At 62.4% G+C, this 57236-nt stretch carries 50 protein-coding genes and 1 pseudogene (1 of these 51 running past the window's edge); 37 read left to right on the top strand and 14 right to left on the bottom strand.

The features are described 5' to 3' along the window. Positions 1-44: the final stretch of a cold-shock protein gene (locus tag ACF8GB_RS12165; protein ID WP_023534051.1), read on the top strand. The gene continues 166 nt to the left of window position 1, outside the view; the window shows 44 of its 210 coding nt (coding positions 167-210); the start codon falls outside the window, past its left edge; the stop codon is at positions 42-44. 60 nt (positions 45-104) lie between these two features. On the opposite strand, the gene ACF8GB_RS12160 is transcribed toward ACF8GB_RS12165, so the two are convergent. The 4 genes from ACF8GB_RS12160 to ACF8GB_RS12145 all read right to left on the bottom strand — a co-directional run bounded on the left by ACF8GB_RS12160 (position 105) and on the right by ACF8GB_RS12145 (position 5252). Then, positions 105-485, bottom strand: coding sequence for a hypothetical protein (locus ACF8GB_RS12160; protein WP_023534045.1), 381 nt, complete (start codon positions 483-485; stop codon positions 105-107). Between the two features lie 17 nt (positions 486-502). Then, the gene (locus ACF8GB_RS12155) at positions 503-1315 is read right to left on the bottom strand and encodes a putative RNA methyltransferase (protein ID WP_145256205.1); all 813 of its coding nucleotides are present in this window, start codon (positions 1313-1315) and stop codon (positions 503-505) included. Then, the gene (dapE, locus tag ACF8GB_RS12150) at positions 1315-2466 is read right to left on the bottom strand and encodes a succinyl-diaminopimelate desuccinylase (RefSeq protein ID WP_392527091.1); all 1152 of its coding nucleotides are present in this window, start codon (positions 2464-2466) and stop codon (positions 1315-1317) included. Before dapE ends, ACF8GB_RS12155 begins: the two co-directional genes overlap by 1 nt. 188 nt (positions 2467-2654) lie before the next feature. Further along, positions 2655-5252 (bottom strand): glycosyltransferase, encoded by a 2598-nt coding sequence (locus ACF8GB_RS12145; RefSeq protein WP_058639530.1) that lies wholly within the window; start codon positions 5250-5252, stop codon positions 2655-2657. Positions 5253-5370: 118 nt separating this feature from the next. On the opposite strand from ACF8GB_RS12145, the gene tcdA reads away from it, so the two are divergent. After that, positions 5371-6180 (top strand): tRNA cyclic N6-threonylcarbamoyladenosine(37) synthase TcdA, encoded by an 810-nt coding sequence (gene tcdA / locus ACF8GB_RS12140; RefSeq protein WP_196142432.1) that lies wholly within the window; start codon positions 5371-5373, stop codon positions 6178-6180. 13 nt (positions 6181-6193) lie between these two features. On the opposite strand, the gene ACF8GB_RS12135 is transcribed toward tcdA, so the two are convergent. From ACF8GB_RS12135 to ACF8GB_RS12120, 4 genes are all read right to left on the bottom strand, one after another. After that, entirely contained in the window at positions 6194-6604 is a 411-nt protein-coding gene (locus ACF8GB_RS12135; protein WP_058639528.1) for a SufE family protein, read from the bottom strand. Further along, complete coding sequence (locus ACF8GB_RS12130; RefSeq protein ID WP_058639527.1) at positions 6601-7806, bottom strand: aminotransferase class V-fold PLP-dependent enzyme; 1206 nt, start codon at positions 7804-7806, stop codon at positions 6601-6603. Before ACF8GB_RS12130 ends, ACF8GB_RS12135 begins: the two co-directional genes overlap by 4 nt. An 81-nt stretch (positions 7807-7887) precedes the next feature. Beyond that, a complete protein-coding gene (dapD, locus tag ACF8GB_RS12125; protein ID WP_392515053.1) occupies positions 7888-8922 on the bottom strand; it encodes a 2,3,4,5-tetrahydropyridine-2,6-dicarboxylate N-succinyltransferase in 1035 nt (344 codons plus the stop codon). Positions 8923-8953: 31 nt separating this feature from the next. Then, positions 8954-9301, bottom strand: a complete 348-nt coding sequence (locus tag ACF8GB_RS12120; protein ID WP_167339266.1) for an ArsC family reductase — start codon at positions 9299-9301, stop codon at positions 8954-8956. A 362-nt stretch (positions 9302-9663) separates the two neighbouring features. On the opposite strand from ACF8GB_RS12120, the gene ACF8GB_RS12115 reads away from it, so the two are divergent. Beyond that, complete coding sequence (locus ACF8GB_RS12115; protein WP_078478989.1) at positions 9664-11310, top strand: Na+/H+ antiporter; 1647 nt, start codon at positions 9664-9666, stop codon at positions 11308-11310. 25 nt (positions 11311-11335) lie between these two features. Here ACF8GB_RS12115 and dapC read toward each other — a convergent pair whose 3' ends face one another. The 3 genes from dapC to map are packed head-to-tail and all read right to left on the bottom strand — an operon-like array spanning position 11336 to position 16080. After that, entirely contained in the window at positions 11336-12532 is a 1197-nt protein-coding gene (gene dapC, locus ACF8GB_RS12110) for a succinyldiaminopimelate transaminase (RefSeq protein ID WP_100852103.1), read from the bottom strand. 27 nt (positions 12533-12559) lie between these two features. After that, entirely contained in the window at positions 12560-15259 is a 2700-nt protein-coding gene (locus ACF8GB_RS12105) for a [protein-PII] uridylyltransferase (RefSeq protein WP_078478987.1), read from the bottom strand. Positions 15260-15297: 38 nt separating this feature from the next. After that, positions 15298-16080 (bottom strand): type I methionyl aminopeptidase, encoded by a 783-nt coding sequence (gene map, locus ACF8GB_RS12100; protein WP_028686887.1) that lies wholly within the window; start codon positions 16078-16080, stop codon positions 15298-15300. A 348-nt stretch (positions 16081-16428) separates the two neighbouring features. On the opposite strand from map, the gene rpsB reads away from it, so the two are divergent. From rpsB to ispD, 23 genes are all read left to right on the top strand, one after another. Continuing rightward, positions 16429-17166: a 30S ribosomal protein S2 gene (gene rpsB, locus ACF8GB_RS12095; protein ID WP_003252287.1), complete on the top strand. Its 738-nt coding sequence runs from the start codon at positions 16429-16431 to the stop codon at positions 17164-17166. 182 nt (positions 17167-17348) lie between these two features. After that, positions 17349-18212, top strand: coding sequence for a translation elongation factor Ts (gene tsf, locus ACF8GB_RS12090; protein ID WP_058603722.1), 864 nt, complete (start codon positions 17349-17351; stop codon positions 18210-18212). A 180-nt stretch (positions 18213-18392) separates the two neighbouring features. After that, positions 18393-19136 (top strand): UMP kinase, encoded by a 744-nt coding sequence (gene pyrH, locus ACF8GB_RS12085; RefSeq protein WP_023534028.1) that lies wholly within the window; start codon positions 18393-18395, stop codon positions 19134-19136. Continuing rightward, positions 19133-19690 (top strand): ribosome recycling factor, encoded by a 558-nt coding sequence (frr, locus tag ACF8GB_RS12080; RefSeq protein WP_058639521.1) that lies wholly within the window; start codon positions 19133-19135, stop codon positions 19688-19690. The genes pyrH and frr overlap by 4 nt, the downstream gene beginning before the upstream one ends. 16 nt (positions 19691-19706) lie before the next feature. After that, positions 19707-20462, top strand: coding sequence for a polyprenyl diphosphate synthase (uppS, locus tag ACF8GB_RS12075; protein ID WP_027913873.1), 756 nt, complete (start codon positions 19707-19709; stop codon positions 20460-20462). After that, a complete protein-coding gene (locus tag ACF8GB_RS12070; protein WP_058603721.1) occupies positions 20462-21277 on the top strand; it encodes a phosphatidate cytidylyltransferase in 816 nt (271 codons plus the stop codon). The genes uppS and ACF8GB_RS12070 overlap by 1 nt, the downstream gene beginning before the upstream one ends. Then, a complete protein-coding gene (gene ispC / locus ACF8GB_RS12065) occupies positions 21274-22464 on the top strand; it encodes a 1-deoxy-D-xylulose-5-phosphate reductoisomerase (RefSeq protein ID WP_392527087.1) in 1191 nt (396 codons plus the stop codon). Before ACF8GB_RS12070 ends, ispC begins: the two co-directional genes overlap by 4 nt. A gap of 67 nt (positions 22465-22531) precedes the next feature. After that, positions 22532-23884 carry an RIP metalloprotease RseP gene (gene rseP, locus ACF8GB_RS12060; RefSeq protein WP_392527085.1) on the top strand — a complete coding sequence of 451 codons (1353 nt, stop codon included), beginning with the start codon at positions 22532-22534 and terminating at the stop codon, positions 23882-23884. Positions 23885-23958: 74 nt separating this feature from the next. Next, on the top strand, positions 23959-26322 hold the full coding sequence (bamA, locus tag ACF8GB_RS12055) for an outer membrane protein assembly factor BamA (RefSeq protein ID WP_058639518.1): 2364 nt from the start codon (positions 23959-23961) through the stop codon (positions 26320-26322). Positions 26323-26366: 44 nt separating this feature from the next. After that, complete coding sequence (locus ACF8GB_RS12050; protein ID WP_023534153.1) at positions 26367-26870, top strand: OmpH family outer membrane protein; 504 nt, start codon at positions 26367-26369, stop codon at positions 26868-26870. Position 26871: 1 nt separating this feature from the next. Next, positions 26872-27927 (top strand): UDP-3-O-(3-hydroxymyristoyl)glucosamine N-acyltransferase, encoded by a 1056-nt coding sequence (gene lpxD / locus ACF8GB_RS12045; protein WP_058639517.1) that lies wholly within the window; start codon positions 26872-26874, stop codon positions 27925-27927. A 112-nt stretch (positions 27928-28039) separates the two neighbouring features. After that, entirely contained in the window at positions 28040-28480 is a 441-nt protein-coding gene (fabZ, locus tag ACF8GB_RS12040; RefSeq protein WP_023534097.1) for a 3-hydroxyacyl-ACP dehydratase FabZ, read from the top strand. After that, positions 28477-29253: an acyl-ACP--UDP-N-acetylglucosamine O-acyltransferase gene (gene lpxA / locus ACF8GB_RS12035; RefSeq protein ID WP_027913879.1), complete on the top strand. Its 777-nt coding sequence runs from the start codon at positions 28477-28479 to the stop codon at positions 29251-29253. The genes fabZ and lpxA overlap by 4 nt, the downstream gene beginning before the upstream one ends. 1 nt (position 29254) lies before the next feature. Continuing rightward, on the top strand, positions 29255-30382 hold the full coding sequence (gene lpxB, locus ACF8GB_RS12030; protein ID WP_196185623.1) for a lipid-A-disaccharide synthase: 1128 nt from the start codon (positions 29255-29257) through the stop codon (positions 30380-30382). 1 nt (position 30383) lies between these two features. Next, entirely contained in the window at positions 30384-31007 is a 624-nt protein-coding gene (gene rnhB / locus ACF8GB_RS12025; RefSeq protein ID WP_058639515.1) for a ribonuclease HII, read from the top strand. A gap of 174 nt (positions 31008-31181) precedes the next feature. Further along, positions 31182-34706: a DNA polymerase III subunit alpha gene (gene dnaE, locus ACF8GB_RS12020; protein WP_058639514.1), complete on the top strand. Its 3525-nt coding sequence runs from the start codon at positions 31182-31184 to the stop codon at positions 34704-34706. Between the two features lie 106 nt (positions 34707-34812). Continuing rightward, entirely contained in the window at positions 34813-35760 is a 948-nt protein-coding gene (locus tag ACF8GB_RS12015; protein WP_058605311.1) for an acetyl-CoA carboxylase carboxyltransferase subunit alpha, read from the top strand. 87 nt (positions 35761-35847) lie between these two features. Continuing rightward, positions 35848-37131, top strand: a complete 1284-nt coding sequence (gene tilS / locus ACF8GB_RS12010) for a tRNA lysidine(34) synthetase TilS (protein WP_078478982.1) — start codon at positions 35848-35850, stop codon at positions 37129-37131. Between the two features lie 270 nt (positions 37132-37401). After that, on the top strand, positions 37402-39030 hold the full coding sequence (locus ACF8GB_RS12005) for a CTP synthase (protein WP_058605313.1): 1629 nt from the start codon (positions 37402-37404) through the stop codon (positions 39028-39030). A 3-nt stretch (positions 39031-39033) separates the two neighbouring features. Continuing rightward, positions 39034-39879, top strand: a complete 846-nt coding sequence (kdsA, locus tag ACF8GB_RS12000; protein ID WP_058605314.1) for a 3-deoxy-8-phosphooctulonate synthase — start codon at positions 39034-39036, stop codon at positions 39877-39879. Between the two features lie 152 nt (positions 39880-40031). Continuing rightward, positions 40032-41321, top strand: a complete 1290-nt coding sequence (gene eno, locus ACF8GB_RS11995; RefSeq protein WP_058605315.1) for a phosphopyruvate hydratase — start codon at positions 40032-40034, stop codon at positions 41319-41321. Between the two features lie 158 nt (positions 41322-41479). Next, a complete protein-coding gene (gene ftsB, locus ACF8GB_RS11990; RefSeq protein WP_023534037.1) occupies positions 41480-41761 on the top strand; it encodes a cell division protein FtsB in 282 nt (93 codons plus the stop codon). After that, positions 41758-42465, top strand: coding sequence for a 2-C-methyl-D-erythritol 4-phosphate cytidylyltransferase (gene ispD / locus ACF8GB_RS11985; protein ID WP_196125257.1), 708 nt, complete (start codon positions 41758-41760; stop codon positions 42463-42465). Before ftsB ends, ispD begins: the two co-directional genes overlap by 4 nt. A gap of 68 nt (positions 42466-42533) precedes the next feature. On the opposite strand, the gene ACF8GB_RS11980 is transcribed toward ispD, so the two are convergent. Next, positions 42534-43427, bottom strand: a complete 894-nt coding sequence (locus ACF8GB_RS11980; protein ID WP_078478980.1) for a LysR substrate-binding domain-containing protein — start codon at positions 43425-43427, stop codon at positions 42534-42536. 107 nt (positions 43428-43534) lie between these two features. Here ACF8GB_RS11980 and ACF8GB_RS11975 point away from each other — a divergent pair, with 107 nt between their 5' ends. The 8 genes from ACF8GB_RS11975 to rpoS all read left to right on the top strand — a co-directional run bounded on the left by ACF8GB_RS11975 (position 43535) and on the right by rpoS (position 50712). After that, positions 43535-44647 (top strand): S-(hydroxymethyl)glutathione dehydrogenase/class III alcohol dehydrogenase, encoded by a 1113-nt coding sequence (locus ACF8GB_RS11975; RefSeq protein WP_023534027.1) that lies wholly within the window; start codon positions 43535-43537, stop codon positions 44645-44647. A gap of 8 nt (positions 44648-44655) precedes the next feature. Next, positions 44656-45510 carry an S-formylglutathione hydrolase gene (fghA, locus tag ACF8GB_RS11970; RefSeq protein ID WP_167339241.1) on the top strand — a complete coding sequence of 285 codons (855 nt, stop codon included), beginning with the start codon at positions 44656-44658 and terminating at the stop codon, positions 45508-45510. 96 nt (positions 45511-45606) lie between these two features. Further along, a complete protein-coding gene (gene ispF, locus ACF8GB_RS11965; RefSeq protein ID WP_058605320.1) occupies positions 45607-46080 on the top strand; it encodes a 2-C-methyl-D-erythritol 2,4-cyclodiphosphate synthase in 474 nt (157 codons plus the stop codon). Next, entirely contained in the window at positions 46077-47135 is a 1059-nt protein-coding gene (gene truD / locus ACF8GB_RS11960) for a tRNA pseudouridine(13) synthase TruD (RefSeq protein ID WP_058639508.1), read from the top strand. Before ispF ends, truD begins: the two co-directional genes overlap by 4 nt. After that, positions 47123-47872, top strand: a complete 750-nt coding sequence (gene surE / locus ACF8GB_RS11955; protein WP_058605322.1) for a 5'/3'-nucleotidase SurE — start codon at positions 47123-47125, stop codon at positions 47870-47872. Before truD ends, surE begins: the two co-directional genes overlap by 13 nt. 35 nt (positions 47873-47907) lie before the next feature. Continuing rightward, positions 47908-48546 carry a protein-L-isoaspartate(D-aspartate) O-methyltransferase gene (locus ACF8GB_RS11950; RefSeq protein WP_167339267.1) on the top strand — a complete coding sequence of 213 codons (639 nt, stop codon included), beginning with the start codon at positions 47908-47910 and terminating at the stop codon, positions 48544-48546. Positions 48547-48738: 192 nt separating this feature from the next. Beyond that, on the top strand, positions 48739-49596 hold the full coding sequence (locus ACF8GB_RS11945; RefSeq protein WP_027913895.1) for a peptidoglycan DD-metalloendopeptidase family protein: 858 nt from the start codon (positions 48739-48741) through the stop codon (positions 49594-49596). Positions 49597-49704: 108 nt separating this feature from the next. Next, complete coding sequence (gene rpoS / locus ACF8GB_RS11940; protein ID WP_023534146.1) at positions 49705-50712, top strand: RNA polymerase sigma factor RpoS; 1008 nt, start codon at positions 49705-49707, stop codon at positions 50710-50712. Between the two features lie 655 nt (positions 50713-51367). Here rpoS and fdxA read toward each other — a convergent pair. Both fdxA and mutS read right to left on the bottom strand, forming a co-directional pair. Further along, the gene (gene fdxA / locus ACF8GB_RS11935; RefSeq protein WP_023534129.1) at positions 51368-51691 is read right to left on the bottom strand and encodes a ferredoxin FdxA; all 324 of its coding nucleotides are present in this window, start codon (positions 51689-51691) and stop codon (positions 51368-51370) included. 139 nt (positions 51692-51830) lie between these two features. Further along, the gene (gene mutS / locus ACF8GB_RS11930; protein ID WP_182138990.1) at positions 51831-54404 is read right to left on the bottom strand and encodes a DNA mismatch repair protein MutS; all 2574 of its coding nucleotides are present in this window, start codon (positions 54402-54404) and stop codon (positions 51831-51833) included. Positions 54405-54602: 198 nt separating this feature from the next. Here mutS and ACF8GB_RS11925 point away from each other — a divergent pair, with 198 nt between their 5' ends. The 3 genes and pseudogenes from ACF8GB_RS11925 to recA all read left to right on the top strand — a co-directional run bounded on the left by ACF8GB_RS11925 (position 54603) and on the right by recA (position 56856). Then, positions 54603-55085, top strand: coding sequence for a CinA family protein (locus tag ACF8GB_RS11925; protein WP_058639505.1), 483 nt, complete (start codon positions 54603-54605; stop codon positions 55083-55085). A gap of 102 nt (positions 55086-55187) precedes the next feature. After that, positions 55188-55685, top strand: a pseudogene (locus ACF8GB_RS11920) (ATPase domain-containing protein); the annotation flags it as partial. Between the two features lie 124 nt (positions 55686-55809). Continuing rightward, the gene (gene recA / locus ACF8GB_RS11915; RefSeq protein ID WP_034048552.1) at positions 55810-56856 is read left to right on the top strand and encodes a recombinase RecA; all 1047 of its coding nucleotides are present in this window, start codon (positions 55810-55812) and stop codon (positions 56854-56856) included. The last annotated feature ends 380 nt before the right edge of the window (positions 56857-57236 follow it).

The following is a 57236-nucleotide window of genomic DNA, read 5'->3' as shown; positions in this document are numbered from 1 at the left end:
AGGGCCAGAAAGGCCTGCAGGCCGAGGATGTCGTGGGTCTCTGAGCGGCCAGGCTCAAGCCTGAAGCTGCAAGCCGGCTGTGCTTGCAGCTTCAGGGACGCCCGTCAGGGCGATGTACGCCAGGTGATTTCCTCTTCGCCGTCGGCACTGATACGCACCCAGCGGTCAGCATCCTCCTCGCCGTCTTCCTCTACCCAGCCGCCGGGTGCACAGCGTACTTCCACACCCAGGGCCGCGTGGGCATCACGCCCACAGGCGATATCATCGGCCCAGGGCGTCTGGTCGCTTTCCAGGTACAGGCTGTTCCATTTCCCTACAGCCTTGGGTAACCAAGTGACCGGAATGTTACCGGCCTGGCACTTGTAGGTCTGGCCTTTCTGCTTCCATTCGGTGCACGGGCCGATGGCCTGGGTCAGCCAGGCTGCAATCTGCTTGTGGTCGACTTCGGCGTCCTTGAGGTAAATCTCGATATCAGGTTGGCGCATAACACCTCCGGGTGTGCTCATGCTTGGCGCACGAAATAGTCAAAACGCATGGAGACGGTGACCTCGAACGGTTCCGGCTGCTCGACCACTTGCGCCCGACGCTCTGCACTGGCACGCCAGCCGTGCGGGGTCATGGCGAGCAACGCAGCACGGGCTTGAGGTTCGGCCAGGCTCAGGCGAAATTCCAGGACCTCGCCATGGGCGTGGTACATGCCTTGGGGCACCAGGGCCAGATGCTTGTCGTCAGCATAGGGGCGTACCTGGTCGTAGAGTACTTCGCGCAGCTCCATCAGGTGGCCGCTGGTAGGGCCTACGCGCATCAGGCCGCCGCCTGGGCTCAACACCCGGCTGGCTTCGGCCCAATCCAGCGGGCTGAAGACGCTGGCGACGAACTGGCAGCTGGCATCGGCCAACGGCACGCGCGCCATGCTGGCTACCATCCAGGTGACGTCCGGTGCGCGGCGGCAGGCACGCTTGACCGCCTCACGGGAGATGTCCAGGGCGTAGCCATTGGCATCAGGCAGTGCCTGGGCCACTTGCGCGGTGTAGTAGCCTTCGCCGCAACCGATGTCCAGCCACGCGCCGGGCTGGCGCTCGGCCGCCAACTGCGCCAGCCGTCCGGCCACAGGTGCGTAATGGCCGGCGTCCAGAAAATGACGGCGTGCTTCGACCATGGCCTGGTTGTCACCTGGGTCGCGACTGTTCTTGTGCTGCACCGGCAGCAGGTTCAGGTAGCCCTGGCGCGCGCGATCAAAGCGGTGGCCGGCTGGGCACACCACGCCGTTGTCGAGCGGGCTCAGGGCAGCCTGGCAGAGTGGGCAGGTCAGCATCAGGCGAGCAACCGTACCAGGGTCTGGTAATAGATTTCGGTCAGCAGGTCCAGGTCGCTGGCCAGGATGCGCTCGTCGACCTGGTGGATGGTGGCATTGACCGGGCCAAGTTCGACCACTTGGGTGCCCATGGTGGCAATGAAGCGGCCATCGGAGGTGCCGCCGCTGGTGGAGGGTTGGGTCTCGCGGCCGGTGACGCCCTTGATGCTGGCCGAAACCGCATTGAGCAGCTCGCCTGGCTCGGTCAGGAACGGCAGGCCGGACAACGCCCACTCCACCGACCAATCCAGTTCATGCTTGTCCAGGATGGCCGAGACCCGAGCCTTCAGGCCCTCTACGGTGGACTCGGTGGAGAAGCGGAAGTTGAACAGCGCTGTCAGTTCGCCGGGCACCACGTTGGTTGCGCCGGTCCCGGCATTGAGATTGGAAATCTGGAAGCTGGTCGGGGGAAAAAAGGCGTTCCCCTGGTCCCAATGTTCGGCAGCCAGTTCCGCCAGCGCTGGCGCGGCCAGGTGGATCGGGTTGCGCGCCAGGTGCGGGTAGGCAACGTGGCCCTGCTTGCCGCGCACAATCAGCGTGGCGCCGAGCGAGCCACGACGGCCATTCTTGACCACATCGCCCAGCACGGTGGTGCTGGAGGGCTCGCCGACGATGCACCAGTCAAGGCGCTGGTTGCGCGCCTTGAGGCGTTCGACCACGGCCTTGGTGCCGTGATGGGCCGGGCCTTCCTCGTCACTGGTGATCAGGAAGGCGACCTGGCCCCGGTGCTCGGGGTAGTCACGCACGAAGCGCTCGCTGGCCACCACCATGCACGCCAGGCTGCCCTTCATGTCGGCCGCGCCACGGCCACAGAGCATGCCGTCGGCATCGATCAACGCCTGGAACGGCTCGTGTTGCCACTGCTGGACGGGGCCGGTGGGCACTACATCGGTGTGACCGGCAAAGCACAGCACCGGGCCTGGCTGGGTGCCGTGAGTGGCCCAGAAATTGTCGACGTCCTCGATGCGCATCGGTTCCAGCTCGAAGCCCACGGCGCCCAGGCGCTGCATCATCTGCGCCTGGCAATCGGCGTCGACGGGGGTGACCGAGGGACGACGGATCAGGTCGCAGGCCAGTTGAAGGGTAGGCGAGAGCTCGGCAGGGGCCGTCATGGGGAACTCCGGGGCAAGGCAAGGCGGGAAAACTGAGGGCGTTATCTTATATCAAATGATGCTGGGCTTCACGGCCCAATCGCCGGCAAGCCGGCCCTCACCGGTCCTGCACGCATCCGAACAAAACACGTTGTGTGCAAGCCGGCTTGCCGGTGATGGCCGGCAGGTCGGCCTGCACGCCCTGAAGCCTAGTGTGTCTCGGCAGCCTTATCTGCGGCCTTCTCTTCAGGCTTGGGCAGTGATGATAGAAGCGCCATCACCAACGCGGCCAGGTAGGGCAGCGACTGCACCAACAGCATGGCGACCCAGAAGCGCATGTCCGAGCTCGGCAAGCCCTGCACCAGATAGATCCCGGCTGCAGCGCCCCACAACAGCAGCATGATGAACAGTTCCTCCCGCGCTTCGGAAATCGCCACCAGCAAGCCATGGCTGTCGGCATGCTTCGGTGTGCGGATGAACGGCATGCTGCTGGTGAAGAACCCGTACAGCACGGCCTTGGCGATGGTGTGCGACAACGCCAGCCCGGCCAGCGCAGCGGCCAGGGCGTCCTTGAGGTTGACCCCCACGGCGCGGCGATACAGGAACACGATCTTGCCGACCTTGAAGAAGAACAGCGCCAGCGGCGGGATGGCGAAGATCATCAGCGGCGGGTCCACCCGGTGCGGCACGATGATCATGGCGGCAGACCACAACAAGGCCCCCACCGTGAAGAAGATGTTCATGCCGTCGGCAATCCACGGCAGCCAGCCGGCCAGGAAGTGGTAACGCTGGCCCCGGGTCAATTCGCTGCCTTTGCCGCGCAGCAGGGCCGCGGCGTGGTGCTTGATGATCTGGATGGCGCCATAGGCCCAGCGGAAGCGCTGTTTCTTGAAGTCGATGAAGGTGTCAGGCATCAGGCCCTTGCCATAGCTGTTGTGGGCGTAGGCCGCCGACAGGCCCTTCTCGAACACCCGCAGGCCCAGTTCGGCATCCTCGCAAATGCACCACTCGGCCCAGCCCAGTTCGTCCAGCACGCTGCGCCGGGTCATGGTCATGGTGCCGTGCTGGATGATCGCATCGCGGTCATTGCGGGTGACCATGCCGATGTGGAAGAAGCCCTTGTACTCGCTGTAGCACAGCTTCTTGAAGGCGCTCTCGTGCTGGTCGCGGTAGTCCTGCGGCGACTGCACCACGGCGATCTTCGGATCGGCGAAATGCGGCACCATGTGCTTGAGCCAGTTGCGGTCTACACAGTAGTCCGAGTCGATCACCGCGATCACTTCAGCATCCTTGGCCGTGAGCGGGAGCAGGTAGTTGAGCGCGCCGCCCTTGAAACCAGCCAGGGGGGCGACGTGGAAGAAACGGAAGCGCTCGCCGAGCTGTTCACAATGGGCCTTGAGAGGCTCCCACACCGCCGGGTCCTTGGTGTTGTTGTCGATGACCAGCACTTCGTAATCTGGATAATCCAGCGCAGCCAGGGCATCGAGGGTCTGTTTGACCATTTCCGGCGGTTCGTTGTAGCACGGCACATGCACTGACACTTTCGGTCGGTAGGCACTGTCGCCTTGCACCGGCAGGAATTCGCGCCGCCGCTTGTGAGTCCATACCGCTTCGGCCAGCTCGTGGGCTTCGGTCAGCAGCACGATGAACACGCCCAGTGCGCCGAGGGCCAGAAGCACGCCGACCGTAAGGCTGAACCAGGTGCTGTACTGCTGGCTGTAGTCGTAGGCGATCCACACCAGCACCGACCCGCACAGGAAGGTGATGAAGGTCAGGAAGGTGCGTCCACGCTGACGCAGGGCCGAGCCATCGATGAACAGCACCATCAATGCGATCATCGCCAGCACCACCGAGGCCACTGCCAGGGCTCGCCATTGGGGAATGGCGACCACGGGGCCTTCGAAGTTGAATTTCTGCTGGCGTTCGGCGTTGAACACACCCCAGTAGGCCCCGACCGAGCCTTCATCACTGGCTTTCCAGGGTTGGTCGTAAGCTTCGATCACAAAATAGTTGAAGCCACGTCGATTGAGCGTATTGACCAAGGTGCGCAGGTAAATCGCCTGGTCGGCCTGGGTGGCATCGGCACCGCCGCGCATCCGGCCATTGCTTGGCCAGCCCACTTCCGAGAGCAGCAGCGGCTTGCGGGGGAACTGGTGTTTCAACTCGCGGGCACGGTCGAGGACGAACTCGACCGAGTCTTTCATGGGCACGAATTCCCAATAGGGCAGGATGTGGGCGGCGATCAGGTCCACGTGCTTGGCCAGCTGCGGGTTCTGTTTCCAGATGTGCCACTGCTCGCTGGTGGTCACCGGCACTTTCACGGCTGCACGTACACGGTCCAGGTACCGGATGAGGTTTTCCGTCGTCACTTCCTCGCGGAACAACGCCTCGTTGCCGACCACCACCCGTACCACGCTGCGCGAGGTGTTAGCCAGTTCGATGGCTGTGGCGATCTCGCGCTCGTTGCGCTCCAGGTCCGGGCTGATCCAGATGCCCACCGTGACCCGCAAGCCGAATTCCTCGGCCAGCTTGGGTATGTGCGCCTGAGTGCCTTCGACGGTGTAGATACGGATGCTGTCGGTGAGCTTGCTCATCTGCTCCAGGTCCTGACGCATCTCGTTGTCGTCCGGGTACTGACCCTTCTGCGGGCTTTCACCCAGGCGAAACGGCGAATAGGAAAAGCCGGAGATCTGTTCGGGCCAGGCCGGTGCCGATACCGGGCGATTGATCAGCGCCCAGAAACCGGTGAACAGCGCCGCGATGGCCAGGACCACTACCAGGTTCAGGCCGAATTTACGTGAAGACATTGTCGTCCATAAGTGTCGAAGTGTTACGACATTAAAGCAGGGTTAAGGTGTCTTTCCTAACCGTGCAGGCCATGGCCTGGCTGGCCTATAATGCGCGCCGGTTTTTTGAGGTACTGACATGAGCACAGAAGATCCACGGTTTGCAGGGGTGGCCCGCCTGTATGGCGACCAGGGCTTGCAGCGCCTGCAACAGGCCCATGTTGGCATCGTCGGGATTGGCGGGGTGGGCTCATGGGTGGCCGAAGCCCTGGCCCGCTCGGGGGTGGGTGAGGTCACCTTGTTCGACCTGGACGATGTGTGCGTGAGCAATACCAACCGTCAGGCACACGCGCTGGAAGGGCAGGTGGGCCGGCCCAAGGTCGAGGTAATGGCCGAGCGCCTGCGGGCAATCAACCCGGCGTGCAAGGTGCATGCAGTGGCCGATTTCGTCACCCGCGAAACCATGGCCGAGTACATCACTGAACAGTTCGACTACGTGGTGGACTGCATCGACAGCGTGATGGCCAAGGCAGCCCTGATCGCCTGGTGCCGGCGGCGCAAGATCGGCATCGTCGCCACCGGTGGCGCAGGTGGCCAGATCGATCCGACCCAGATCCAGATCGCGGACTTGAACAAGACCTTCAACGACCCGCTGGCCTCACGGGTGCGCTCGACCCTGCGCCGCGACTACAACTTTTCGCGCAATGTCAGCCGTAACTATGGCGTGCCCTGTGTGTTTTCCAGTGAGCAGCTGCGTTATCCCAAGGGGGATGGCAGCGTGTGCCTGCAGAAGAGTTTTGTGGGTGAGGGCGTGCGGCTGGACTGCTCCGGCGGCTTTGGCGCGGTGATGATGGTGACGGCCACCTTCGGCATGGTGGCCGCCAGTAAAGCTGTGGAGAAGCTGGTAGCAGGTGCCAGGCGGCCTTCGGAGCGTGTCCGGCCAGCGTGAGTGCGTGCTGGCATCACCGCCCCGATGCCAGCACCGCCATGCGCTGCACCACGGCATGCAAGCCGTTGCTGCGTGAGGGCGACAACTGGCGCTCAAGGCCCAGTTGCCCGAACCAGTCCTGTACGTCCAGCGCCAGCAGCGCCTCACTGTTCAAGCCCTGCACCCTCACCAGCAGCAGCGCCAGCAGACCGCGCAGCAGGCGTGCATCGCTGCTGGCCTTGAATTGCCAGTGGCCGTCTACGGCATCGGCCACCAGCCAGACCAGGCTTTCGCACCCGTGCACGCGATTGGCCTCGGTTTTCTCGGCTTCGGCCAGCGGTTCCAGCCGTTCCCCCCACTGCATCAACAGCCGCGCACGCTGCTCCCAGCCCTTGCTCTGCGCAAAGGCCTCCAGTGCCTGATGGGCTTGGGCCGGCAAGGTCATCGCAGCAGCTCCAGCGCCTGATCCAGCGCCTCGAAGAAACGTTGCAGGTCGGCCTGATCATTGTAGAGGCCCAGCGACACGCGGATCGCCCCGTCCAGGCCCAACCCCTGGAGCAGTGGCATCGCACAGTGATGGCCTGCCCGCACGGCGATGCCCTGCTCGGTGAGCAGGTGCGCGATGTCGGCGTTGTGCACGCCTTTCACGACAAAGCTGGCCAACGCGCACTGCGGCAGGCCTAGCAGGCGAATGCCTTCGCGTTGCGTGAGGCCCTCGATCAGCCGGGCATGCAAGCCGGCCTCGTGAGCCAGCACCGCCGCCGTGTCCAGGCCCGCGAGGTAATCGAGCGTAGCGCCAAGGCCGATCACCCCGGCGATGGGCGGGGTGCCAGCTTCCAGGCCCAGTGGCGCCGGCCTGAAGCTCGCGCGCTGGTACTCGGCCAGTTGCACCATCTCCCCGCCAAACTGCCAATGGCGCAGCAGGCCCAGCGCCTGATTGCGCCCGTACAGCACGCCCACCCCGTCCGGCCCGTACAGCTTGTGGCTGGAGAACACGTAGAAGTCGCACCCCATTTGCTGCATGTCCTGGCGCCCATGCACCACACCCTGGGCGCCGTCCACCACCGTCAGAGCACCCTGTGCGCGGGCATGGGCGAGCAGGGCCGGCAGCGGCTGCCAGGTGCCCAGCACGTTGGACAGCTGGCTGACGGCGAGCACACGAGTGCGTGGCCCGATCATCTGCAGCGCTCGCTCCAGGTCGATGAAGCCGCGCGTATCGACCGGCAATATCACCAGGCGCAGGTTGCGCCGGTGTGCCAGCTGCTGCCAGGGCAGCAAGTTGGCATGGTGTTCAAGGGCGCTGATGGCGATCTCGTCGCCGGCCTCGAAGCGAGACTCCAGGCCATAGGCCAGCAGGTTCAGCGCAGCCGTGGCGCCGTGGGTGAACACGATCTGCCCGGTCTGGCCGACATTCAACCAGCGGGCAACCTTGTCGCGGCTGGCTTCGAAGGCCTCGGTCGCCCTTGCGCCAGGCAGGTGCTGGGCACGGTGGACATTGGCCGCGCCGTTGCCATAGTAATGGCCCAGGGCCTCGAGCAGCGCCTGGGGTTTCTGGGCGGTCGCGGCGCTGTCCAGATAGGTCTGGTGCTGGCTTTGCAGGGCGTCGATGGCAGGAAAATCGGCACGCCAGGGGGAGGGCTGGAACATATTCGCGGGGCCTGGAATGAAAATCGGGTCTGGCGTGGAGGCGCCAGACCCGATCTTAACACTTCATACCCGGCGGGGGTTTCAGTTGTGTGCGTGCAAGGCTTCGTTCAGCTCGATGGCTGACTTGTGGGTCTTGCACTCGACGGCGCCATTGAGCGAATTGCGGCGGAACAACAGGTCGGCCTGGCCAGCCAGGTCGCGTGCCTTGACGACCTTGACCAGTTCGTTGTGCTCATCCAGCAGGTTCACCTTGGTCCCGGCGGTGATGTACAGACCCGCTTCAACAGTATTGCGATCACCCAGCGGGATGCCGATACCGGCGTTGGCACCGATCAGGCAGCCTTCGCCCACCTTGATAACGATGTTGCCGCCACCGGACAGGGTTCCCATGGTCGAGCAGCCGCCACCGAGGTCCGAGCCCTTGCCGACGAAGACGCCGGCCGAAACACGCCCTTCGATCATGCCTGGGCCTTCGGTGCCGGCGTTAAAGTTGACGAAGCCTTCGTGCATGATGGTGGTGCCTTCGCCGATGTGGGCGCCCAGGCGTACCCGTGCAGTGTCGGCGATGCGCACGCCGGCCGGGACCACGTAGTCGGTCATCTTCGGGAACTTGTCCACCGAGAACACTTCCAGCAGCTCACCACGCAGGCGCGCTTCGAGTTGCAGCTCGGCGAGCTCTGCCAGGTCCACGGCACCGATGTTGGTCCAGGCCACGTTTGGCAGCAGGGGGAAGATACCGGCCAGGCTCACGCCGTGCGGCTTGACCAGGCGATGGGACAGCAGGTGCAGTTTGAGGTACGCCTCGGGCGTGGAGGCCAGGGTGGCGTCTTCGGCCAGCAGGGTGGCTACCAACGGTTTTTGGCTTTCTGCCAGGCGCGTGAGCAGGGCGGCTTGAGCGGCATCGACGCTTCTGACGGCGTCGGCCAGTTGCGCGGCCTGGGCGTTGCTGAAGGTGATGGCCTGGTTGCCACCTTCATAGCCAAGGATCGGTGCGATGGCAGCGACCAACTCGGGGCTCGGGTCGATCAGGGGCTGTGCGTAGAACACTTCCAGCCAGGCGCCCTGGCGGTTCTGGGAGCCGACACCGAAGGCCAGGCTGAACAGGGAATTGAACATGTAGTTACCTCGTACTAAATGGGGTAGGGACTCAGGCCAGGGCTGCGGCGTACAGGTCGGGCTTGAAACCCACCAGCGTGCGCGTACCCAGGTCGAGTACCGGGCGCTTGATCATCGAAGGCTGGGCCAGCATGAGCTCGACGGCCTTGGCCTGGTCGAGATCGGCTTTGCTGGCGTCGTCCAGCTTGCGGAACGTGGTGCCGGCGCGGTTGAGGATGGTTTCCCAGCCGTGCTCGTCGCACCAGCGGTTCAGGCTGTCACGGTCGATGCCTTGAGTCTTGTAGTCATGGAATTCGTAGGCGATGGCCTGGTCGTCGAGCCAGGTACGAGCCTTTTTCATGGTGTCGCAGGCTTTGATGCCGTAGAGCGTGTAGGTCATTGTGTGCATCGGGGATACGTGTCGCCCCAATCTCTCCATTTCCGAATGTCAGTCGCGCGATTATGCGATAACCCTTCGCACGGCGCCACGGGCGGTTGACCCGAACGGGCGGGGTTGCTGCTGCATAATCCTGCTGCCGCTCTGCCTGGGCAGGAACGTGCGCCCATTTGCACCCAACCACCGGTCATTGCCCAATCCCGGCTGAACCCTTGGGTGTCAGGTGTATCTTCATGTTACACATTAGTGCGCCACCTGCGACCTTGGTGCAGCGGCCAGGCAGGCTTGTCACCCGTTACCATGCTGATCCAGGTTTACGTTTTGTCCTCGTGCACGGGGCCGTTTGAAGAAGGAAGACCCACTGGATGCAGTCCGCCTATACCGTCCTTATCCTGCTGATGCTGGTCAGCGTGTCGAAATTGGTCGGCCGCCTCATTCCCCTGCCTCTGCCGCTGGTACAGATCGCCGCTGGCGCTTTGCTGGCCTGGCCGACCCTCGGGCTGCATGTCGCCCTGAACCCCGAGCTGTTTTTGTTCCTGTTTTTGCCGCCGCTGTTGTTCGCCGATGGCTGGCGCATTCCCAAGCGCGAGTTGTGGCGCATTCGGGGCCCGGTGGTGGCCCTGGCGGTGGGGTTGGTGCTGTTTACCGTGGTCGGTGCGGGCTATTTCATCCACTGGCTGCTGCCGAGCATCCCGTTGCCGGTAGCATTCGCGCTGGCAGCCGTATTGTCGCCGACCGACGCGGTGGCCGTTTCGGCCATTACCCAGGACCGCCTGCCTACGCCATTGATGCACATGCTCCAGGGTGAGGCGTTGATGAACGATGCTTCGGGCCTGGTCACATTCAAGTTCGCCCTGGCTGCCGCCATTACCGGTGTGTTTTCACTGACCGACGCCAGCTTCAGCTTCGCACTGGTAGCGCTTGGCGGCCTGGCTGTGGGGGTGGCGCTGAGTTGGCTGGTCGGCCGCCTGCGTGCCTGGATGATCGGCCGCGGCTGGGACGACCCGGCTACCCATGTGGTGTTCATGCTGCTGCTGCCGTTCGCGGCCTATGTGGTGGCCGAGCGCCTCGGGGTATCGGGCATCCTCTCGGCAGTGGCGGCTGGCATGATGCAGAGCTGGCTCGACCTGCTGCCACGCCAGACCAGTACCCGCCTGCTCAATCGCAGCGTGTGGTCGCTGCTGGAGTTCGCGTTCAACGGCTTGATTTTCCTGCTGCTGGGCTTGCAACTGCCCGACATCGTCAAGGCGGTGGTCAGCCATGAAACCACGCTGTGGCCGACCCTGGCCTGGCGCTGCCTGGACGTGGTCGCCATCTTCGCGACGCTGATCTTGCTGCGGTTCATCTGGGTGCAGAGCATCTGGCGCCTGGTGGGGGTTCTACGCCGCTGGCGGGGCAGGCCTGCGCTGGTGATGTTGCCCACCGCGCGCTCGTGCTGGCTGCTCACGCTGGGCGGTGTGAGAGGGGCTGTCACCCTGGCAGGTGTGATGTCGATCCCGTTGCTGATTGGGGCGGGCAAGGCGTTTCCAGAACGCGACCTGCTGATCTTCATTGCCGCCGGTGTCATCCTGCTGTCGTTGATCAGCGCCTGTGTCGCGTTGCCGCTTTTGCTGCGCGGGGTGAGCAAAAGCCCTGACGAGCGCATGCAGCAAGAGGTACATGAGGCCTGGCGACGCACCGCTGAGGCTGCGATTCACGCCTTGGAGGCCGAGGAGGTGGTCGATGCCAACGCCCCGCAGGATGCCGCCCAGGCCACACTGGCCACGGAGTTGAAAGCTCGGCTGATGGCCGAGTATCGCGATCAGCTGGACCGGCACAACGACAGCGAAGAGGCCAGGGCCCTGGCCGAGCAGATGGACCTGCTCGAGCGCCGCCTGCGCTTGCGTGCGCTGCGGGCCCAGCGCCTGGAACTGTACAACCTGCACCGCCAGCACCTGCTCGGTGACGAGGTGGTGCGGCATGTGCTGGGCGAGTTGGACATGAGCGAGGCTAACCTGGGCCAGGTCAAGTGAGCTGGCCCCGTCTCGCGTAAAGGCTTCAGCGCGCGTGCATGAACGCGCGAATTCGCTCGGCTGCCTCGATGCATTCGGACAGTGGGGCGACCAGTGCCATGCGCACGCGTCCGGCGCCGGGATTTACCTCATCCACTTCACGGGACAGGTACGAGCCTGGTACCACGGTCACGTGCTCGGCCTCGAACAGATCGCGCGTGAAGTCGACATCGCTACCCGGTACCTTGGCCCACAGGTAGAAACTGCCGTCCGGGCGTTGCACGTCCAGTACCGGTTCAAGGATGGCCAGCACGGCGTCGTACTTGGCGCGGTACTGGTCGCGGTTGGCGCGCACATGCGCCTCGTCCTCCCAGGCGGCGATGCTGGCCAGCTGTGTCTGCACCGGCATGGCGCAGCCATGGTAGGTGCGGTACAGCAGGAACGGCTTGATGATGTCGGCATCACCGGCGACGAAGCCCGAGCGCAGACCCGGCAGGTTTGAACGCTTGGACAGGCTGTGGAACACCACGCAGCGCTTGAAATCGCGACGTCCCAGCTCCGCACAGGCTGTCAGCAGCCCCGGGGGCGGTGCATCCTCATCGAAATACAACTCGCTGTAGCATTCGTCGGCAGCGATCACGAAGTCGTGCGCATCGGCCAGCGCGATCAGCTTTTTCAAGGTGTCCATCGGCACCAGGGCGCCGGTGGGGTTGCCGGGTGAGCACAGGAACAGGATCTGGCAACGGGCCCAGACGTGGTCGGGCACCGCGTCGAAGTCGGGGTTGAAACCGTTGCTTTCCAGGCAGGGCAGGTAATGCGGGGTGGCGCCGGCCAGCAGCGCAGCCCCTTCATAGATCTGGTAGAACGGGTTGGGGCTCAACACCAGGCCATCGGCATCACGGTCGACCACCGCCTGGGTAAAGGCGAACAGCGCTTCGCGGGTGCCGTTCACGGGCAGGATATGACGTTCGGCATCCAGCCAACCAGCCGGCACGCCAAAGCGTCGCTCGCACCACTGCCCGATGGCCTGGCGCAAGGCAGGCAGGCCCAGGGTGCTGGGGTATACCGCCAGCTTGTCGAGATTGTCGGCCATCGCTTGGGCCACGAAGGGTGGCGAGGCGTGCTTGGGCTCGCCGATCGACAGGGCAATGGCGCGCTTGTCAGCAGCGGGTGTAACGCTACCCAGCAGGGCACGCAGCTTTTCGAAAGGGTAGGGCTGAAGCTGGCTCAAGGCAGGATTCATTGGCGCAAGGTCTCGTCAATCATGTCGTCAAAAGGTCACGCGGGCAGGGCTGGCGCTGGCCTGCCCTGCTTGCAGTTGTTGCACGATGGCTTCCTGCAGGCGGCTGCACAGTTGCGGGTCGGACAGTGGCTGGTTGTCGGCATCGGTGATGAAGAACACGTCCTCCACCCGCTCGCCCAAGGTGGCAATCTTGGCGTTCTGCAACGACAGGTCGAACTCCAGGAAGATGCGCCCCAGCCGCGCCAGCAGGCCCGGCCGGTCGGGCGCGGTGATTTCGAGAATGGTCACCGGGCGCTGGGCGTCGTTGAGGATGGTCACCTGCGGCGGGAAGTCGAAGTGCTTGAGTTGGCGCGGCACCCGACGCTGGATGATCGTGGGGTAGTCCTCGGGGTTGCGCAGGGCCTCGGTCAGGCCGTCGCGAATCTGCCTGACCCGCTGCGGGTTGTCGCCGATCGCACCGCCGTCGTTATCCAGCACGATGTAGGTGTCCAGGGTGAACTGGCTACTGGAGGTGATGATGCGGGCGTCGTGGATGTTCAGGTTCAACTGCGACATGGCCGCCACCGTCACGGCGAAGAAATCGTGCTGGTCAGGGGCATAGATGAAGATCTGGGTCCCGCCTTCGAATTCGCGCTGGGTGGTTTCCTTGATCAACACCAGCGGGCCGCCGTCAGCGGGCTGTTGCAGGATGGCGTCGGTGTGCCAGGCCACGTCGGAGGCGGTGTGCTTGAGGAAGTAATCATCCCCCAGCTGAGACCACAACTGCTCCACGTCATCCGGGTCGGTGCCGTCGCGCACCAGCGTGTCCAGTGCCGAGGACTGGGTCTGGCGGATCTGCTCCTCACGATCCAGCGGGTTTTCAAGCCCACGGCGCAGGGCACGCTTGGTTTCGGTGTACAGCTGGCGCAACAGGCTGGCTCGCCACGAATTCCACAAGGTGGGGTTGGTGGCGTTGATATCCGCCACTGTCAGCACATAGAGGTAGTCCAGCCGCGTTTCGTCCCCTACGTGCAAGGCGAAGTCATTGATCACCTGCGGGTCGGACAAATCCTTGCGCTGGGCGGTGGTGGACATGACCAGGTGGTTCTGTACCAGCCAGGCGATCAACCGGCTGTCCCAGGCAGGGAGTTGGTGGCGCTCGCAGAACTTGAGGGCATCGACCGCGCCGAGTTCGGAGTGATCGCCCTGACGGCCCTTGCCAATGTCGTGGTAGAGCCCGGCCAGGTAGATCAGCTCAGGCTTGGGCAAGCGGCCCATGAGCTTGCTGGCCAGCGGGAATTTCTCCGACACCGGCGTGTACTGCAGCTTGCGCAGGTGCTTGATCAGGTTGAGGGTGTGGGCATCGACGGTATAGATGTGGAACAGGTCATGCTGCATCTGCCCGACGATCAGCCCGAACTCCGGCAGGTAGCGCCCGAGGATGCCGTACCGGTTCATGCGCCGCAGGTTGCGATGAATACCGATTTCACACTTGAACAGCTCGATGAACAAACTGGTGTTGCGGATATCGTTGCGGAAGGTGTCGTCGATCAGGTGCCGATGCTCGCGCAGCAGGCGTACCGTATCGGCACGCACGCCCTTGATTTCCGGGTGCTGGGCCATCAGCACGAACATTTCCAGCATGGCGAACGGCGTGCGCTTGAACACGTTCGGGCGCACGGCCTCGATGTAGCCGTCATGCAGGCGGAAGCGTGCATTGAGCGGTTGGGTGGTGCCGCTGTCGTCGTCGGCGAGAATGACTTCCTCAAAATGCTGGATGATCAGGTCGCACAATTGACTGATGCTCATCACCACCCGGTAGTACTGCTGCATGAACTGCTCAATGGCACGCTTGGGGTTTTCGTCGCTGTAGCCCAGCAGGGCGGCGATGCTGCGCTGGTGGTCGAACAGCAGGCGGTCCTCGGCACGGCCGGCGAGCATGTGCAGGGCGTAACGCACCCGCCACAGGAAGTCCTGGGAGGAGGCCAGGAGCGCGTTCTCGCTTTCCAGCAGGAAGCCTTCGCCGGCCAGGGCATGCAGGTTCAGGGTGCCGTACTGGCGGCGCGCCACCCACAGCACGGTCTGGATGTCCCGCAGCCCGCCAGGCGAACCCTTGACGTTGGGCTCGAGGTTGTACTCGGTGTCGTTGTACTTGTGGTGACGCGCCTGCAGCTCGGCGCGCTTGGCCAGGAAGAACTCGCGGCTCGGCCACATGTGCGCCGTGCTGGTGACCTCGAGCATGCGCTGGCGCAGGGCTTCCGGGCCGGCGATGGTGCGGCTCTCCATCATGTTGGTGATGATGGTGAGGTCGGCGCGGGCCTGTTCGGCACACTCGTCGACGGTGCGCACGCTCTGGCCGACCTCCAGGCCGATGTCCCACAGCAGGGTCAGAAAGCGCTCGATGGCGTCGCGATACCGCTCATGCTCGGCATCACCCAGCAGGATGAGCAGGTCGATGTCCGAGTGCGGGTGAAGCTCACCACGCCCGTAGCCGCCGACCGCCACCAGGGAAATGCCGTCCTGCGCGCCCCAGTCGAACTGGTTCCAGGCCTGCTGCAGGACGTTGTCCACCAGCCAGGCCCGGGCCTGGATCAGTGGGCGGATGGCGTGGCCTGCGCGAAAGCGTCTGTCCAGCACCTCGCCCGCCTGGCGAATGGCCTTCTTGAAGGCGGGTATGGGGCTGGCCTTGAGGGCCAGTTCCGCCTGGAACTGACCACGGTCGAACAGTTCGGGGTCGAGCTGGGGCATGGGGTCAGGTTCCTGTCATCGAAGGCTGCTAGGGTGGCTCAGGCCGAAGTGCGGGCGATGGTGTCGTCCTTGCGCAGGGTGAAGATCTCGTACCCGGTCGCCGTGACCACCAGGGTATGCTCCCACTGCGCCGAGAGCTTGCGGTCCTTGGTGATCGCGGTCCAGCCATCGCCCAGCACCTTGGTGTCGGCCTTGCCCTGGTTGATCATCGGCTCGATGGTGAAGGTCATGCCTTCCTTGAGTTCCATGCCAGTGCCGGCGCGGCCGTAATGGAGGATCTGCGGCTCTTCGTGGAACACCTTGCCGATGCCATGACCGCAGAACTCGCGCACCACCGAGAAGCCGTTCTTCTCGGCGTGCTTCTGGATGACTTCGCCGATGTCGCCCAGGCGGCAGCCCGGCTTGACCAGCTCGATGGCCTTGTATAGGCATTCCTGGGTGACCTGGGACAGGCGCTCGGCCCATACCGGCACGGTGCCGACGTGGAACATGCGGCTGGTGTCGCCGTGGTAGCCGTCCTTGATCACCGTGATGTCGATGTTCAGGGTATCGCCATTTTTCAGGGGCTTGTCATTGGGGATACCGTGACAGACCACGTGGTTGATGGACGTGCAGATGGACTTGGGGTAGCCCTTGTAGTTGAGCGGCGCCGGGATGGCCTGCTGGACATTGACGATGTAGTCGTGGCACAGGCGATCGAGCTCTTCGGTGGTGACACCGGGCTTGACATGCTCCTCGATCATTTCCAGCACGTCGGCTGCCAGGCGGCCGGCGATGCGCATCTTCTCGATGTCTTCTGCAGTCTTGATGGTGACGGTCATTACAGGCTCTCTACTCGGCGCCGCAGACGGCGCGTTCAAATCGGGAAAGGCGTCATTCTATCAGAGGTGCGGGCTCGTAGCGGCACGCTGCCCTTGCAAAGGCATCCCTCCAACCGCCCTGGCCGTGCGCTGGCGCCCATGCCCTGCCGTCCGGCGATTGGGGGGTGAGTTTCGTGTTTTGTTTACGCGCAGCCTGTGGTATAACATGCGCCGCTTTCGGAGCCAGCTCCGTCTGCATCCAAACCCACACACGTGTCGACACGATGGCCTGGGTGCCCCGAGCTTCAGGGTTCGCGGGTTGGTCATTGGGATACGTGGAGGCCCAACCCGACTTATCAAGGAACTATCATGTCCCAAGTCAACATGCGCGATATGCTGAAGGCCGGTGTGCACTTCGGCCACCAGACCCGTTACTGGAACCCGAAAATGGGCAAGTACATTTTCGGTGCGCGCAACAAGATCCACATCGTCAACCTGGAAAAAACCCTGCCGATGTTCAACGACGCTCTGTCGTTCGTAGAGCGCCTGGCCCAGGGCAAGAACAAGATCCTGTTCGTCGGCACCAAGCGTTCCGCCGGCAAGATCGTCGCCGAGCAAGCTGCTCGCTGCGGTTCGCCGTACGTTGACCACCGTTGGTTGGGCGGCATGCTGACCAACTACAAGACCATCCGTGCTTCGATCAAGCGTCTGCGCGACCTGGAAACTCAGGCCGAAGATGGCACCTTTGCCAAGCTGACCAAGAAAGAAGCCCTGATGCGCTCCCGCGATCTGGAAAAACTGGACCGCAGCCTGGGCGGCATCAAGGACATGGGCGGTCTGCCTGACGCTCTGTTCGTCATCGACGTTGATCACGAGCGCATCGCGATCACCGAAGCCAACAAACTGGGTATCCCGGTCATTGGTGTTGTCGATACCAACAGCAGCCCGGAAGGTGTTGACTACATCATCCCAGGTAACGATGACGCCATTCGCGCTATCGAGCTGTACATGACTTCCATGGCTGACGCTGTCATCCGTGGCCGCAACAATGTTGCTGGCGGCACCGAAGTCTACGCTGAAGAAGCGGCTGCACCTGCTGCCGAGTAATAGACGCTAGCGTCGACTTGGCACGCGAAAAGGGGGCTATGCCCCCTTTTTGCCACCTTGAAATCCTGCTGTCGACAGCCGTCCCTTCCATGGGCATGCAGGCACAGACAGCGGATTAGCAGAATTGAACGCCCGTCACAAACGGGTGGAATGGTTGAAAAACTTTCCAAGAGGATTTTGAAATGGCAGCAATTACTGCAGCGCTGGTCAAAGAACTGCGCGAGCGTACCGGCGAAGGCATGATGGATTGCAAGAAAGCCCTGGAAAAGGCTGGCGGCGACATCGAAAAAGCCATTGACGACATGCGTGCCTCGGGCGCCATCAAGGCCGCCAAGAAGGCTGGCAACGTGGCTGCCGAAGGCGCGATCGCCGTCAAGACCGACGGCAAGGCCGCCGTACTGCTGGAAGTGAACTCGCAGACCGACTTCCTGGCCCTGCAAGACGACTTCAAGAACTTCGTCGCCGAAAGCCTGGAAGAAGCCTTCGCCCAGAAGCTGACCGACGCCGCTCCGCTGATCGCCTCGCGTGAAGCTGCCCGTGAAGCCCTGGTCGCCAAGTGCGGCGAAAACGTCAACATCCGTCGCCTGGTGCGCGTGGAAGGCGACGTAGTCGGCGCCTACCTGCACGGCAACAAGATCGGTGCTGTCGTTGTCCTGAAAGGCGGTGACGTCGAGCTGGCCAAGAACATCGCCATGCACGTTGCAGCGTCCAACCCCGAGTTCCTGGACTCGTCGGAAATCTCCGCCGAAGCCATCGAGCGCGAGAAGGGTGTCTTCCTGCAGCTGAACGCCGACAAGATCGCCGGCAAGCCGGAAAACATCGTTGAAAACATGATCAACGGCCGCATCACCAAGTTCAAGGCTGAAGCCTCGCTCAAAGAGCAGGCGTTCGTCATGAACCCGGAAGTCAAGGTCGGCGAACTGGCTAAGAAAGCCGGTGCTGAAATCGTTTCCTTCACCTACTTCAAGGTTGGCGAAGGCATCGAGAAGCCCGTCGACGACTTCGCTGCTGAAGTTGCCGCACAGGTTGCTGCTGCCAAGCAGTAAGACAGCCCCGTCTGTCGCCCCAAAGAGGCTGCCCGCTCACGCGCGCAGCCTCTTTGTCAAAGCGGCGAGGCGTTTACACAACGCTGCCGCCGCTGGCGCCGAAACGGTGCCACGCTACAGTTAGCAGGCTGCAAACAGCCCGCACGAATTTTCTACAGTACGCCGCAGGAGAGACTCGCAATGGCTCAGCAGGTGAGTGGTCGCCAACCTCGCTATAAACGCATTTTGCTCAAACTTAGCGGCGAGGCCCTGATGGGCTCCGAAGACTTCGGGATCGACCCGAAGGTGCTCGATCGCATGGCCCTGGAAGTCGGGCAGCTGGTCGGTATCGGTGTGCAGGTCGGCCTGGTCATCGGTGGTGGCAACCTGTTCCGAGGGGCCGCACTGAGCGCCGCCGGCATGGATCGCGTCACCGGCGACCACATGGGGATGCTGGCCACCGTGATGAACGCCCTGGCCATGCGCGATGCGCTGGAGCGCTCGAACATCCCGGCACTGGTCATGTCGGCCATCTCCATGGTAGGCGTCACCGATCACTATGACCGTCGCAAAGCGATTCGCCACCTCAACTCCGGGGATGTGGTAATTTTCTCCGCCGGTACCGGCAACCCGTTCTTTACCACCGACTCGGCAGCCTGCCTGCGGGCCATCGAAATCGATGCCGACGTGGTGCTCAAGGCGACCAAGGTCGATGGTGTGTACACTGCCGATCCATTCAAGGACCCGCATGCCGAGAAGTTCGATCGCCTGACCTATGACGAGGTCCTGGATCGTAAGCTCGGCGTGATGGACTTGACCGCAATCTGCCTGTGCCGTGACCACGGCATGCCATTGCGGGTATTCAACATGAACAAGCCAGGCGCTCTGCTGAACATCGTGGTGGGCGGCGCTGAAGGCACTCTGATCGAGGAAGGCCAAGCATGATCAACGACATCAAGAAAGACGCGCAGGAGCGCATGACCAAGTCCATCGAGGCCCTGGGCCGCAACCTGGCGGCCATCCGCACCGGTCGCGCGCACCCAAGCATTCTGGACAGCGTCAAGGTCACTGCCTGGGGTAGCGAGATGCCGCTGAACCAGGTCGCTGCGATCAGCGTCGAGGACGCGCGCACCCTGAAGATCGTCGCTCACGACAAGAACCTGAGCGCTGCTATCGAGAAGGCCATCCTGACCTCCGACCTCGGCCTCAACCCATCGAGCGCCGGCACCACCATCCGTGTGCCGATGCCTGCCCTGACCGAAGAAACCCGCAAGGGCTACACCAAGCAGGCCAGCGGCGTTGCCGAAGACGCCAAGGTCGCCGTGCGCAACGTGCGTCGTGACGCCCTGGCGGACTTGAAGAAGCTGACCAAGGACAAGGCCATCAGCGAAGACGAAGAGCGCCGCGCCGCCGATGACATCCAGAAGCTGACGGACAAGTTCGTCGCCGAGGTGGATGCAGCCTTCAAAGCCAAGGAAAAGGACCTGATGGCCGTCTAAGGCCAGGTTTTTTTTAATGGAAAAGACCAAGCCAGCGGTGCCTCCCTCGGTGCCGCGTCACGTCGCGATCATCATGGACGGCAACAACCGCTGGGCGAAACGACGCTTGTTGCCTGGCGTTGCCGGGCACAAGGCGGGTGTCGATGCCGTGCGTGCAGTCATCGAAGTCTGCGCCGAGGCCGGCGTCGAAGTGCTGACCCTCTTTGCCTTCTCCAGTGAGAACTGGCAGCGCCCTGCCGATGAGGTCGGTGCGTTGATGGAGTTGTTCTTCTCGGCGCTGCGCCGCGAGGCGCGTCGCTTGAACGACAACAACATCAGCCTGCGCATCATCGGTGACCGCTCCCGCTTTCACCCGGAACTGCAGGCTGCCATGCGCGAAGCCGAGGCGCTGACCGCAGGCAATAGCCGTTTCATCCTGCAGATCGCCGCCAACTACGGTGGGCAGTGGGACATCGCCCAGGCCGCGCAGCGGCTGGCGCGTGAAGTCCAGGCTGGCCATCTGCGCCCCGATGACATCACCCCAGGGTTGTTGCAGACGTGCCTTGCGACCGGCGAGCAGCCCTTGCCGGACTTGTGCATCCGTACCGGTGGCGAGCATCGCATCAGCAATTTCCTGTTGTGGCAACTGGCCTACGCCGAGTTGTATTTCTCCGACCTTTACTGGCCGGACTTCAAACACGAAGCCATGCGCAGTGCATTGGCTGATTTCGCTTCGCGCCAGCGCCGCTTTGGTAAGACCAGCGAGCAGGTCGAGGCTGGAGCGCGTGCTTAATGCTTAAACAACGCATCATTACCGCGCTGATCCTGTTGCCGATAGCGCTGGGCGGGTTCTTCCTGCTCGAGGGGGGCAACTTCGCCCTGTTCATCGGCCTGGTGGTAACGCTCGGCGCCTGGGAGTGGGCGCGTTTGGCGGGGTTGATGGCTCAGCCGCTGCGTGTCGCCTATGCCCTGGTCGTCGCTGGGGCATTGATGCTGCTGTACATCCTCCCGGAACTGGCCCCCTGGGTGCTTGGGGCGGCCGTCATCTGGTGGGGGCTGGCCACCTGGCTGGTACTGACCTACCCGCGCACCAGCGAACTGTGGGCCAGTGCCGCCTGCCGGCTGTTGATCGGCCTGCTGGTGTTGCTGCCGGCCTGGCAAGGCCTGGTGCTGCTCAAGCACTGGCCGCTGGGTAACTGGCTGATCCTGTCGGTCATGGCTTTGGTCTGGGCGGCCGACATCGGTGCGTACTTTTCCGGCAGGGCCTTCGGCAAGCGCAAGCTGGCGCCGCAGGTCAGCCCTGGCAAGAGCTGGGAAGGCGTCTACGGCGGGTTGGCGGTCAGCCTGGTGATCACCCTGGTGGTGGGTATCAGTCGTGACTGGAGCTTCGGTCAGCTACTGCTCGGCCTGGCAGGCGCTGCACTGGTGGTGATGGCCTCGGTGATCGGAGACCTGACCGAAAGCATGTTCAAGCGCCGCTCGGGCATCAAGGACAGCAGCAACCTACTACCCGGCCACGGTGGCGTGCTCGACCGCATCGACAGCCTGACGGCGGCCATTCCATTGTTCGCCGTGCTGTTGTGGGCGGCCGAATGGGGTGTGATGTGAGTCAGGTGCAACGCATTACCGTACTTGGGGCGACCGGCTCCATCGGCCTGAGCACCCTGGACGTGATCGCCCGCCATCCTGAGCGCTATCAGGCCTTCGCCTTGACCGGCTACACGCGCATCGAGGAGCTGTTGGCCCTGTGCGTGCGGCATCGCCCGGCCTATGCCGTGGTGCCGAGCGCTGAGGCGGCGGGGCGCCTGCGTGCGGGCCTGACGGCGGCAGGGTGCGCTACCGAAGTGCTGGAAGGCGAGGCCGGGTTGTGCCAGGTAGCCTGTGCCAGTGAAGTGGATGCGGTCATGGCCGCCATCGTCGGCGCGGCAGGCCTGCGGCCGACCTTGGCGGCCGTACAGGCCGGCAAGAAAGTGCTGCTGGCCAACAAGGAAGCGCTGGTCATGTCCGGCGCCCTGTTCATGGACGCCGTGCGCCAGTCGGGTGCGGTGTTGCTGCCCATCGACAGCGAGCACAACGCCATCTTCCAGTGCATGCCCAGCGACTACGGGCGCGGGTTGAGCGCTGTGGGGGTGCGCCGCATTCTGCTGACGGCCTCGGGTGGGCCGTTCCGTCAGACATCGACCGAGGCCTTGCTGGACGTCACACCTGAACAGGCGTGCGCCCACCCGAACTGGTCGATGGGGCGCAAGATTTCCGTCGACTCGGCGAGCATGATGAACAAGGGCCTGGAGTTGATCGAGGCCTGCTGGCTGTTCGATGCGCCGCCAAGCCTGGTCGAGGTGGTGGTGCACCCGCAAAGCGTGATCCACTCGCTGGTCGATTACGTCGACGGTTCGGTGCTGGCGCAGTTGGGTAATCCGGACATGCGTACCCCCATCGCCAATGCGCTGGCCTGGCCGGAGCGAATCGATTCCGGGGTGGCCCCGCTAGACCTGTTCAGCATTGCTCGCCTGGATTTCGAGGCGCCCGATGAGCAGCGTTTCCCCTGTCTGCGCCTTGCGCGACAGGCGGCGCAGGTGGGCAACAGCGCCCCTGCCGTGCTCAATGCGGCCAACGAAGTGGCGGTGCAGACGTTCCTCCAGGGTCGTATCCGCTTCCCGGAGATCGCGAGTATGATCGAACAGGTACTGGACCAGGAGCCCGTGGTGCCACTGACTTCGCTGGAGGCAGTGTTTGCCGCCGACCAGCGAGCGCGCGAGCTGGCCTGGGCCTGGCTGCACCGCAACGGCCGCTGAGGCGGGCTGGCCCGGTTATCGACAACAGCATCCCCACTGACCCATTGCTCATCATTCGGAGATGGACATGACAGCGCTCTACACGATCATTGGTACGCTCGTCGCCTTGGGTGTGCTGGTCACCTTCCACGAGTTCGGCCACTTCTGGGTGGCGCGTCGCTGTGGCGTGAAAGTGCTGCGTTTCTCGGTGGGCTTCGGTACGCCGCTGGTGCGCTGGCATGATCGTCAGGGCACCGAGTTCGTCATCGCTGCCATTCCGCTGGGCGGCTACGTGAAGATGCTCGACGAGCGCGAAGGCGATGTGCCCCCTGCGCTGGTGGGCCAATCGTTCAATCGCAAGCCGGTCGGCCAGCGCATTGCGATCGTGGCCGCCGGGCCGGTCGCCAACTTCCTGCTGGCCATCTTCTTCTTCTGGGTGTTGGCGATGCTCGGCAGCCAGCAGATCCGGCCGGTCATCGGCACTGTCGAGACCGGTAGCCTGGCAGCGGCTGCAGGGCTGACGGCCGGCCAGGAAATCGTCTCGGTGGATGGTAAACCGACCAATGGCTGGTCGGCGGTCAACCTGCAACTGGTGCGCCGCCTGGGTGAGAGCGGCACGCTGAACATCGGTGTGCGCGATGAGGGCAGCAGTGCCGATCAACAGCGCCAGGTGAAACTCGACCAGTGGTTGAAAGGCGCCGATGAGCCCGATCCGATTCGCTCGCTGGGCCTTGAGCCCTGGCGCCCGGCCATCGTGCCGGTGCTAGCCGAGATCGACCCCAAGGGGCCAGCCGCGGCTGCAGGCTTGAAGACTGGTGACCGGTTGCTGGGCATCGGCGGCCAGTCGGTGAGCGAATGGCAGCAGGTGGTCGATACCGTGCGCGCGCGGCCCGGCGCCCAAGTGGTGGTGCGTCTGGAGCGGGACGGTGCGCCCTTGGATATATCAGTGACGCTGGGCGCGAAGGGCGAGGGTGAGGCCGCTGCAGGCTACCTGGGAGCGGGCGTCAAGGGCGGTCAATGGCCGGCCTCGATGCTGCGCGAAGTCAGCTATGGGCCGGTGGAGGCGGTGGGTGAAGGCCTGTCGCGCACCTGGAACATGAGCGTGCTCACGCTCCAGTCACTGAAGAAAATGCTGTTCGGTGAGCTCTCGGTAAAAAACTTGAGTGGACCGATAACCATTGCTAAAGTGGCGGGCGCTTCAGCCCAGTCCGGCGTGGGGGATTTCCTGAATTTCCTGGCCTACCTGAGCATAAGCCTGGGGGTTCTTAACCTGCTGCCCATCCCGGTACTGGATGGGGGGCACTTGCTGTTCTACCTGGTTGAATGGGCGCGCGGTCGTCCGTTGTCTGATCGGGTACAAGGTTGGGGGGTCCAGATCGGTATCAGTTTGGTCTTGGGGGTGATGCTGCTCGCCCTGATCAACGATCTGGGTCGACTATAAAAGCTTCGCTCAATTGCGAAACCTGTCGTTCATGACGGCAGGTTGTTTATTGCCAGTTGGAATAAAAGGACTTCATGAAACGTCTGTTGCTAACTGCGGTGCTCTCCGCACTGATGATCGCTGAAGTTCACGCCGAGTCCTTCACCATCTCCGATATCCGCGTCAACGGCCTGCAGCGGGTTTCCGCGGGCAGTGTCTTCGGTGCTTTGCCCCTCAATGTGGGCGACCAGGCCGATGACCGGCGCCTGGTGGAGTCGACCCGCTCGCTGTTCAAGACCGGGTTTTTCCAGGACATCGAGCTGAACCGTGATGGCAACGTGCTGATCATCAATGTGGTCGAGCGCCCGTCGGTGTCGAGCATCGAGATCGAAGGCAACAAGGCGATCAGTACCGAGGACCTGATGAAGGGCCTGAAGCAATCGGGCTTGGCCGAAGGCGAGATCTTCCAGCGTGCCACCCTCGAAGGCGTGCGTAACGAGCTGCAGCGCCAGTACGTGGCCCAGGGCCGTTACTCGGCCGAGGTCGACGCCGAGGTGGTGCCGCAGCCGCGCAACCGTGTGGCCCTGAAGATCAAGATCAACGAAGGCACCGTCGCTGCCATCCAGCACATCAACATCGTTGGCAACAACGTGTTCGATGACGACACCCTGGGGCAGCTGTTCGAGCTCAAGACGACTAACTGGTTGTCCTTCTTCAAGAACGACGACAAGTATGCCCGTGAAAAACTGTCCGGTGACCTGGAGCGTCTGCGTTCCTACTACCTGGACCGCGGCTACATCAACATGGACATCGCGTCCACCCAGGTGTCCATCACGCCTGACAAGAAGCACGTCTACATCACCGTCAACATCAACGAAGGCGAGAAATACACCGTCCGTGACGTGAAGCTCTCCGGTGACCTCAAGGTGCCGGAAGACCAGGTCAAGTCGCTGCTGCTGGTGCAGCCGGGCCAGGTGTTCTCGCGCAAGGTGATGACCAGCACGTCCGAGCTGATCACCCGTCGCCTGGGTAACGAAGGCTATACCTTCGCCAACGTCAACGGCGTGCCTCAGCCAAACGACCAGGATCACACCGTGGACATCATGTTCGTGGTCGATCCGGGCAAGCGTGCCTACGTCAACCGCATCAACTACCGCGGCAACACCAAGACCGAAGACGAAGTGCTGCGCCGCGAAATGCGTCAGATGGAAGGCGGCTGGGCATCGACCTACCTGATCGACCAATCCAAGACCCGCCTTGAGCGCCTGGGCTTTTTCAAGGACGTGAACGTCGAGACCCCACCGGTACCGGGTACCGACGACCAGGTCGACGTGAACTATAGCGTCGAGGAGCAGGCCTCCGGTTCGATCACCGCCAGCGTCGGCTTTGCCCAGAGCGCGGGCCTGATCCTGGGTGGCTCGATCAGCCAGAGCAACTTCCTGGGTACCGGTAACAAGGTGTCCGTTGGCCTGACCCGGTCCGAGTACCAGTCGCGATACAACTTCGGTTTCGTTGATCCCTACTTCACTGCCGATGGCGTGAGCCTGGGTTACAACGCCTTCTACCGCAGCACCGACTATGACGACCTCGACGTCGACGTGGCGAGCTATGCGGTGGACAGCCTGGGTGCCGGTGTGAGCCTGGGTTACCCGATCAGCGAGACGTCGCGCCTGACCTATGGGTTGAGCGTGCAGCAGGACAAGCTGAAGACGGGTAAGTACACCGTCGGTGAGATCTTTGATTTCATTGACAAGGAAGGCAGTAACTTCACCAACTTCAAAGCATCGATTGGTTGGTCCGAGTCGACCTTGAACAAGGGTGTACTGGCGACGCGGGGCCATTCTCAAAGCTTGAGCCTTGAGACCACGATCCCTGGTAGTGACTTGTCGTTCTACAAGCTCGATTACCGCGGCCAGTTGTTCAAGCCACTCAGCCAGAACTACACCTTGCGTCTGCACACAGAACTCGGCTATGGCGATGGCTTTGGGGGTACCTCTGGCTTGCCGTTCTATGAAAACTATTACGCGGGTGGTTTCAACTCTGTTCGCGGTTTCAAGGACAGTAGCCTCGGTCCCCGCAGTACCCCAAGTAAAGGGGTTGGCGAAGTTGGTCACAGACCAGGCACCATCCGCGACCCCGACCAAGACCCGCTTCCATTCGGTGGCAACGTCCTGGTTCAAGGCGGCGTCGAGTTGCTGTTCCCGCTGCCGTTCGTCAAGGACCAGCGGTCCCTGCGTACCTCGGTCTTCTGGGACGTGGGTAACGTATTCGACACCAACTGCGGTAAAAAACCGGACTGCGCTAAGGTCGGTTTCTCCGACATGGCCAGTTCGGTCGGTCTTGGCGTGACGTGGATCACGGCCTTGGGCCCGTTGAGCTTCAGCCTGGCGATGCCGATCAAGAAGCCGGACGAGGCAGACACCCAGGTGTTCCAATTCTCTCTGGGCCAGACCTTCTAAGGTCGGCCCTTGCTTAACGACAACGGTTTATCCAGGAGTTCATCGTGCGCAAGTTGACCCAAATGGCCGTAGTGGCCGCGGCGCTGGTCGCCACCCCGGCTTTCGCCGAAATGAAGGTTGCCGTTCTGAACTATCAGATGGCACTGCTCGAGTCCGATGCCGCCAAGAAATACGCCGTGGATGCCGAAAAGAAGTTCGGCCCACAGCTGACCAAGCTCAAGGGCCTGGAGAGCAGCGCCAAGGGCATCCAGGATCGCCTGATCAAAGGCGGCGACAAGATGCAGCAGCAGGAGCGTGAGCGCCTGGAGCTCGAGTTCAAGCAAAAGGCCCGCGACTTCCAGTTCCAGTCCAAGGAACTGAACGAAGCCAAGGCCGTTGCCGACCGCGACATGCTCAAGCAGCTCAAGCCCAAGCTGGACGGCGCTGTCGAGGAAGTGATCAAGAAGGGCGGTTACGACCTGGTGCTCGAGCGCGGTGCGGTCATTGATGTCAAGCCTCAGTACGACATCACCCGCCAGGTTATCGAGCGTATGAACCAAGCCCGTTGATATGACCGTGACCATGACGCTTGGCCAACTGGCCGAGACCCTCGGGGCCACCCTCAAGGGTCCCGAGACGCTGCAGATCACAGGCCTTGCCACCTTGCAGGAGGCCGGGCCGGGTCAGTTGAGCTTTCTTGCCAACCCGCAGTACCGCAAGTACCTGGACCAGAGCCAGGCGGCTGCCGTGCTGCTCAAGGCGGCCGATGCCGAGGCGTTCGCCGGTCATGCCCTGATCGTTGCCGATCCCTACCTGGCGTATGCCCGCATTTCCCACCTGTTCGACCCCAAACCCAAGGCTGTGGCGGGGATTCACCCCAGCGCCGTGGTGGCCGGGGATGCCCAGGTGGATGCGACGGCCAGTGTCGGGCCTTTCGCGGTCGTTGAAAGCGGTGCGCGTATCGGCGCCCATGTCACCATCGGCGCCCATTGCTTCATCGGTGCCCGCTGCGTGATCGGCGAAGGGGGCTGGCTGGCGCCGCGGGTCACGCTGTATCACGATGTCACCATCGGCAAACGGGTGGTTATCCAGTCCGGCGCAGTGATCGGTGGTGAAGGCTTTGGCTTTGCCAACGAAAAAGGCGTGTGGCGCAAGATTGCCCAGATCGGCGGTGTGAGCATCGGTGACGATGTGGAGATCGGTGTGAACACGGCCGTGGACCGTGGCGCGCTGTCCGACACCTGTATCGCCGACGGCGTCAAGCTCGACAACCAGATCCAGATTGCCCACAACGTGCAGATCGGGGAGCATACGGCCATGGCTGCGTGCGTGGGTATCTCCGGCAGCACACGTATCGGCAAGCATTGCACCATCGCCGGTGGTGTGGGCATGGTCGGTCACATCGATGTTTGCGACAACGTTTTCGTGTCCGGGATGACCATGGTGACCCGCTCGATCACCGAGCCGGGTGGCTATTCTTCCGGTACTGCCATGCAGCCTCTGGCTGACTGGCGCAAGAGCGCCGCGCGCATCCGCCACCTGGACGACATGGCCAAGCGTCTCCAGCAGCTGGAAAAACGCGTCGATACCGTGACCTCAGGTGGGCAGCCGACATCAGAAGGCTGATACCATTTCCTGAGCAAGAGTGAACAGTCGCTAGCTGGCTCCTCTTTGGATTGCAAAAGGAGCGTGTGGTCAGCACCTGCGCTCCCTATTCTTATACAGGCTTCCCCCCGAAATGATGGACATCAACGAGATTCGCGAATACCTGCCTCACCGTTACCCGTTCCTGCTGGTGGACCGCGTGACGGATCTGGATTACGAGGCCCAGAGCATTCGTGCCTACAAGAATGTCAGCATCAACGAGCCATTCTTCAACGGCCACTTCCCGGCGCACCCCATCATGCCCGGCGTCCTGATCATCGAAGCCATGGCCCAGGCGGCCGGCATTCTCGGTTTCAAGATGCTCGATGCCAAACCTGCCGACGGCACCTTGTACTACTTCGTCGGCTCCGACAAGCTGCGTTTCCGTCAGCCGGTGCTGCCGGGTGACCAGCTGGTGCTGGAAGCGAAGTTCCTGAGCCGCAAGAGCATGATCTGGAAGTTCGAATGCCGTGCCCTGGTCGACGGCAAGGCAGTATGCTCGGCCGAAATCACCTGTGCGGAACGCTCCCTATGAATTCGATTGATCCTCGGGCCATCATCGACCCTTCGGCCAAGCTGGCCGAAGGCGTCGAGGTGGGCCCTTGGTCGATCGTTGGCCCCGATGTCGAAATCGGGGAGGGCACCGTCATCGGCCCACACGTTGTGCTCAAGGGGCCGACCCGGATCGGCAAGCACAACCGTATCTTCCAGTTTTCCTCGATTGGCGAAGACACCCCGGACCTCAAGTACAAGGGTGAGCCGACTCGCCTTGTGATCGGCGATCACAACGTCATCCGTGAAGGCGTCACGATCCATCGTGGTACCGTGCAGGATCGCGCCGAAACCACCGTTGGCGACCATAACCTGATCATGGCCTATGCCCACATTGGCCATGACAGTGTGATCGGCAGCCACTGCATCCTGGTCAACAACACCGCGCTGGCGGGCCATGTGCATGTGGGCGACTGGGCGATCCTATCCGGGTTCACCCTGGTTCACCAGTATTGCCACATCGGTGCCCATGCGTTTTCCGGCATGGGCACGGCCATCGGCAAGGACGTACCCGCGTTCGTCACCGTTTTCGGCAGCCCCGCCGAAGCGCGCAGCATGAACTTTGAAGGCATGCGCCGCCGTGGTTTCAGCGACGAAGTAATCCATGTGCTGCGTCGCTGCTACAAAATCGTCTACCGCCAGGGCCTGACGGTGGAGGATGCATTGCGCGAACTCGAAGCGCCGGCGGCGCAGCATCCGGAGGTCGAGCTGTTCCGCCAGTCGATCGTGAGTTCGGCCCGCGGCATCACTCGCTGACATGGTCCAGCTTTGCGTAGCCCTGGTCGCGGGTGAAGCCAGCGGCGACATTCTCGGTTCCGGCTTGATGCGCGCCTTGAGGGCGCGCCATCCCGATGTGCGCTTCATCGGGGTCGGTGGCCCGCTCATGGAAGCCGAAGGCCTGCAATCCTACTTCCCCATGGAGCGTTTGGCCGTCATGGGGCTGGTCGAGGTGCTTGGTCGCCTGCGTGAATTGCTCAAGCGTCGCAAGCTGCTGGTCCAGACCCTGATCGAGCAGAAGCCGGACGTGTTCATCGGTATCGATGCGCCCGACTTTACCCTGGAGATCGAACTCAAGCTGCGCCAGGCGGGGATCAAGACCGTTCATTACGTCAGCCCATCAGTGTGGGCATGGCGGCAGAAGCGTGTGTTGAAAATCCGTCAGGGCTGTGACCTGATGCTGACACTGTTGCCGTTCGAGGCCCGCTTCTATGAAGAACAGGGCGTGCCGGTGCGATTCGTCGGCCACCCCCTGGCCGATACCATTGCCCTGCAGGCGGATCGACCCGCAGCGCGCGCCGCCCTGGGGCTGGGCGAGGGTCCGGTGGTCGCCCTGATGCCCGGCAGCCGCGGGGGTGAAGTCGGGCGCCTGGGTGCGTTGTTCCTGGATGCAGCGCAACGTTTGCAGCAGCGGGTGCCGGGGGTGCGCTTCGTGCTGCCCTGTGCCAACGACGCCCGCCGCGCGCAACTGGAGCAGATGCTCGAGGGGCGCGACTTGCCGTTGACCCTGCTCGATGGCCGCTCGCACGAGGCACTGGCCGCCTGTGACGCCGTCCTGATCGCATCGGGTACAGCCACCCTGGAAGCGCTGCTGTTCAAGCGGCCCATGGTGGTTGCCTACCGCCTGGCGCCGCTGACCTACTGGATACTCAAGCGGCTGGTCAAAAGCCCCTACGTGTCCTTGCCCAACCTGCTGGCGCGCCGTGCGCTGGTGCCTGAGTTGCTGCAAGACGCCGCGACCAGCGAAGCGCTGGTCGATGCGCTGCTGCCCTTGCTGCGCGACGGCACTGGACAAACCGACTCGTTCGACGAGATTCACCGCACCTTGCGCCGGGATGCCTCCAACCAGGCCGCCGACGCTGTGCTGGGCCTGCTGGAGAAACGCTGACATGCAGTTCGGTCTGGATTTCAATCTGGTCGAAGACCTGGTCGCCGGCGTCGACGAAGTGGGCCGCGGCCCCCTGTGTGGTGACGTGGTGACGGCTGCCGTGATCCTCGACCCGGCACGCCCAATCCTTGGGCTCAACGACTCGAAGAAGCTAACCCAGGCGCGCCGCGAAGCCTTGTTCGACGAAATTTGCGACAAGGCCCTGAGCTTTTTCATTGCCCGCGCCGCGGTCGAGGAAATCGATCGCCTCAACATTCTGCATGCCACCATGTTGGCCATGCAGCGCGCGGTGGAAGGTTTGCACATCACCCCGAACATGGCCTTGATCGACGGCAATCGCTGCCCGCAGCTGTCGGTGCCATCGGCGTCGGTGGTGCAGGGGGACGCCAAAGTGCCTGCGATCGCGGCGGCTTCGATCCTGGCCAAGGTGACGCGTGATCGCGAGATGGGCGCCTTCGAGCTGATCTACCCCGGCTACGGCATAGGTGCGCACAAAGGCTACCCGACGCCGGTGCACCTGGAGGCGCTGGCACGGCTCGGGCCCACACCCATTCATCGTCGATCGTTTGCGCCCGTGCGTGCCGCCTGGGGTGTGCGTGAGGCTGTGACCGCCTCGCTGATCTGATACCCGCCATTGCGCACCTAAGGGGCTTAGGCCCTGCGGGGCCGGGCTGGGCGGCTTACCCTGGCACGTGCTCAGGTAGCCCTACCGTCGCACGGCGGCAACCGACGCCCAAAACCCCTGCCCAATTGAGCTACAATCGCGCCCTTGTCGTTTAGCACTGCTACAGGATCATTCATGTCGGTTTCCTTCGTTCACCTGCGCGTCCACTCCGAATTCTCGCTGGTCGACGGTCTGGTCCGGATCAAACCGCTGGCCAAGGCGCTGGCCGGGATGAACATGCCTGCGGTGGCGATCACTGACCAGAGCAACATGTGCTCACTGGTCAAGTTCTACAAGGCGGCCATGGGGGCGGGCATCAAGCCGATCTGTGGTGCCGACCTGTGGCTGGCCGGCGAAGATGCACAGGCGCCGCTGTCGCGCATCTGCTTCCTGGCCATGAACCCCCAGGGCTATCGTAACCTGACCGAGCTGCTCTCCCGGGGCTGGACCGAGGGCCAGCGCAATGGCCTGGTCATCATCCAGCGCGACTGGATTGCAGCGGCCAGTGAAGGTCTGATCGCGCTGTCGGCGGGCAAGGAAGGCGACATCGGCATGGCGTTGCTGGGGGGGCGCAGCGAGGAGGCGCAAGCGCTGCTGGAGGACTGGATGACCATGTTCCCCGAGCGCTTTTATGTCGAAGTCCAGCGCACCAGTCGCCCCAGGGATGAAGAGTATGTGCATGCCGCCGTGGCCCTGGCCGATCGGCTGGGTGCGCCGCTGGTGGCCACCAACGATGTGCGTTTCATCAAGCAGACCGATTTCGACGCCCACGAGACCCGGGTGTGCATCGGTGAAGGCTGGACACTGGACGATCCGCGTCGCCCGCGCCTGTACAGCGACCAGCAATACCTGAAGTCGGCCGAAGAAATGGCCGAGCTGTTCAGCGACCTGCCGGACGCCCTGGCCAACACCGTCGAAATCGCCAAGCGCTGCAATATCCAGGTGCAACTGGGCAAGTACTTCCTGCCCGACTTCCCGACGCCCAATGGCATGGGGATCGATGATTACCTGCGGCACGTGTCCCACGAAGGGCTGGAAGAACGCCTGGCGGTGCTGTGGCCGAAAGAGACCACGCCCGACTACGAGCAAAAGCGCCAGGTGTACCTGGACCGCCTCAAGTTCGAGCTGGATATCATCATCCAGATGGGTTTCCCCGGCTACTTCCTGATCGTGATGGACTTCATCAAGTGGGCCAAGAACAATGGCGTACCGGTGGGGCCTGGCCGGGGGTCGGGTGCAGGTTCGCTGGTGGCCTATGTGCTCAAGATCACCGACCTCGACCCACTGGCCTACGACCTGCTGTTCGAGCGCTTCCTGAACCCTGAACGGGTGTCCATGCCCGACTTCGACGTCGACTTCTGCATGGACGGTCGGGACCGGGTGATCGACTACGTGGCAGAGGCCTATGGGCGTAATGCCGTGAGCCAGATCATCACCTTCGGCACCATGGCGGCCAAGGCCGTGGTGCGCGACGTGGCGCGCGTGCAAGGCAAGTCCTACGGCCTGGCCGATCGTCTGTCGAAGATGATTCCGTTCGAAGTGGGCATGACCCTGGAGAAGGCCTACGAGCAGGAAGAAGTTCTGCGCGATTTTCTCAAGGGTGACGAAGACGCTCGTGAAATCTGGGACATGGCCCTGAAGCTCGAAGGCGTCACGCGCGGTACCGGCAAACACGCCGGTGGCGTGGTCATCGCGCCGACCAAGCTCACCGATTTCTCGCCCATCGCCTGCGACGAAGAGGGCGGCGGCCTGATCACCCAGTTCGACAAGGACGACGTGGAGGCGGCGGGCCTTGTGAAGTTCGACTTCCTCGGCCTGCGCACCCTGACCATCATCAAGTGGGCGATGGAGATCATCAACCGTGAGCAGGCCAAGAAAGACCTGCCCGACCTGAACATCGACTTCATCCCGCTCGATGATCGCAAGACCTACGAGCTGTTGCAGAAGGCCGAAACCACGGCGGTGTTCCAGCTCGAGTCGCGCGGCATGAAAGAGCTGATCAAGAAGCTCAAGCCCGACTGCCTCGAAGACCTCATCGCCTTGGTGGCATTGTTCCGTCCCGGCCCGCTGCAGTCGGGCATGGTGGACGACTTCATCAACCGCAAGCACGGCCGTGCCGAGCTAGCCTACCCGCATCCGGACTATCAGTACGAAGGCTTGCAGCCGGTGCTGGCGCCGACCTACGGCATCATCCTGTATCAGGAACAGGTGATGCAGATTGCCCAGGTCATGGCCGGGTACACCCTGGGCGGCGCCGACATGCTGCGCCGGGCGATGGGCAAGAAAAAGCCCGAGGAAATGGCCAAGCAGCGCGGCGGCTTCATCGAAGGCTGTGCCAACAATGGAATCGATGAAGATCTTGCAGGTAACATCTTCGACCTGGTAGAGAAGTTCGCAGGCTACGGCTTTAACAAATCTCACTCGGCGGCCTATGGCCTGGTGTCCTATCAGACGGCCTGGCTCAAGACCCACCACCCGGCACCGTTCATGGCGGCGGTGCTGTCGGCGGACATGCACAACACCGACAAGGTGGTGGTGCTGGTCGAGGAAGTGCGCACCATGAAGTTGCGTCTGGATGCGCCAGATGTGAACTTCTCGGACTTCAAGTTCACCGTCAACGACGATGGCCGCATCGTCTATGGCCTTGGCGCGATCAAGGGCGTGGGTGAGGGGCCTGTGGAGGCGATCGTCGAGGCCCGTGCCGAAGGCGGCCCGTTCAAGGACCTGTATGACTTCTGCGAGCGCATCGACCTCAAGCGCGTCAACAAGCGCACCCTCGATGCACTGGTGCGCAGTGGCGCGCTGGACCGGCTCGGCCCGCACTTTCACGACGAGATCAAGGCCTACCACGCCCACATCGACATCAACCGGGCCATCCTGCTGGCCGCACTGGGCGATGCCATCAAGGCGGCCGAACAGACGGCCCGCACGGCCGACAGCGGTCACATCGACCTGTTCGGCGGCATGTTCGACGAACCGGACGCTGACGTGTATGCCAGTTACCGCAAGGCGCGGCCACTGACACTCAAGGAACGGCTCAAGGGCGAGAAGGACACGCTGGGCCTTTACCTCACCGGCCACCCGATCGATGAATACGAGGCTGAAATCCGCCGCTTCGCGCGCCAGCGCATCATTGACCTCAAGCCGTCGCGCGAAACCCAGACCATTGCCGGCATGATCATCGCCCTGCGGGTCATGAAGAACAAAAAGGGCGACAAGATGGGGTTCGTCACCCTGGATGACAGGTCTGGACGTATCGAGGCCTCGCTGTTTGCCGATGCCTACATCACGGCCCAATCACTGCTGCAGAACGATGCGATGGTGGTGGTCGAAGGGGAGGTCAGCAACGACGATTTCTCAGGCGGCCTGCGGCTGCGGGTCAAGCAGGTGATGACCTTGGAGGATGCCCGCACAAAGCTGGCCGAGAGCCTGCGCCTGAAGGTCGCCCACGAGGCGCTCAAGGGCGATCGCCTCAAGTGGCTGGGTGAGCTGATCACCCGTCACCGCGGCGCCTGCCCGATCACGCTGGAATACACCGGCAGCGATGCCAAGGCCATGCTGCAATTTGGCGACCAGTGGGCCATCGATCCCGCAGACGGGCTGATTCAGACCCTGCGTGACCAGTTCGGACGTGAGAACGTCTTTTTGCAATACCGTTGAGCCGCTCAACATTTAATCTCGACCTGAAGGCGCCTGATCCCTTAAGGTATGGCGCCAAACGGATCAACCGGCCGGCCGCCTGGCCGTAGACCCAAGACGGATGACTATGAACCCGAACTTTCTCGACTTCGAACAGCCGATTGCCGACCTGCAAGCCAAGATCGAAGGCCTGCGCCTGGTAGGCAACGACAATTCGCTGAACATCAGCGATGAAATTGCCCGTCTGCAAGACAAGAGCAATACCCTGACCGAAAGCATTTTCGGCAACCTGACCAGCTGGCAGATCGCTCGCCTGGCACGTCACCCGCGTCGTCCCTACACCCTGGACTACCTGCAGCACATCTTCACCGAATTCGAAGAACTGCACGGCGACCGCCACTTCTCCGACGATGCCGCCATCGTTGGCGGTACCGCACGCCTGGACGGCAAGCCAGTCATGGTCATCGGGCACCAGAAGGGCCGCGAAGTGCGGGAAAAGGTTCGCCGCAACTTCGGCATGCCGCGCCCCGAGGGTTACCGCAAGGCGTGCCGCCTGATGGAAATGGCCGAGCGTTTCCGCATGCCGATCCTGACCTTCATCGACACGCCGGGTGCCTATCCAGGCATCGATGCCGAGGAACGTAACCAGAGCGAGGCCATCGCCTGGAACCTGCGCGTGATGGCGCGCCTGAAGACGCCCATCATCGCCACGGTGATCGGTGAAGGCGGGTCGGGCGGCGCGCTGGCCATCGGCGTGTGCGACCAGCTGAACATGCTGCAGTACTCCACCTACTCGGTCATTTCGCCCGAAGGCTGCGCTTCGATCCTGTGGAAGACGGCCGACAAGGCTGCCGATGCCGCCGAGGCCATGGGCATCACGGCTGAGCGCCTCAAGAGCCTGGACATCGTTGACAAGGTCATCCCGGAGCCACTGGGTGGCGCTCACCGTGATCCTGCCGCCATGTCCGAAAGCATCCGCGCCGAGCTGGTGGAGCAGCTGGACATGCTCAGCGGCTTGGACCACGACGCATTGCTGGCTCGCCGCTACGACCGCCTGATGAGCTACGGCGTCTGATCGCCCTTGGGGCCGCCTGTCGGCCCCTCGGGTGAGCCTGTATCCCAGGCTCACTCACATCCGTCACCCAGGTTGATCGAGGCCTCGATGATTGATCTCGCCCCTTGGCTATGCGCCCGTACGTGGTACGTCGCCCTCTCAGGCGGCCTCGATTCCACCGTCCTGCTGCACTGGCTCGCCGCCTACGCCCGTAGCCATCCTGCACCGCCGCTGCGCGCAATTCACATCCATCATGGCCTGCAACCCGCCGCGCAGGCGTGGCCTGCCCATTGCCAGCGTGTGTGCGATGACCTGGGCGTCGAGCTGCAGGTCATCGAGGTCGACGTCGCCCCAGGCCCGAGCCTGGAGCAGGCTGCCCGTCAGGCCCGTTACGCTGCGTTCGAGCGGGTATTGGCGGCAGGTGACATGCTGTTCACCGGCCAGCACCGCGACGATCAGGCTGAAACGCTGCTGTTTCGCCTGCTGCGGGGCGCGGGGTTGCGTGGCCTGGCGGCGATGCCGAGGGAGCGGGCGCTAGGGCAGGGCAGGCTGGTCAGGCCGTTGCTTGGTTGTTCCCGGCAACAGTTGCAAGGCTATGCCCAGGCGCATGCGTTGGGCTGGGTCGAGGACCCTTCGAATGCCGATACACGGTTTGCCCGCAACTATCTGCGCAGGGAGGTCTTGCCATCCCTTGTGCAGCGCTGGCCGCAAGCCGGGCAGAACCTGGCCCGCGCCGCCGAACACCTGGGCGAAGCCCTGAGCCTGCTGGACGAGCTGGCCGAAAACGACCTGGCGCCCGTACGCCAGGGTGCTCCTGCTGCTTGGCCTGGACTCGATTCGCTGGACCTGGCCGGCCTGCTCGCGCTTTCACCTGCCCGCCAGCGCAATGCGTTGCAGTATTGGCTCAGCCACCGAACCCGGTTGCCCGACGCGCGCCACTGGGCCGGCTGGGCGGACCTGCGCAACGCCGCGGTCGATGCCTGCCCCGTGTGGCAACTGGCCGATGGCCAACTGGTCCGCAGCCAGGGGCGCATCTGGTGGCTGAGCGGCGACTGGTTGCAAACGCCCTGTAAGGCCATGGAGTGGGAAAACGCCGATCAGCCGTTGGCCTTACCTGGCAACGGCAGCGTGCGACTTGTTGGCGCAGGCGCGCTGACGGGCCTGCGTATCGGCTACCGTCAGGGCGGGGAGTGGCTGGACATCCCAGGGCGCGGGCGACGTGATCTCAAGCGCTTGCTCAATGAACTGCACGTGCCGCATTTTCTGCGCCTGCGCCTGCCGCTGCTCTACCAAGGCGAGCGGCTGCTGGCGGTGGCCAACCTGCCCGGTCTGGCCCAGGGCGATTACTGCCTGCACTGGCAGTTGCCGACCAGCGCGCAAGGTTTGAGCTAGTGGGTACATTCGGGTAGACTACCCTCCCTTCTTGATACAGCTTCTGTGGGTTCCGCGAAAACACAGGAGTTGCCGATTACCAAGCAGTTTTTTGCTGGGCTGATTCTTAGAAATGACGAGCGAGCGCCCTGCCAGGGTTACCCCTGGTCTGTACACACGCGGCAGTTTTTCGAGATGCACTGTGATTGACGCAGGTGATCGGGGGCGTTTGCCCTCCTTCGCTATCTCCGGCGGCGCTGGCCGCTTTAACGCAGACTTCTAGGGTTTTTCATGACGCGCTACATATTCGTCACGGGCGGTGTTGTTTCTTCATTGGGGAAAGGCATTGCCTCGGCTTCCCTGGCGGCCATCCTGGAGGCGCGGGGCCTGAAGGTCACCATGCTCAAGCTGGATCCGTACATCAACGTCGACCCAGGCACCATGAGCCCGTTCCAGCACGGTGAAGTATTCGTCACTCAGGACGGCGCCGAGACCGACCTGGACCTGGGTCACTATGAGCGGTTCATCCGCACCACCATGACCCAGAACAATAACTTCACCACCGGCCGCGTCTACGAGCACGTGCTGCGCAAGGAACGCCGTGGTGACTACCTGGGCGCGACCATCCAGGTCATCCCGCACATCACCGATGAAATCAAGCGCCGCATCATCAAGGGTGCAGGCGATGCCGACGTGGCCCTGGTCGAGATCGGCGGCACCGTGGGCGACATCGAGTCCCAGCCATTCCTCGAAGCCATTCGCCAGCTGCGCGTGGAAGTAGGCTCCAAGCGCGCGATGCTGATGCACCTGACGCTGGTGCCTTACATCGCCACCGCCGGTGAAACCAAGACCAAGCCGACCCAGCACTCGGTCAAGGAGCTGCGCTCCATCGGCCTGCAGCCTGACGTGCTGATCTGCCGCTCCGATCATCCTGTCGATGCATCCTCGCGCCGCAAGATCGCCTTGTTCACCAACGTTGAAGAGCGCGCGGTGATTTCGCTGGAAGACGTCGACACCATCTACAAGATTCCAGGTGTCTTGCATGCCCAGGGCCTGGACGACTTCGTCGTCGAGCGTTTCGGCCTGCAGTGCACGGGTGCCGACCTGTCCGAGTGGGACAAGGTGGTCGACGCCAAGCTCAACCCGGAGCATGAAGTCACCATCGCCATGGTCGGCAAGTACATGGAGCTGCTCGATGCGTACAAGTCGCTGATCGAAGCGATGAGCCACGCGGGCATTACCAACCGCACCAAGGTCAACCTGCGCTACATCGATTCCGAAGACATCGAGAACCAGGGCACCAGCCTGCTCGAAGGCGCCGATGCCATCCTGGTCCCCGGTGGTTTCGGTCTGCGCGGTGTCGAAGGCAAGATCACGGCGGTGCAATACGCCCGTGAGAACAAGGTGCCGTACCTGGGTATCTGCCTGGGCATGCAAGTGGCCGTCATCGAGTTCGCCCGTAACGTGATGGGCTGGAGCGACGCCAACTCCACCGAGTTCGATCGCGATAGTGGTCATCCGGTCGTCGGCCTGATCACCGAGTGGGCAGACGCCACCGGTGCGGTCGAAACCCGCAGCGAGGCGTCCGACCTGGGCGGCACCATGCGCCTGGGTGCTCAGGACTGCCAGCTGGCTGCAGGTTCCAACGTGCATGCGTGCTATGGCAAGGACATCATCACCGAGCGCCACCGTCACCGCTACGAAGTGAACAACAACTTGCTGCCGCAACTGGTGGACGCAGGTCTGGTGGTTTCCGGTCGTTCCGAAGACGGCGCCCTGGTCGAGGTGGTGGAGTCCAAGGACCACCCCTGGTTTGTCGCCTGCCAGTTCCACCCGGAGTTCACCTCCACCCCACGCGATGGCCACCCGCTGTTCAGTGGCTTCGTCAAGGCGGCGCTCGCCCAGAAGAACAAGGCCTGATCCATGCCCCAGAAGATCATCCGCGTCGGTCATATCGATATCGCCAACGACAAGCCATTCGTCCTGTTCGGTGGCATGAACGTGCTGGAATCCCGCGACCTGGCCATGAAGGTGTGCGAAGAGTACGTGCGGGTTACCGAAAAGCTCGGTATCCCGTATGTGTTCAAGGCCAGCTTCGACAAGGCCAACCGGTCCTCGGTCACCTCCTACCGCGGCCCTGGCATGGAAGAAGGCCTGAAGATCTTCGAGGAGATCAAGCGTACCTTCAACGTGCCGGTGATTACCGATGTGCACGAGCCTTACCAGGCCGAGCCGGTAGCCAAGGTCTGCGACATCATCCAGTTGCCGGCTTTCCTGTCGCGCCAGACCGACCTGGTGGTGGCGATGGCAAAGACCGGCGCGGTGATCAATATCAAGAAGGCCCAGTTCCTCGCACCCCAGGAGATGAAACACATCCTGACCAAGTGCGAAGAAGCCGGTAATGACCAATTGATCCTGTGCGAGCGTGGTTCGAGCTTCGGTTACAACAACCTGGTCGTGGACATGCTCGGCTTCGGTGTCATGAAGCAGTTCGAATACCCGGTGTTCTTCGACGTGACCCATGCCCTGCAGATGCCGGGTGGTCGTGCCGACTCCGCTGGCGGGCGCCGCGCTCAGGTGACCGACCTGGCCAAGGCTGGCATGAGCCAGGGGCTGGCAGGGCTGTTCCTCGAAGCTCACCCCGATCCGGACAACGCCAAGTGCGACGGCCCGTGTGCCCTGCGCCTGGACAAGCTGGAGCCATTCCTGGCTCAGCTCAAGCAACTGGATGACCTGGTGAAAAGTTTTCCGACGGTAGAAACCGCGTAAAGCACTTTTCTCGGGTAAAGTACCGTCCGATTCACCCCTGACCACTCGGTCAGGGGCTCCCTTCGCCGGGCCTGCCACAGCATCCTCGTCCGGTGAACGGCAAGAATTTTCTAAGCTGCGTTGTTTTCGTCAATTCTGGAGTGCTTACAACAATGGCAAAAATCGTCGACATCAAAGGTCGTGAAGTTCTCGATTCGCGTGGCAACCCCACCGTGGAAGCCGATGTACTGCTCGACAACGGCATCATCGGCAGCGCGTGCGCGCCGTCCGGTGCTTCCACCGGCTCGCGCGAAGCGCTGGAGCTGCGTGATGGCGACAAGAGCCGTTACCTGGGCAAGGGTGTGCTGAAGGCTGTCGCCAACATCAACGGCCCGATCCGCGACCTGCTGCTGGGCAAGGACCCTTCCGACCAGAAGGCCCTGGACCACGCCATGATCGAGCTGGACGGTACCGAGAACAAGGCCAAGCTGGGCGCCAACGCGATCCTGGCCGTGTCCCTGGCGGCTGCCAAAGCGGCTGCCCAGGATCAGGACCTGCCCCTGTACGCCCACATTGCCAACCTCAACGGCACTCCAGGCCAGTACTCGATGCCGGTACCGATGATGAATATCATCAACGGTGGCGAGCATGCCGACAACAACGTCGATATTCAGGAGTTCATGGTCCAGCCGGTGGGTGCCAAGACCTTCTCCGACGGCCTACGCATGGGGACCGAGATCTTCCATCACCTCAAGGCCGTGCTCAAGGCCCGTGGCCTGAACACTGCTGTCGGTGACGAAGGCGGCTTCGCCCCTAACCTGGCCTCCAACGAAGACGCTCTGGGCGCCATCGCCGAGGCCGTCGAGAAAGCCGGCTACAAACTGGGCACCGACGTGACCCTGGCCCTGGACTGCGCCGCCTCCGAGTTCTATGAAGACGGCAAGTACAACCTGTCCGGCGAAGGCAAATCGTTCGACGCCGAAGGCTTTGCCGACTACCTCAAAGGCCTGACCGAGCGCTTCCCGATCATTTCGATCGAAGATGGCCTGGACGAGTCCGACTGGGCTGGCTGGAAGATCCTCACCGACAAGATCGGCGAGAAGGTGCAGCTGGTCGGTGACGACCTGTTCGTGACCAACACCAAGATCCTCAAGGAAGGCATCGAGAAGGGCATCGGTAACTCGATCCTCATCAAGTTCAACCAGATCGGCTCGCTGACCGAGACCCTGGAGGCCATCCAGATGGCCAAGGCCGCCGGTTACACGGCCGTGATCTCCCACCGCTCGGGTGAAACCGAAGACTCCACCATCGCCGACCTGGCCGTGGGTACTGCGGCCGGACAGATCAAGACGGGCTCGCTGTGCCGCTCCGACCGCGTGTCCAAGTACAACCAATTGCTGCGCATCGAAGAGCAACTGGGTGCCAAGGCGGTTTACCGTGGCCGTACCGAGTTTCGCGGCTAAGCAAGAGATGGTAAAAAGACAGCAGCCGGAGCTGTAGGAACGTTCGTACCGTAACTTCCTACGTTCCATCGGGTTTCTGTCTGAGAAGCCTGGCCTAGGCCAGGCTTCGTGCTATCTGAGACCCTGAACCAACAGGGTTTTTCAACCTGGATATCTTGATGCGCAGTCCTTATTGGTTGTTCCTGGTTCTGCTTCTGCTGCTGGGCGGCCTGCAATACCGTTTGTGGGTAGGCAATGGCAGCCTGGCGCAGGTGGCCGAGCTCAAGCAGCAGATTGACGAGCAGCATGCCGAGAACGAGCGGCTGCTGGAGCGTAACCGTGTGCTCGACGCCGAAGTGCTGGAGTTGAAAAAAGGCATGGAAACCGTCGAAGAGCGTGCCCGCCACGAGCTGGGCATGGTCAAGGAAGGCGAAACCCTCTTTCAGTTGCCCCAGAAATGAGTGAACGCTTGCCGGCCTTCTGGGCCGTGATTCCTGCAGCGGGTGTGGGCGCTCGCATGGCTGCCGATCGTCCCAAGCAATACCTGGAGCTGGCAGGGCAGACCATCATCGAGCACAGCCTGGCGTGTTTTCTCGACCACCCCTCCCTCAAGGGGGTCGTGGTCAGCATCGCTGAACACGACCCGTACTGGCCCGGCCTTCGGTGCGCCAGCGACCCGCGCATCCGCCGGGCTGCCGGAGGGCGCGAGCGTGCTGATTCGGTGCTCAATGCCTTGCTGCTGTTGCATGCCCAGGGCGCGGAAGATGATGACTGGGTGTTGGTGCACGACGCGGCGCGGCCCAACCTGGCACGCAGTGACTTGGACAAGCTGCTGGCTGAATTGGCAGATGATCCGGTGGGCGGCCTGTTGGCCGTACCTGCCCGTGACACGCTCAAAAGGGCCGACGGCCACGGGCGCGTCAGCGCCACGGTTGACCGCAGCACCATTTGGCAGGCCTATACACCGCAGATGTTCCGTTTGGGGGCGCTGCATCGGGCACTGGCCGAGTGCCTGGTGTCGGATGTGGTGGTGACCGATGAGGCTTCGGCCATGGAATGGTCCGGTCAATCGCCACGGCTGATCGAGGGCCGCAGTGACAACCTCAAGGTTACGCGCCCTGAAGACCTGGAGTGGCTGCGCCAGCGCTGGAGTGGGAGACGTTGACCTGGGCCATTCACCTCGCCCGTGATTGAATCAGGCTGCCAGCGCCCGCCATTGTGGCTGAGCGCCGGTCATGCCCGATACTCCGGCAGACCTGCCAGGCCCTCTTTCAGATAGTCCACCAGGCGCCGCACTTTGGGCGACAGGTGCCGCTGCTGCGGGTACAAGGCCCACACCGCCGTATTGGGAGGTTGGTGGGCTTGCAGCAGCGGGACCAAAGCACCGCTGTGCAGGTGTTCGAGCACGTAGTAATCCGGCAGTTGGCACAAGCCGATGCCTTGAAGCGCCGCGTCCAGCACCGCCTGGCCGCTGTTGCACCGCCAGTTGCCCTGAACGCGCTGGCTGATTTCACGCCCCTCCATTTGCAACGCCCACACATCCGAACTGCCTATCAGGCAGTTGTGCCTGGCCAGTTCCGACAGGCTGTGCGGCCTGCCGTAGCGCGCCAGGTAGCCTGGCGAGGCGCACACGTACATGCGCCGGGGTGCCAGGCGCGTCGCGATCAGGCGCGAGTCGGCCAGGCGACCGAGGCGGATGGCCAGGTCCATGCCTTCGTGCAGCAGGTCCAGGGTCTGGTTGCTCAGTTCGACGTCCACCCTCAACTGCGGGTACAACGCCATGAAACGGGTGACCAAGGGCACGATGAAGCGCTCGCCATAGGCCACGGCGCACGTCATGCGCAGCAGCCCCTTGGGCTCGCTGGCCAGATCGCCCATCGCCCGCAGCGCTTCCTCGCGCCCGTCCTGCAAGCGCTGGCAGTGCTGCAGAAACGTCTGGCCGGCCTCGCTGAGCGTGACTTTTCGTGTGCTGCGATACAGTAAGCGCGTCTGTACGCGTTCTTCCAAGCGCGCTATCTGCCGGCTTACATGGGAAGAGGACACGCCCAGCCGTTGCGCTGCCGCCGTGAACTGCCCCAATTCGGCCACGGCAACGAATTCATCGATGCCCTCCCAGCGGTTATTCATGATTATCCCTGCACGGCAATAATGTTTTGTCTTTCACCGGATTATTCAACAATTGCGGGTGAAATACACTGTCTGCCGATTTCATTCACGTATCTGGAGACCCTGCGATGATCAAATCCCGCGCTGCCGTAGCTTTCGAAGCCAAGAAACCCTTGGAAATTGTCGAAGTCGATGTGGCCATGCCCAAGGCGGGCGAGGTGTTGCTGCGCGTGGTCGCCAGCGGCGTGTGCCACACCGATGCCTATACCTTGTCCGGTGCTGACCCGGAAGGCATCTTCCCGTCGATCCTCGGCCACGAAGGCGGCGCCATCGTCGAAGCCGTGGGCGAGGGCGTGACCTCGGTGGCGGTGGGTGACCATGTGATTCCGCTGTATACCCCTGAGTGTGGCAAGTGCAAATTCTGCCTGTCCGGCAAGACCAACCTGTGCCAGGCCATCCGCGCCACCCAGGGCAAGGGCCTGATGCCCGACGGCACCACGCGTTTCTCCTACAAGGGTCAGCAGTTGTTCCACTACATGGGCACCTCGACCTTCTCCGAATACACCGTGTTGCCGGAAATTTCGGTGGCCAAGATCCAGAAAGAGGCGCCTTTGGAGAAGGTCTGCCTGCTGGGCTGCGGCGTGACCACGGGTATTGGCGCAGTGCTGAACACCGCCAAGGTACAACCGGGTGATACTGTCGCCGTCTTCGGGCTGGGCGGCATTGGCCTCTCGGCCATCATCGGTGCGGTCAAGGCCAAGGCCTCGCGCATCATCGCCATCGACATCAACCCGGCCAAGTTCGAAATCGCTCGCCAACTGGGCGCTACCGATTGCATCAACCCCAAGGAGTACGATCGCCCGATCCAGGAAGTGATCGTCGACCTGACCGACGGCGGCGTGGACTTCTCCTTCGAGTGCATCGGCAACGTGCAACTGATGCGTGCCGCCTTGGAGTGCTGCCACAAGGGCTGGGGCGAGTCGGTGATCATCGGTGTCGCCGGCGCCGGTCAGGAAATCGCCACCCGGCCGTTCCAATTGGTCACCGGGCGCGTCTGGCGCGGTTCGGCCTTCGGCGGCGTGCGTGGCCGCAGCGAATTGCCGAGCTACGTGGAAATGTCCGAAAAGGGCGAGATTCCGCTGGATACCTTCATCACCCATACCATGGGCCTGGAGGACATCAACAAGGCCTTCGACCTGATGCACGAAGGCAAGAGCATTCGCAGCGTCATCCACTTCTGAGGCTTGCCATGACCCTGGACAACATTTCCTGCCAGAAGAGCTTCGGCGGCTGGCACAAGCGTTACCGCCACACCTCCAAGGTGCTGGGTTGCGACATGGTCTTCGCCGTCTACCTGCCACCTCAGGCCGAGCAGGGCGAGAAGCTGCCGGTGCTGTACTGGCTTAGCGGCTTGACCTGCAACGACGAGAACTTCATGCAGAAGGCCGGCGCCCAGCGCCTGGCCGCAGAGCTGGGGCTGATCATCGTGGCGCCCGACACCAGCCCTCGCGGCGAGCAGGTACCCGGCGATCCTGACGGTGCCTGGGACTTTGGTCTAGGTGCTGGCTTCTACCTCAACGCCACGCAGCAACCCTGGGCTCAGCACTACCGCATGCATGATTACGTGGTGCAGGAACTGCCGGCCCTGATCGAGGCGCATTTCCCCGCCTCGGGCGAGCGCAGCATCAGTGGGCACTCCATGGGCGGGCACGGCGCCCTGGTCTGCGCATTGCGCAACCCCGGCCGCTATCGCTCGGTGTCGGCGTTTTCGCCGATCTGCAACCCGATGGATTGCCCTTGGGGCGAAAAGGCCTTCAGCCGCTACCTGGGTGAAGAGCGCACCCGTTGGCGCGAGTGGGATGCCAGCGTGTTGCTGGCCGAAACCCCGTCGGGGCAGTGCCCCCCGTTGCTGGTGGACCAGGGCGATCGCGACGACTTCCTCGAAAAGCAGCTCAAGCCTGAGGCCCTGGAGCAAGCGGCGCGCAAAGGCGGTCATGAGCTGACCCTGCGCCTGCAGCCTGGCTACGATCACAGCTACTACTTCATCGCCAGCTTCATCGAGGAGCACCTGCGCCACCACGCGGTAGCCCTGGGACGGGTGTAGCCGTAGGGCAGCCAGCCGGCGACGTTCGCCGGCTCTGCACCTTGGCGTGGCAAATGCAGGTAGAATCACGCCCTGACTCATTCAGGGCGTTTTCTTATGCGTATTGGCCACGGCTACGATGTGCACCGGTTCTGCGACGGTGATTTCATTACCCTGGGCGGGGTGCGTATCCCCCACAAGTTCGGCCTGCTGGCCCATTCCGATGGTGACGTGCTGCTGCATGCCCTGAGCGATGCATTGCTCGGCGCCGCCGCACTGGGTGATATCGGCAAGCACTTCCCCGACACCGATCCGCAATTTAAGGGCGCCGACAGCCGCGTGCTGCTGCGTCATGTGCTGGATGTCGTTCGGGCCAAGGGCTGGCAAGTGGGCAACGTCGACGCCACCATCATTGCCCAGGCGCCGAAGATGGCACCCCACATCGAGGTCATGCGCCAGCGCATCGCCGACGACCTCGCGGTGGGCCTCGACCAAGTCAACGTCAAGGCCACGACGACCGAGAAGCTGGGCTTCGCCGGGCGTGAGGAGGGGATCGCCGTGCACGCGGTTGCCCTGTTGCTGCCGGCATGACCGAACTGGATCTGTTGGGCCCAAGGGCATCGGGGCAAGCCCTGGGCACGGCTGTGCTCAAGGCCGTTGCCGAAGATTTTCAGGTCGACGAAGTGCTTGATATCCCGCTGTCTGGCCAAGGCGAGCACCTGTGGCTATGGGTGGAAAAGCGTGAGCTCAATACCGAGGAAGCGGCCCGCCGCCTGGCCAGGGCCGCCGGCGTGCCTGCGCGCGCCATCAGCTACGCCGGGCTCAAGGACCGTCAGGCCTTGACCCGCCAGTGGTTCAGCCTGCATTTGCCGGGCAAGGCCGACCCAGACCTGTCGCGGGCCGAGGATGCCAATCTGCGCGTGCTCAAGCAGATGCGCCACCAGCGTAAATTGCAGCGCGGCGCGCATTCGTCCAACGGCTTCACGCTGCGCCTGACCCAACTGGCAGCCGATCATCAGGCTGTCGATGCGCGCCTGGCCCAGCTCAAGGCGAACGGTGTGCCCAATTACTTCGGTACCCAGCGCTTCGGGCATGCCGGCGGCAACGTGCATGACGCCCTGGGTTGGGCCGAGCGCCAGGCCTTGCCTGAGCAACGTAACGTTCGCTCGCGCCTGCTTTCAGCCGGTCGCAGCTACCTGTTCAACCAGGTGCTGGCCGCACGGGTAAACGATGGCAGCTGGACCCGTGCGCAAGTGGGCGATCTGCTGGCGTTCACCAACAGCCGCAGTTTTTTCCCTGCTGCTGAGGCCGAATGCGCCGATCCTCGCCTGGCTGTTCTCGACCTGCACCCTACAGGCCCTCTGTGGGGCGAGGGTGATTCGCCAGCCGGCGGTCGAACCGGGGCGTTGGAGAATTCGATCGGGGCCGCCCAGCCCGCGCTGTGCCAGTGGTTGGCAAAGGCGGGCATGGATCACGAACGGCGTATTCTGCGGCTCCCTATTACTGGCCTTACGTGGCATTATCCCGAGCCTGATATCCTGCAACTGGAATTCGTCCTTCCGGCCGGATGCTTCGCCACCGTCGTGGTGCGCGAGGTGGTGGATCTGGTGTCGGCAGGGCAGACGGACAGCCCATGCGTATTCTGATTTCGAACGACGACGGTGTGACCGCACCAGGCATCGCCGCGCTGCACGCTGCGCTTGCCGATTACGCGCAGTGCACGGTCATTGCACCTGACCAAGACAAGAGCGGCGCCGGCAGCTCACTGACGTTGGATCGGCCGCTGCACCCGCAGACGCTGGCCAACGGCTTCATAAGCCTCAATGGTACGCCGACCGACTGCGTGCACCTGGGGCTGAACGGTCTGTTGCCGTACACCCCGGACATGGTCGTGTCGGGCATCAACCTGGGGGCCAACCTGGGCGATGACGTGCTGTACTCGGGTACGGTGGCCGCAGCGCTGGAGGGGCGCTTCCTGGGCGGTACGTCGCTCGCGTTCTCGCTGCTTTCGCGCCAACCGGACAACCTGCCGGCCGCGGCTCATATCGCCCGTCGTCTGGTCGAGGCCCAGTCGCGCCTGGCGCTGCCGCCGCGTACCGTCCTCAATGTCAACATACCCAACCTGCCGCTCGAGCGCATTCGTGGCATCCAGCTGACGCGACTCGGTCATCGCGCGCGGGCTGCGGCACCCACCAAGGTGGTCAACCCGCGTGGCAAGGAAGGCTACTGGATCGCAGTTGCCGGTGATGCCGAGGACGGCGGGCCGGGTACTGACTTCCATGCGGTGATGCAAGGCTATGTTTCCATCACCCCGTTGCAGCTTGACCGAACCTTCAACGACGCCTTCGAGCAGCTCGATGGCTGGCTGGAGGGCTTGCTTTGATGCGTGAGGACGATATGTTGCGTCGGGGCATCGGCATGACGTCCCAACGCACCCGCGAGCGCCTGATCCAGCGGCTGTGCGAGGAGGGCGTGTCCAGCCCCCAGGTGCTCGATGTGATTCGCCGCACGCCACGCCACCTGTTCGTGGACGAGGCACTGGCCCATCGGGCCTATGAAGATACCGCGCTGCCCATCGGCCACAACCAGACCATTTCGCAACCGTTCATGGTGGCGCACATGAGCGAATTGCTGCTGGAGGCGGGCCCGCTGGATAAGGTGCTGGAGATCGGCACGGGCTCGGGCTACCAGACCGCCGTGCTGGCGCAATTGGTCGAGCGGGTATTCTCGGTCGAGCGCATCAAGGTTCTGCAGGACCGGGCCAAGGAACGCCTGGTGGAGCTGAACCTGCGCAACGTGGTGTTTCGTTGGGGCGATGGTTGTGAAGGGTGGCCGGCACTGGCCCCCTACAATGGCATCATCGTCACCGCCGTTGCGCCGGAAGTGCCCCAGGCGCTGCTCGATCAACTGGCGCCGGGTGGGCGGATGGTGATTCCAGTAGGATCACCTGGTGAGGTGCAGCAGTTGATGCTCATCGTACGAGAAGAACACGGGTTCTCACGCCGCGTACTCGGAGCGGTACGCTTCGTGCCCCTGCTCAATGGGCCGGTGGCCTGATTCATCGGGGCATCGACGGGCTATTTTTGCACCTGCGTCGAATTCTTGCAGGATCGACCTGTCTATCTGGCGGTGCACACACGTTGCGCGAGTGTGTTGCAGCCGCCTGCCAAGACCGGCGAGCTTCGTTATAATTGCAACAATATTGCATTCTTGTCTTGAAACGTTTTCGGCACCATGAGGGGAGCGCGGGTGGGTCACACAGTCTTTCGGCAGCGCAAGGACAGCTCGGGTCTCAGGCTCTTGGTGCTGGTACTGGCCATGGGCACACTGCTGGTGGGGTGTTCGAGCTCTGGCAGCAACAGTGCGCGTGTCGTCGACCGCAACAGCAGCGCGCCCAAACGGCCGACCGTGACCTCCGGTCAGTATGTGGTCAAGCCAGGCGACACGCTGTTCTCCATCGCGTTTCGCTACGGTTGGGACTACAAGGAGCTCGCGGCACGCAACGGTATCGCCCCGCCGTATACCATTCGCCCTGGCCAGCCGATTCGCTTCAGCAGCGGGGCCTCGGGCAGCACCACCGTGGTGGCCAGCCCGTCCTCGTCCAGCCGGACCACGGTAACCCGCCGTCCTGTAGGTGCCACGGCATCTACCCCTGCCACGACCACCAAGACCGTTACCACATCCAGCTCGGCGAGCACGCCAGTGGTCGCTACCGTGCCTGCGGCCGAGCGTGCGGCCGGTGGCTGGACCTGGCCAGCGAACGGGGTTTTGATCGGCAAATTTGCTTCAAACGGTAGTTTGAATAAAGGCATTGATATCGCCGGTGATTTGGGACAGCCTGTTTTTGCTGCGGCCAGTGGATCAGTGGTGTACGCCGGGAGTGGTTTGAGGGGCTACGGCGAGCTGATCATCATCAAGCACAGCGATACCTATGTCAGTGCCTACGGCCACAACCGCAGGCTCTTGGTACGGGAGGGGCAGCAGGTCAAGGCAGGGCAGTCGATTGCTGAAATGGGGTCTACAGGCACAGATCGGGTGAAGTTGCATTTCGAAATTCGCCGCCAGGGCAAACCCGTCGATCCTCTCCAGTTCCTGCCACGCCGTTGATTGTTGTTTCCAGTCTGTTCCGCTGACATGGAGGGGACAGGCTCAAGCGCTGCCAGGGAGACAGGCGCCGCTCGAGTCTGAGTTCGAACTCAGCAAAGGACTATAACAATGGCTCTCAGCAAAGAAGCGCCGGAGTTTGACATCGACGATGACGTTCTACTCATGGAGACGGGCATCGTTTTGGAAACGGATGTGGTGTCAGACGAACCTGCTGTACCTTCGGTTCGGACCAGGGCCAAATCAGGCTCTTCGCTTAAACAACACAAGTACATCGATTACAGCCGGGCGCTTGATGCGACTCAGTTGTACCTCAACGAGATCGGCTTTTCGCCCCTGCTTTCGCCGGAAGAAGAAGTGCACTTTGCGCGCTTGTCGCAAAAGGGCGACCCCGCTGGCCGCAAGCGCATGATCGAAAGCAACCTGCGCCTGGTGGTGAAAATCGCGCGCCGCTACGTGAACCGAGGGTTGTCGTTGCTCGATCTGATCGAGGAAGGCAACCTGGGGCTGATTCGCGCGGTGGAGAAGTTCGACCCTGAGCGGGGCTTTCGTTTCTCGACCTACGCCACCTGGTGGATTCGGCAGACCATTGAGCGGGCGATCATGAACCAGACCCGCACCATTCGCCTGCCCATCCATGTAGTCAAGGAACTCAACGTTTACTTGCGCGCGGCGCGCGAGCTGACCCAGAAGCTGGACCACGAGCCTTCGCCGGAAGAGATCGCCGCCTTGCTCGAGAAGCCGGTTGCCGAGGTCAAGCGCATGCTGGGTCTCAACGAGCGGGTTTCCTCCGTGGACGTGTCCCTGGGCCCTGACTCGGACAAGACGCTGCTCGACACTCTGACGGATGATCGACCCACAGACCCGTTCGAGCTGCTGCAGGACGATGACCTGTCGCAGAGCATCGATCAGTGGTTGGGTGAACTGACCGACAAGCAACGTGAAGTGGTGGTGCGCCGGTTCGGCTTGCGTGGGCACGAAAGCAGTACGTTGGAGGACGTCGGTCTGGAGATAGGCCTGACCCGCGAGCGGGTGCGGCAGATACAGGTCGAGGGGCTCAAGCGGCTGCGTGAGATTCTGGAAAAGAACGGCCTATCCAGCGAGTCGCTTTTTCGTTAGTCCCGGGTTTTGCGCTGCGTTCAGAAACGCCCCAATAAAAAGGGGCGTTTTTGCGTCTGGGGTTTGAAGAACCATGCCATCGACGAGCCTTGCGCGGTCAGAGGCGTTCGTACCGGTTTGCAGTTTCACAGGCGCATTCAGCACTGTGCTCACAGTGGCAGTTCGGCCTGTAAGCATTTGCTTACTCGTTACGTAAGCTGTTGAAGGGTGTAGCAGTAAACCAATGTCGTTTTCAAAAGCAATAGCTTCTTAACTCATTGAAAATATTGAAGTATTTAGATATGTGAAAGTTTGTAGGCCGCAACATCCTGTGAGGAGGACTCGTTGCACATCCCGCTCAGGTCGCTAGTATTCGAACTGTGCACAGGGACACGCACAGGCACTCAGGAAGAGAGCCAAGGACATCGCAAGAAGCGATTTCATCAGGACGATGTACAGGACAAGCAGGGACTACGGAAAAAATGTGGGCGGGTCGAACCGCCCCTTTTTTTTGCCTTTTTTTTGGGTTCTGAGGCCTTTGATCCAAGCGCATACTGCACAGCGCTTGGGAACGGCTGTATCAGAAGCCAGCGTGGCGGCGGTCACATTTGCATCACTGGTCTTTCGCGCTACAGCAAAAAGGCCCTTGCGGGCCTTTTCGTTTGTTCACGCGACGTTAGCGCTGCAAGTCGGCAATCTTGCCTGGCTTGCCGTCCCACTCCTCAGCATCAGGAAGTGCATCCTTGCGCTCGGTGATGTTGGGCCAGATCTCAGCCAGTTCGGCGTTCAACTCGATGAAGTTCTCCATGCCCGATGGCACTTCGTCTTCCGAGAAAATGGCTTGTGCCGGGCACTCTGGTTCGCACAGTGCACAGTCGATGCACTCATCCGGGTGGATGACCAGGAAGTTCGGGCCTTCGTAGAAGCAGTCCACCGGACAGACTTCCACGCAGTCGGTGTATTTGCATTTGATGCAGTTGTCGGTGACGACGAAGGTCATTTCTAGTTCTCTCCTCAGGCGACGGCGGCGGCCCTTCCTCTCAGGCCGCGCGGTTTGCGGGTTTTGGCTGCAGGCCAGGCTAATAACCGTGCAGTACCAGCAAACCGCGGCGGATTCTACCAGCTTGTCATGGCTGCCGTTATAACAGGTTCTTTAGTTGATATAGCATTTCGATAGCTTGGCGCGGTGTCATGTCATCGAGCTGCAGCTTGCCCAGCTTCTCGATCGCCGGGTGGGGCAGGCTGGCGAACAAGTCGCTCTGGTGCGGCACTTGCGGTGCATCCTGCGCTTTCGGGACCTGGGTCGAGTCGTGTGGCAGGCTGGTGGTTTCCAGGCGCGACAGGTGCTCCCGAGCGCGCTGGATGACCACCGCCGGTACACCTGCCAGTTGCGCGACCGCCAGGCCATAACTCTGGCTCGCAGGCCCTGGCAGCACGTGGTGCAGGAATACGATGCGGTCGTTGTGCTCCGTTGCATTGAGGTGCACGTTGGCCACCAGCGGCTCACTGTCGGGCAACACGGTCAGTTCGAAGTAGTGGGTAGCGAACAAGGTGTAGGCCCGCAGGCGCGCCAGGCGTTCGGCTGCTGCCCAGGCCAACGACAGGCCATCGAAGGTGCTGGTGCCGCGGCCTACTTCGTCCATCAGCACCAGGCTGCGGTCGGTTGCGTTGTGCAGGATATTGGCGGTTTCGCTCATTTCCACCATGAAGGTGGAGCGCCCCCCTGCCAGGTCGTCGCTGGAGCCAATGCGGGTGAAGATGCGGTCGACCACCGACAGCTCGCAGCGCGCCGCTGGCACGAAGCTGCCGATATGTGCCATCAGCACGATCAGTGCGGTCTGGCGCATGTACGTGGACTTACCACCCATGTTCGGCCCGGTGATGATCAGCATCCGGGTGCTGTCGTCCAGGCCCAGGTCGTTGGCCACGAACGGCGTGGTGAGCACCTGCTCTACCACGGGGTGACGTCCCTGCTCGATGCGCAGGCACGGTTCTTCAACGAAGCGTGGGCAGTTCAGGTCCAGGTTCAGGGCCCGCTCTGCCAGGTTGCTGAGTACGTCCAGTTCAGCCAGGGCGGCGGCACTGTCCTGCAGTGGCGCCAAGTGGCTGATCAGGGTCTCGAGCAGCGCGTCGTAGAGCATCTTTTCCCGGGCCAGGGCGCGGCTCTTGGCCGACAGCGCCTTGTCCTCGAACGCCTTGAGTTCCGGGGTGATGAAGCGCTCGGCGCCCTTGAGGGTCTGCCGGCGGATATAGTCGACCGGTGCCTGTTCGGCCTGCTTGGAAGGCAGCTCGATGAAATAGCCATGCACACGGTTGTAGCCGACCTTGAGGTTGGCAAGGCCGGTGCGTGCCTTCTCACGTGCCTCGAGGTCGATCAGGAACTGACCGGCGTTCTCGCTGATGGCCAGCAGCTCGTCGAGCTCGTTGTCATAGCCAGCCTTGAGCACGCCACCGTCACGGATTACGGCTGGCGGGTTGTCGACCACCGCACGCTCCAGCAGGCTGGCCAGCTCCGGGTAGGTGCCGGTGATCGCGGCCAGGCGTGCAAGGTGCGGCGCCTCAAGCTCGGTCATGGCATTTTGCAGCTCGGGCAGGGCACCCAGTGCGTCACGCAGGCGCGCCAGGTCGCGTGGGCGGGCATTGCGCAGGCCGATACGGGCCAGGATGCGCTCGATGTCGCCGATTTCCTTGAGCTGGGGCTGCAGCTTTTCGAACCGGTAGCTGTCGAGCAGGCAGCGGATCGAATCTTGGCGGGCCTGTATGACCTTGAGGTCGCGCAGCGGGCGGTTCAGCCAGCGGCTCAACAGGCGGCTGGCCATGGCGGTCTGACAACGATCAACGACTGATTGCAGAGTATTGTCGCGCCCGCCTGCCAGGTTGACGTCCAGCTCCAGGTTGCGGCGGCTGGCACCGTCGAGAATGACTGTGTCGTCCAGCCGCTCGTGACGCAGGCTGCGCAGGTGCGGCAACGCCGTGCGCTGGGTTTCCTTGGCATAGGCCAGCAGGCAGCCGGCGGCGCCGATGGCCAGGGTCAGCTTGTCACAGCCAAAGCCCTTGAGGTCCTTGGTGGCAAATTGTTGGCAGAGCGCCTTGCGCGCCGAGTCGCGGTCAAAGTCCCAAGGCGCTCGGCGGCGCGCGCCGGGGCGTTTCTCGGCAGGCAGGTCGCGTGGCCAGTCATCCGGGATGAGCAGCTCGACCGGGTTGAGGCGGTCCAGTTCGGCCAGCAGGGTTTCCCAGCCTTTGATCTCCTGCACGCCAAAGTGACCGCTGGTGATGTCAAGCACGGCCAGGCCAAACAGACGTTCGTCGCCCAGCAGCGCTGCGATCAGGTTGTCGCGGCGTTCATCGAGCAATGCCTCGTCGCTGACGGTCCCTGGCGTGATGATGCGCACCACTTGGCGCTCGACCGGCCCCTTGCTGGTGGCCGGGTCGCCGATCTGCTCGCAGATGACAACCGATTCGCCCAGCTTGACCAGCTTGGCCAGATAACCCTCGAGGGAGTGAAACGGCACCCCGCACATGGGGATGGACTGGCCGGCGGACTGACCGCGCGCGGTCAGGGTGATGTCCAGCAGGCTGGCGGCCTTTTTCGCATCTTCATAGAAGATCTCGTAGAAGTCGCCCATGCGATAGAACATCAGCTGGTCAGGATGCTGGTTTTTCAGCTTCCAGTACTGCTGCATCATTGGGGTATGTGCGGAGAGATCGGACATGGTCGGCCTACAGCGGGTGATCTGGTTGGCGAGGGTAAACCGGCAATGGTACAGGCTTTTTCGGTGCGATGCAGGCGCCGAACGCCGCGCATGTCCACCCTGGGCGCTGCGGCTGAGGCTTGGAAAACCTGAACGTTTGCCCGGCCAGCCTCTCTATTGGGGTGATAGGGTAGTGGTCAGTCTTCAAGGAGCTTTCGCATGGACCCGATTACCACACTCGCCACTCGCCTGGGTGACCACCTGCAGCGCCTGGGGGCACAGGTGAGCACTGCCGAATCCTGTACCGGCGGCGGCATTGCCGAGGCCATTACCCGGATCGCCGGCAGCTCGGCCTGGTTCGAAGCCGGCTACGTGACTTACTCCAACCGGCAGAAAACGCGTCAGCTCGGGGTGCCCGAGGCGCTGTTCAAGCATGTGGGCGCGGTAAGCCAGGAGGTGGTCGAGGCCATGGTCGCGGGCGCGCAGCAGGCCAGCGGCGCCCGCTTCGCCGTAGCAGTCAGCGGGGTGGCCGGCCCTGGCGGCGGTTCGGCTGACAAGCCCGTAGGTACCGTGTGGCTGGCTTGGGGCGATGGGCAGCGGGTCGTCAGCGTGCGTCGTCAGTTCGAAGGCGACCGCGAGGGCGTGCGGCACCAAACCGTCGTCGCCGCCTTAGAAGGCTTGTTACAGCTTGGCACCGGTTAAATCGAAATCGGGGGTTTGCTCGGACGCTCGCCTGTGGAATAATACTGGCTACTTATACAGTTATCCGGCCATCAGGGCCAAGTCGAACACGTGAGGATTTCAATGGACGACAACAAGAAGCGCGCCTTGGCTGCGGCCCTGGGTCAAATCGAACGTCAATTTGGTAAGGGCGCCGTCATGCGCATGGGCGACCATGAGCGCCAGGCCATCCCTTCCATTTCCACCGGCTCCCTGGGGCTGGACATCGCGCTGGGTATTGGCGGTCTGCCGAAAGGCCGTATCGTCGAAATCTACGGCCCGGAATCGTCAGGTAAAACCACGCTTACGCTCTCGGTCATCGCCGAAGCCCAGAAAAGTGGCGCCACCTGTGCGTTCGTCGATGCCGAGCACGCCCTTGACCCCGAGTACGCCGGCAAGCTGGGCGTCAACGTAGACGACCTGCTGGTTTCGCAGCCCGATACGGGTGAGCAGGCGCTGGAAATCACCGACATGCTGGTACGGTCCAACGCCGTCGACGTCATCATTGTCGACTCCGTGGCTGCCCTGGTACCCAAGGCTGAAATCGAAGGCGAAATGGGTGACATGCATGTGGGCCTGCAGTATGCAGTATTCGGAATCGCAGCATAGTTTTGGTTCACTTAGGAGGTATCCCTTCCCTCACAAGGGATACGCCCTAAGCTAATCAGCAATATTCGATTAATCCTAATTTGAGTGGTCGACGAGAATGGATCAGGCAAAAAACAAAGCGTTGGAAATGGCTCTTTCTCAGATCGAGAAGCAGTTTGGTAAGGGTGCCATCATGCGGCTCGGCTCCGACCGCACAATGGATATCGATGTTGTCTCGACCGGTTCTCTGGGCCTTGACATCGCTCTGGGCGTGGGCGGTCTGCCGCGTGGTCGTATTGTTGAAATCTACGGCCCAGAGTCTTCCGGTAAAACTACCCTGACTCTTTCCGTCATTGCTGAAGCTCAGCGTCAAGGTTTGACCTGTGCATTCGTCGATGCTGAGCACGCCCTTGATCCAATCTATGCCGCCAAACTTGGTGTGAATATCGATGATCTTCTGTGCTCGCAGCCTGACACTGGCGAACAGGCACTTGAGATCGTAGACATTCTGACTCGTTCGGGTGCGGTCAACGTTATTGTCGTCGACTCCGTAGCTGCTCTTGTTCCGAAAGCTGAAATTGAAGGTGAGATCGGGGACTCCCATGTTGGCCTTGCCGCCCGAATGATGTCGCAGGCGATGAGGAAGATTACTGGTAACCTGAAGAACTCCAACACTATGTGTATCTTCATTAACCAGATCCGTATGAAGATCGGCGTGATGTTCGGCAGCCCGGAAACCACCACCGGTGGTAACGCCCTGAAGTTCTACGCTTCGGTACGTCTGGACATCCGCCGTACCGGTGCGGTCAAGGAAGGCGACGAGGTGGTTGGTAGCGAAACCCGCGTTAAAGTGGTCAAGAACAAAGTTGCTGCTCCATTCAGGCAAGCCGAGTTCCAGATCGTTTACGGCCAAGGTATCAGCAAAGCCGGCGAGATCGTTGACCTGGCAGTTTCCAATAACTTCGTTGAAAAGTCTGGCGCCTGGTACTCCTTCGAAGGCAACAAGATTGGTCAAGGTAAGGCCAATACCATGAAGTGGCTGCTGGAAAACAAGCCTACCATGGACAAGCTGGAAGGTATGATTCGCGACAAGTTGATGTCTAAGCCTCAGACTGAAACCTCTGCCAATCTCGCAGCTCTGGAAGAGCCAGCTGACGACTATTGATACCTCACAGCACCTCCAGGTCGCTGCAGGTAGTCGCTAGTTAAGTTGCTGTTCCCCATAAAGCCTAGCTCCCCAGCTAGGCTTTTTATTTCGTGTAAGACTCAATACCTCCCCCTTCAAGGTGAACTACTGTTCGCCTCTCGCCCAGCTTGACTCTAAAAAATCCCCATCGAATTCTTTTGTGATCAAAACAGCTTTCCCCCACCACAATCCAAAACGGATACACTCGTCCTAGGCGATCTGCCATCACCATAATCGGCTTTCGTAACGGACACATCCATGGACTACGCACGCATCAGGGGCAAGGACTCAGGTAAGCATCTGGCCTTTGAGGAACTCGTTTGCCAGTTAGCTCGGCGTGAGCCTCAGGCCGCTGGCGC

Origin of the sequence: Pseudomonas sp. xss_4, assembly GCF_043104125.1 — a bacterium.
In the GTDB taxonomy this organism is placed as follows: domain Bacteria; phylum Pseudomonadota; class Gammaproteobacteria; order Pseudomonadales; family Pseudomonadaceae; genus Aquipseudomonas; species Aquipseudomonas parafulva_B.
The sequence above is the reverse complement of the archived record's forward strand: the minus strand, read 5'-3'. Positions and strand labels throughout refer to the sequence as shown.

Coding starts and splice junctions, on each gene's coding strand:
- ACF8GB_RS12160 (WP_023534045.1), bottom strand. CDS start 485: ATGCGCCAACCTGATATCGAGATTTACCTCAAGGACGCCGAAGTCGAC.
- ACF8GB_RS12155 (WP_145256205.1), bottom strand. CDS start 1,315: ATGCTGACCTGCCCACTCTGCCAGGCTGCCCTGAGCCCGCTCGACAAC.
- dapE (WP_392527091.1), bottom strand. CDS start 2,466: ATGACGGCCCCTGCCGAGCTCTCGCCTACCCTTCAACTGGCCTGCGAC.
- ACF8GB_RS12145 (WP_058639530.1), bottom strand. CDS start 5,252: ATGTCTTCACGTAAATTCGGCCTGAACCTGGTAGTGGTCCTGGCCATC.
- tcdA (WP_196142432.1), top strand. CDS start 5,371: ATGAGCACAGAAGATCCACGGTTTGCAGGGGTGGCCCGCCTGTATGGC.
- ACF8GB_RS12135 (WP_058639528.1), bottom strand. CDS start 6,604: ATGACCTTGCCGGCCCAAGCCCATCAGGCACTGGAGGCCTTTGCGCAG.
- ACF8GB_RS12130 (WP_058639527.1), bottom strand. CDS start 7,806: ATGTTCCAGCCCTCCCCCTGGCGTGCCGATTTTCCTGCCATCGACGCC.
- dapD (WP_392515053.1), bottom strand. CDS start 8,922: ATGTTCAATTCCCTGTTCAGCCTGGCCTTCGGTGTCGGCTCCCAGAAC.
- ACF8GB_RS12120 (WP_167339266.1), bottom strand. CDS start 9,301: ATGACCTACACGCTCTACGGCATCAAAGCCTGCGACACCATGAAAAAG.
- ACF8GB_RS12115 (WP_078478989.1), top strand. CDS start 9,664: ATGCAGTCCGCCTATACCGTCCTTATCCTGCTGATGCTGGTCAGCGTG.
- dapC (WP_100852103.1), bottom strand. CDS start 12,532: ATGAATCCTGCCTTGAGCCAGCTTCAGCCCTACCCTTTCGAAAAGCTG.
- ACF8GB_RS12105 (WP_078478987.1), bottom strand. CDS start 15,259: ATGCCCCAGCTCGACCCCGAACTGTTCGACCGTGGTCAGTTCCAGGCG.
- map (WP_028686887.1), bottom strand. CDS start 16,080: ATGACCGTCACCATCAAGACTGCAGAAGACATCGAGAAGATGCGCATC.
- rpsB (WP_003252287.1), top strand. CDS start 16,429: ATGTCCCAAGTCAACATGCGCGATATGCTGAAGGCCGGTGTGCACTTC.
- tsf (WP_058603722.1), top strand. CDS start 17,349: ATGGCAGCAATTACTGCAGCGCTGGTCAAAGAACTGCGCGAGCGTACC.
- pyrH (WP_023534028.1), top strand. CDS start 18,393: ATGGCTCAGCAGGTGAGTGGTCGCCAACCTCGCTATAAACGCATTTTG.
- frr (WP_058639521.1), top strand. CDS start 19,133: ATGATCAACGACATCAAGAAAGACGCGCAGGAGCGCATGACCAAGTCC.
- uppS (WP_027913873.1), top strand. CDS start 19,707: ATGGAAAAGACCAAGCCAGCGGTGCCTCCCTCGGTGCCGCGTCACGTC.
- ACF8GB_RS12070 (WP_058603721.1), top strand. CDS start 20,462: ATGCTTAAACAACGCATCATTACCGCGCTGATCCTGTTGCCGATAGCG.
- rseP (WP_392527085.1), top strand. CDS start 22,532: ATGACAGCGCTCTACACGATCATTGGTACGCTCGTCGCCTTGGGTGTG.
- bamA (WP_058639518.1), top strand. CDS start 23,959: ATGAAACGTCTGTTGCTAACTGCGGTGCTCTCCGCACTGATGATCGCT.
- lpxD (WP_058639517.1), top strand. CDS start 26,872: ATGACCGTGACCATGACGCTTGGCCAACTGGCCGAGACCCTCGGGGCC.
- fabZ (WP_023534097.1), top strand. CDS start 28,040: ATGATGGACATCAACGAGATTCGCGAATACCTGCCTCACCGTTACCCG.
- lpxA (WP_027913879.1), top strand. CDS start 28,477: ATGAATTCGATTGATCCTCGGGCCATCATCGACCCTTCGGCCAAGCTG.
- lpxB (WP_196185623.1), top strand. CDS start 29,255: ATGGTCCAGCTTTGCGTAGCCCTGGTCGCGGGTGAAGCCAGCGGCGAC.
- rnhB (WP_058639515.1), top strand. CDS start 30,384: ATGCAGTTCGGTCTGGATTTCAATCTGGTCGAAGACCTGGTCGCCGGC.
- dnaE (WP_058639514.1), top strand. CDS start 31,182: ATGTCGGTTTCCTTCGTTCACCTGCGCGTCCACTCCGAATTCTCGCTG.
- ACF8GB_RS12015 (WP_058605311.1), top strand. CDS start 34,813: ATGAACCCGAACTTTCTCGACTTCGAACAGCCGATTGCCGACCTGCAA.
- tilS (WP_078478982.1), top strand. CDS start 35,848: ATGATTGATCTCGCCCCTTGGCTATGCGCCCGTACGTGGTACGTCGCC.
- ACF8GB_RS12005 (WP_058605313.1), top strand. CDS start 37,402: ATGACGCGCTACATATTCGTCACGGGCGGTGTTGTTTCTTCATTGGGG.
- kdsA (WP_058605314.1), top strand. CDS start 39,034: ATGCCCCAGAAGATCATCCGCGTCGGTCATATCGATATCGCCAACGAC.
- eno (WP_058605315.1), top strand. CDS start 40,032: ATGGCAAAAATCGTCGACATCAAAGGTCGTGAAGTTCTCGATTCGCGT.
- ftsB (WP_023534037.1), top strand. CDS start 41,480: ATGCGCAGTCCTTATTGGTTGTTCCTGGTTCTGCTTCTGCTGCTGGGC.
- ispD (WP_196125257.1), top strand. CDS start 41,758: ATGAGTGAACGCTTGCCGGCCTTCTGGGCCGTGATTCCTGCAGCGGGT.
- ACF8GB_RS11980 (WP_078478980.1), bottom strand. CDS start 43,427: ATGAATAACCGCTGGGAGGGCATCGATGAATTCGTTGCCGTGGCCGAA.
- ACF8GB_RS11975 (WP_023534027.1), top strand. CDS start 43,535: ATGATCAAATCCCGCGCTGCCGTAGCTTTCGAAGCCAAGAAACCCTTG.
- fghA (WP_167339241.1), top strand. CDS start 44,656: ATGACCCTGGACAACATTTCCTGCCAGAAGAGCTTCGGCGGCTGGCAC.
- ispF (WP_058605320.1), top strand. CDS start 45,607: ATGCGTATTGGCCACGGCTACGATGTGCACCGGTTCTGCGACGGTGAT.
- truD (WP_058639508.1), top strand. CDS start 46,077: ATGACCGAACTGGATCTGTTGGGCCCAAGGGCATCGGGGCAAGCCCTG.
- surE (WP_058605322.1), top strand. CDS start 47,123: ATGCGTATTCTGATTTCGAACGACGACGGTGTGACCGCACCAGGCATC.
- ACF8GB_RS11950 (WP_167339267.1), top strand. CDS start 47,908: ATGACGTCCCAACGCACCCGCGAGCGCCTGATCCAGCGGCTGTGCGAG.
- rpoS (WP_023534146.1), top strand. CDS start 49,705: ATGGCTCTCAGCAAAGAAGCGCCGGAGTTTGACATCGACGATGACGTT.
- fdxA (WP_023534129.1), bottom strand. CDS start 51,691: ATGACCTTCGTCGTCACCGACAACTGCATCAAATGCAAATACACCGAC.
- mutS (WP_182138990.1), bottom strand. CDS start 54,404: ATGTCCGATCTCTCCGCACATACCCCAATGATGCAGCAGTACTGGAAG.
- ACF8GB_RS11925 (WP_058639505.1), top strand. CDS start 54,603: ATGGACCCGATTACCACACTCGCCACTCGCCTGGGTGACCACCTGCAG.
- recA (WP_034048552.1), top strand. CDS start 55,810: ATGGATCAGGCAAAAAACAAAGCGTTGGAAATGGCTCTTTCTCAGATC.